54 protein-coding genes and 1 pseudogene are annotated in these 57,087 nt (G+C 74.4%); 25 read left to right on the top strand and 30 right to left on the bottom strand.

Going from position 1 to position 57,087, the window contains the following annotated elements:
- The first annotated feature begins 38 nt into the window (after positions 1–38).
- Positions 39–512: an Lrp/AsnC family transcriptional regulator gene (locus PGN05_RS04370; RefSeq protein ID WP_419751445.1), complete on the top strand. Its 474-nt coding sequence runs from the start codon at positions 39–41 to the stop codon at positions 510–512.
- Between the two features lie 34 nt (positions 513–546).
- Here the strand turns inward: PGN05_RS04370 and PGN05_RS04365 are convergent, their stop codons facing one another.
- The 3 genes from PGN05_RS04365 to PGN05_RS04355 form a co-directional block, all read right to left on the bottom strand.
- A complete protein-coding gene (locus tag PGN05_RS04365) occupies positions 547–2,427 on the bottom strand; it encodes a primary-amine oxidase (RefSeq protein WP_419751300.1) in 1,881 nt (626 codons plus the stop codon).
- A 302-nt stretch (positions 2,428–2,729) separates the two neighbouring features.
- Complete coding sequence (locus PGN05_RS04360; protein ID WP_419751299.1) at positions 2,730–3,059, bottom strand: YbjQ family protein; 330 nt, start codon at positions 3,057–3,059, stop codon at positions 2,730–2,732.
- A 46-nt stretch (positions 3,060–3,105) separates the two neighbouring features.
- Positions 3,106–3,930: a CPBP family intramembrane glutamic endopeptidase gene (locus tag PGN05_RS04355; protein ID WP_419751298.1), complete on the bottom strand. Its 825-nt coding sequence runs from the start codon at positions 3,928–3,930 to the stop codon at positions 3,106–3,108.
- Between the two features lie 132 nt (positions 3,931–4,062).
- Here PGN05_RS04355 and PGN05_RS04350 point away from each other — a divergent pair, with 132 nt between their 5' ends.
- From PGN05_RS04350 to PGN05_RS04340, 3 genes are read left to right on the top strand one after another with little or no spacing between them, the layout of a single operon-like run.
- Positions 4,063–4,446, top strand: a complete 384-nt coding sequence (locus PGN05_RS04350; protein ID WP_419751297.1) for a LytR/AlgR family response regulator transcription factor — start codon at positions 4,063–4,065, stop codon at positions 4,444–4,446.
- Positions 4,434–6,197: a sensor histidine kinase gene (locus PGN05_RS04345; protein ID WP_419751296.1), complete on the top strand. Its 1,764-nt coding sequence runs from the start codon at positions 4,434–4,436 to the stop codon at positions 6,195–6,197. The genes PGN05_RS04350 and PGN05_RS04345 overlap by 13 nt, the downstream gene beginning before the upstream one ends.
- A complete protein-coding gene (locus PGN05_RS04340) occupies positions 6,194–6,832 on the top strand; it encodes a LuxR C-terminal-related transcriptional regulator (RefSeq protein ID WP_419751295.1) in 639 nt (212 codons plus the stop codon). The genes PGN05_RS04345 and PGN05_RS04340 overlap by 4 nt, the downstream gene beginning before the upstream one ends.
- 138 nt (positions 6,833–6,970) lie before the next feature.
- On the opposite strand, the gene PGN05_RS04335 is transcribed toward PGN05_RS04340, so the two are convergent.
- Positions 6,971–7,954: an ABC transporter substrate-binding protein gene (locus tag PGN05_RS04335; RefSeq protein ID WP_419751294.1), complete on the bottom strand. Its 984-nt coding sequence runs from the start codon at positions 7,952–7,954 to the stop codon at positions 6,971–6,973.
- A 171-nt stretch (positions 7,955–8,125) separates the two neighbouring features.
- Here PGN05_RS04335 and PGN05_RS04330 point away from each other — a divergent pair, with 171 nt between their 5' ends.
- Entirely contained in the window at positions 8,126–9,337 is a 1,212-nt protein-coding gene (locus PGN05_RS04330) for a cytochrome P450 (RefSeq protein ID WP_419751293.1), read from the top strand.
- Positions 9,338–9,348: 11 nt separating this feature from the next.
- Here PGN05_RS04330 and PGN05_RS04325 read toward each other — a convergent pair whose 3' ends face one another.
- Complete coding sequence (locus tag PGN05_RS04325) at positions 9,349–9,960, bottom strand: hypothetical protein (protein WP_419751292.1); 612 nt, start codon at positions 9,958–9,960, stop codon at positions 9,349–9,351.
- A 166-nt stretch (positions 9,961–10,126) separates the two neighbouring features.
- On the opposite strand from PGN05_RS04325, the gene PGN05_RS04320 reads away from it, so the two are divergent.
- From PGN05_RS04320 to PGN05_RS04310, 3 genes are all read left to right on the top strand, one after another.
- Positions 10,127–10,351 carry a hypothetical protein gene (locus PGN05_RS04320; RefSeq protein ID WP_419751291.1) on the top strand — a complete coding sequence of 75 codons (225 nt, stop codon included), beginning with the start codon at positions 10,127–10,129 and terminating at the stop codon, positions 10,349–10,351.
- A 115-nt stretch (positions 10,352–10,466) separates the two neighbouring features.
- A complete protein-coding gene (locus PGN05_RS04315) occupies positions 10,467–11,201 on the top strand; it encodes a class II aldolase/adducin family protein (protein ID WP_419751290.1) in 735 nt (244 codons plus the stop codon).
- 62 nt (positions 11,202–11,263) lie between these two features.
- A complete protein-coding gene (locus tag PGN05_RS04310) occupies positions 11,264–12,232 on the top strand; it encodes an ABC transporter substrate-binding protein (protein WP_419751289.1) in 969 nt (322 codons plus the stop codon).
- Here PGN05_RS04310 and PGN05_RS04305 read toward each other — a convergent pair whose 3' ends face one another.
- The 5 genes from PGN05_RS04305 to PGN05_RS04285 form a co-directional block, all read right to left on the bottom strand.
- A complete protein-coding gene (locus tag PGN05_RS04305; protein WP_419751288.1) occupies positions 12,233–12,988 on the bottom strand; it encodes a succinate dehydrogenase/fumarate reductase iron-sulfur subunit in 756 nt (251 codons plus the stop codon).
- A gap of 40 nt (positions 12,989–13,028) precedes the next feature.
- Entirely contained in the window at positions 13,029–14,819 is a 1,791-nt protein-coding gene (locus PGN05_RS04300; protein ID WP_419751287.1) for a fumarate reductase/succinate dehydrogenase flavoprotein subunit, read from the bottom strand.
- A complete protein-coding gene (locus PGN05_RS04295; RefSeq protein ID WP_419751286.1) occupies positions 14,819–15,649 on the bottom strand; it encodes a hypothetical protein in 831 nt (276 codons plus the stop codon). Before PGN05_RS04295 ends, PGN05_RS04300 begins: the two co-directional genes overlap by 1 nt.
- A complete protein-coding gene (locus PGN05_RS04290; protein WP_419751285.1) occupies positions 15,646–15,891 on the bottom strand; it encodes a hypothetical protein in 246 nt (81 codons plus the stop codon). The genes PGN05_RS04295 and PGN05_RS04290 overlap by 4 nt, the downstream gene beginning before the upstream one ends.
- A 175-nt stretch (positions 15,892–16,066) precedes the next feature.
- Entirely contained in the window at positions 16,067–17,698 is a 1,632-nt protein-coding gene (locus tag PGN05_RS04285; protein WP_419751284.1) for a glycoside hydrolase family 13 protein, read from the bottom strand.
- A gap of 100 nt (positions 17,699–17,798) precedes the next feature.
- Here PGN05_RS04285 and PGN05_RS04280 point away from each other — a divergent pair, with 100 nt between their 5' ends.
- From PGN05_RS04280 to PGN05_RS04265, 4 genes are all read left to right on the top strand, one after another.
- Positions 17,799–18,953, top strand: a complete 1,155-nt coding sequence (locus PGN05_RS04280) for an acyl-CoA dehydrogenase family protein (RefSeq protein ID WP_419751283.1) — start codon at positions 17,799–17,801, stop codon at positions 18,951–18,953.
- A 179-nt stretch (positions 18,954–19,132) separates the two neighbouring features.
- A complete protein-coding gene (locus PGN05_RS04275; RefSeq protein WP_419751282.1) occupies positions 19,133–19,678 on the top strand; it encodes a hypothetical protein in 546 nt (181 codons plus the stop codon).
- 77 nt (positions 19,679–19,755) lie between these two features.
- Entirely contained in the window at positions 19,756–21,360 is a 1,605-nt protein-coding gene (locus PGN05_RS04270) for a PIN domain-containing protein (RefSeq protein WP_419751281.1), read from the top strand.
- 1,006 nt (positions 21,361–22,366) lie between these two features.
- On the top strand, positions 22,367–22,954 hold the full coding sequence (locus PGN05_RS04265; protein ID WP_419751280.1) for a rolling circle replication-associated protein: 588 nt from the start codon (positions 22,367–22,369) through the stop codon (positions 22,952–22,954).
- Positions 22,955–23,120: 166 nt separating this feature from the next.
- Here PGN05_RS04265 and PGN05_RS04260 read toward each other — a convergent pair whose 3' ends face one another.
- Positions 23,121–24,518 (bottom strand): recombinase family protein, encoded by a 1,398-nt coding sequence (locus tag PGN05_RS04260; protein ID WP_419751279.1) that lies wholly within the window; start codon positions 24,516–24,518, stop codon positions 23,121–23,123.
- Positions 24,519–24,537: 19 nt separating this feature from the next.
- Here PGN05_RS04260 and PGN05_RS04255 point away from each other — a divergent pair.
- A pseudogene (locus PGN05_RS04255) lies at positions 24,538–24,687 on the top strand (endonuclease); the annotation flags it as partial.
- A 53-nt stretch (positions 24,688–24,740) separates the two neighbouring features.
- On the opposite strand, the gene PGN05_RS04250 reads toward PGN05_RS04255, so the two are convergent.
- The gene (locus PGN05_RS04250) at positions 24,741–25,154 is read right to left on the bottom strand and encodes a GlcG/HbpS family heme-binding protein (RefSeq protein ID WP_419751278.1); all 414 of its coding nucleotides are present in this window, start codon (positions 25,152–25,154) and stop codon (positions 24,741–24,743) included.
- A gap of 151 nt (positions 25,155–25,305) precedes the next feature.
- Here PGN05_RS04250 and PGN05_RS04245 point away from each other — a divergent pair, with 151 nt between their 5' ends.
- The 8 genes from PGN05_RS04245 to PGN05_RS04210 all read left to right on the top strand — a co-directional run bounded on the left by PGN05_RS04245 (position 25,306) and on the right by PGN05_RS04210 (position 36,048).
- Positions 25,306–25,962: a GntR family transcriptional regulator gene (locus PGN05_RS04245; protein ID WP_419751277.1), complete on the top strand. Its 657-nt coding sequence runs from the start codon at positions 25,306–25,308 to the stop codon at positions 25,960–25,962.
- A 235-nt stretch (positions 25,963–26,197) separates the two neighbouring features.
- Positions 26,198–27,628, top strand: a complete 1,431-nt coding sequence (locus PGN05_RS04240) for an MFS transporter (protein WP_419751276.1) — start codon at positions 26,198–26,200, stop codon at positions 27,626–27,628.
- Between the two features lie 24 nt (positions 27,629–27,652).
- Positions 27,653–28,528, top strand: a complete 876-nt coding sequence (locus tag PGN05_RS04235; RefSeq protein ID WP_419751275.1) for a transketolase — start codon at positions 27,653–27,655, stop codon at positions 28,526–28,528.
- Positions 28,525–29,571 (top strand): transketolase family protein, encoded by a 1,047-nt coding sequence (locus PGN05_RS04230; protein WP_419751274.1) that lies wholly within the window; start codon positions 28,525–28,527, stop codon positions 29,569–29,571. The genes PGN05_RS04235 and PGN05_RS04230 overlap by 4 nt, the downstream gene beginning before the upstream one ends.
- 34 nt (positions 29,572–29,605) lie before the next feature.
- A complete protein-coding gene (locus PGN05_RS04225) occupies positions 29,606–30,367 on the top strand; it encodes an SDR family NAD(P)-dependent oxidoreductase (protein ID WP_419751273.1) in 762 nt (253 codons plus the stop codon).
- A gap of 206 nt (positions 30,368–30,573) precedes the next feature.
- Positions 30,574–33,948 (top strand): pyruvate carboxylase, encoded by a 3,375-nt coding sequence (locus PGN05_RS04220; RefSeq protein WP_419751272.1) that lies wholly within the window; start codon positions 30,574–30,576, stop codon positions 33,946–33,948.
- Between the two features lie 85 nt (positions 33,949–34,033).
- On the top strand, positions 34,034–35,266 hold the full coding sequence (locus PGN05_RS04215) for an MFS transporter (RefSeq protein WP_419751271.1): 1,233 nt from the start codon (positions 34,034–34,036) through the stop codon (positions 35,264–35,266).
- A gap of 53 nt (positions 35,267–35,319) precedes the next feature.
- Complete coding sequence (locus PGN05_RS04210) at positions 35,320–36,048, top strand: glutamine amidotransferase (protein WP_419751270.1); 729 nt, start codon at positions 35,320–35,322, stop codon at positions 36,046–36,048.
- An 82-nt stretch (positions 36,049–36,130) separates the two neighbouring features.
- Here PGN05_RS04210 and PGN05_RS04205 read toward each other — a convergent pair whose 3' ends face one another.
- Positions 36,131–36,811, bottom strand: coding sequence for a response regulator (locus tag PGN05_RS04205; protein ID WP_419751269.1), 681 nt, complete (start codon positions 36,809–36,811; stop codon positions 36,131–36,133).
- A gap of 290 nt (positions 36,812–37,101) precedes the next feature.
- On the opposite strand from PGN05_RS04205, the gene nhaA reads away from it, so the two are divergent.
- Entirely contained in the window at positions 37,102–39,738 is a 2,637-nt protein-coding gene (gene nhaA, locus PGN05_RS04200; RefSeq protein ID WP_419751268.1) for a Na+/H+ antiporter NhaA, read from the top strand.
- A gap of 6 nt (positions 39,739–39,744) precedes the next feature.
- Here the strand turns inward: nhaA and PGN05_RS04195 are convergent, their stop codons facing one another.
- From PGN05_RS04195 to PGN05_RS04175, 5 genes are all read right to left on the bottom strand, one after another.
- Positions 39,745–40,614 (bottom strand): nucleotidyltransferase domain-containing protein, encoded by an 870-nt coding sequence (locus PGN05_RS04195; RefSeq protein WP_419751267.1) that lies wholly within the window; start codon positions 40,612–40,614, stop codon positions 39,745–39,747.
- A gap of 3 nt (positions 40,615–40,617) precedes the next feature.
- Complete coding sequence (locus PGN05_RS04190; RefSeq protein WP_419751266.1) at positions 40,618–41,142, bottom strand: hypothetical protein; 525 nt, start codon at positions 41,140–41,142, stop codon at positions 40,618–40,620.
- Between the two features lie 90 nt (positions 41,143–41,232).
- Positions 41,233–42,255, bottom strand: a complete 1,023-nt coding sequence (locus tag PGN05_RS04185) for an acetamidase/formamidase family protein (protein WP_419751265.1) — start codon at positions 42,253–42,255, stop codon at positions 41,233–41,235.
- Positions 42,252–43,712, bottom strand: a complete 1,461-nt coding sequence (locus PGN05_RS04180; protein ID WP_419751264.1) for an APC family permease — start codon at positions 43,710–43,712, stop codon at positions 42,252–42,254. Before PGN05_RS04180 ends, PGN05_RS04185 begins: the two co-directional genes overlap by 4 nt.
- Before the next feature lie 79 nt (positions 43,713–43,791).
- On the bottom strand, positions 43,792–44,829 hold the full coding sequence (locus tag PGN05_RS04175; protein ID WP_419751263.1) for an ABC transporter substrate-binding protein: 1,038 nt from the start codon (positions 44,827–44,829) through the stop codon (positions 43,792–43,794).
- A gap of 20 nt (positions 44,830–44,849) precedes the next feature.
- Between PGN05_RS04175 and PGN05_RS04170 the strand changes: the two genes are divergently transcribed.
- A complete protein-coding gene (locus tag PGN05_RS04170; protein ID WP_419751262.1) occupies positions 44,850–45,296 on the top strand; it encodes a MarR family winged helix-turn-helix transcriptional regulator in 447 nt (148 codons plus the stop codon).
- Between the two features lie 3 nt (positions 45,297–45,299).
- On the opposite strand, the gene PGN05_RS04165 is transcribed toward PGN05_RS04170, so the two are convergent.
- Positions 45,300–45,611 (bottom strand): hypothetical protein, encoded by a 312-nt coding sequence (locus PGN05_RS04165; RefSeq protein ID WP_419751261.1) that lies wholly within the window; start codon positions 45,609–45,611, stop codon positions 45,300–45,302.
- A gap of 58 nt (positions 45,612–45,669) precedes the next feature.
- Entirely contained in the window at positions 45,670–46,254 is a 585-nt protein-coding gene (locus tag PGN05_RS04160) for a hemerythrin domain-containing protein (protein WP_419751260.1), read from the bottom strand.
- 119 nt (positions 46,255–46,373) lie between these two features.
- On the opposite strand from PGN05_RS04160, the gene PGN05_RS04155 reads away from it, so the two are divergent.
- Positions 46,374–46,634: a hypothetical protein gene (locus tag PGN05_RS04155; RefSeq protein WP_419751259.1), complete on the top strand. Its 261-nt coding sequence runs from the start codon at positions 46,374–46,376 to the stop codon at positions 46,632–46,634.
- A 24-nt stretch (positions 46,635–46,658) separates the two neighbouring features.
- On the opposite strand, the gene PGN05_RS04150 is transcribed toward PGN05_RS04155, so the two are convergent.
- A complete protein-coding gene (locus tag PGN05_RS04150) occupies positions 46,659–47,846 on the bottom strand; it encodes an acyl-CoA dehydrogenase family protein (RefSeq protein ID WP_419751258.1) in 1,188 nt (395 codons plus the stop codon).
- A gap of 102 nt (positions 47,847–47,948) precedes the next feature.
- Between PGN05_RS04150 and PGN05_RS04145 the strand changes: the two genes are divergently transcribed.
- Positions 47,949–48,980: an ion channel gene (locus PGN05_RS04145; protein WP_419751257.1), complete on the top strand. Its 1,032-nt coding sequence runs from the start codon at positions 47,949–47,951 to the stop codon at positions 48,978–48,980.
- A gap of 4 nt (positions 48,981–48,984) precedes the next feature.
- On the opposite strand, the gene PGN05_RS04140 is transcribed toward PGN05_RS04145, so the two are convergent.
- The 9 genes from PGN05_RS04140 to PGN05_RS04100 form a co-directional block, all read right to left on the bottom strand.
- A complete protein-coding gene (locus PGN05_RS04140) occupies positions 48,985–49,491 on the bottom strand; it encodes a mycothiol transferase (protein WP_419751256.1) in 507 nt (168 codons plus the stop codon).
- 11 nt (positions 49,492–49,502) lie between these two features.
- Entirely contained in the window at positions 49,503–49,631 is a 129-nt protein-coding gene (locus PGN05_RS04135; RefSeq protein WP_419751255.1) for a hypothetical protein, read from the bottom strand.
- 43 nt (positions 49,632–49,674) lie between these two features.
- A complete protein-coding gene (locus PGN05_RS04130) occupies positions 49,675–50,961 on the bottom strand; it encodes a serine/threonine-protein kinase (RefSeq protein ID WP_419751254.1) in 1,287 nt (428 codons plus the stop codon).
- Positions 50,962–51,043: 82 nt separating this feature from the next.
- Positions 51,044–51,544, bottom strand: a complete 501-nt coding sequence (locus PGN05_RS04125; protein ID WP_419751253.1) for a DUF2505 domain-containing protein — start codon at positions 51,542–51,544, stop codon at positions 51,044–51,046.
- 85 nt (positions 51,545–51,629) lie between these two features.
- The gene (locus PGN05_RS04120; RefSeq protein ID WP_419751252.1) at positions 51,630–52,058 is read right to left on the bottom strand and encodes a hypothetical protein; all 429 of its coding nucleotides are present in this window, start codon (positions 52,056–52,058) and stop codon (positions 51,630–51,632) included.
- A gap of 127 nt (positions 52,059–52,185) precedes the next feature.
- Positions 52,186–53,142 carry an NAD-dependent epimerase/dehydratase family protein gene (locus PGN05_RS04115; RefSeq protein WP_419751251.1) on the bottom strand — a complete coding sequence of 319 codons (957 nt, stop codon included), beginning with the start codon at positions 53,140–53,142 and terminating at the stop codon, positions 52,186–52,188.
- A gap of 8 nt (positions 53,143–53,150) precedes the next feature.
- Entirely contained in the window at positions 53,151–55,736 is a 2,586-nt protein-coding gene (locus PGN05_RS04110) for an alpha/beta fold hydrolase (protein ID WP_419751250.1), read from the bottom strand.
- On the bottom strand, positions 55,733–56,758 hold the full coding sequence (locus PGN05_RS04105; RefSeq protein ID WP_419751249.1) for a 3-oxoacyl-ACP synthase III: 1,026 nt from the start codon (positions 56,756–56,758) through the stop codon (positions 55,733–55,735). Before PGN05_RS04105 ends, PGN05_RS04110 begins: the two co-directional genes overlap by 4 nt.
- Positions 56,759–56,947: 189 nt before the next feature.
- The gene (locus PGN05_RS04100; RefSeq protein ID WP_419751444.1) at positions 56,948–57,082 is read right to left on the bottom strand and encodes a DUF2382 domain-containing protein; all 135 of its coding nucleotides are present in this window, start codon (positions 57,080–57,082) and stop codon (positions 56,948–56,950) included.
- Between the last annotated feature and the right edge of the window lie 5 nt (positions 57,083–57,087).

Raw genomic sequence — 57,087 nt, 5'->3', positions numbered from 1 at the left:
GATACGATCCGGGGGTGACCACCCGGGGGCAGTTCGTGCTGGACGACGTCTCGAGAGCCATCATCGAGCAGCTCCAAGAGGACGGCCGCCGGCCCTACGCCCGCATCGCCGCCGCGGTGGGCCTCTCGGAGGCCGCCGTCCGCCAGCGGGTGCAACGGCTGCTCGACGCCGGGGTCATGCAGATCGTCGCGGTCACCGATCCGCTGCAGGTCGGCTTCTCCCGCCAGGCGATGGTCGGCGTGCGCAGCAGCGGGGACCCGCGGTCCGTCGCCGACCGGCTCGCCGAGTTCGCCGAGGTCGACTACGTGGTCATCGTCGCGGGCTCGGTCGACCTGCTGGTCGAGGTGGTCTGCGAGGACGACGACCAGCTGCTGGAGACCGTCGCCCGCATCCGCGGGGTGGACGGCGTCGAGTCGACCGAGACCCACCTCTACCTCGGCCTGCGCAAGCAGACCTACGCGTGGGGCACCCGCCGCCACCCACTGCTGACCGCCGAGCCCGACGCCGACTGACGGCTCGTGCCCGGGGTCACCCCTCGGCCCTCCCTCAGGAGCAGTGCCGGGCGCTCGGCGGGAGGCCGAGGGCCGGGTTGCGGTCGAAGAAGCCGGCCGGCCGCAGCTGGAAGGACACCACGTCGACCGGCATGACCGGCCAGTCCTCGGGCCGGGTCACGTGGTGGATGCCGAAGACGTGCCAGAGCACGATGTCGGCGTCGGCGATGGGCCGGTCGGCCTGCATCCAGCGGGGGAGGCCCTCGTCGGCGCGGCTCTGGTTGCAGAACTCGCCGGCCGGCCAGCGCTCCTCCTCGTCGAACGCGGTCACCCACAGGGTGTGCCCGACGACCTCGGCCCGCTGGAGGAACGGCGTGCCCGGGCCGGCCAGCGCCGGCAGCGGCGAGGAGGTCACGAGCTTGTAGCCGGTCGGCGTCCCCAGCCCGTTGAGCCGCTGCCGGTTGACCACCGTCCAGCTGCGCTGGGAGGCGAAGTCGACGTCCTGGCGGCCCTCGGCCTCGGTCTCCAGCGCCCGCTCGTGCTGCACGACGGCCAGCCCGTGCGGGTTGTCCGCCGAGACGGGCAGCGCCGCGCTCTCGGAGACGACGACGGTGTTCTCCGGGCCGTCGACCTCCATGTCGAGGCGGGCGACGATGAAGTGCTGGTGGAGCGGGGCGTAGGTGCGGTCGTCGACGACGGTCCCGTACGGCGGCGGGGCGCCGTCGAACGTGCTGGTGACCATGATCCCGGTGGCGCGGACCTCGCACTGGATGGTGCCGTCGGAGGTGAAGCGCCAGTAGACGAGGTACTCGTAGTTGGCCACGGTGGCGTGGAAGGAGACCACCATCCGCCGCGAGCGGCGCACCTGGGCGCCGGCCCGCTCGTCGACGTGCTTCCACAGCACGCCGTCGTCCTCCTCGTGCAGGCAGATGGCGTGCTCGATCGTGTACGGCTCCCCGCGGCTGTCGTGCAGGACGGCGTCGACGTAGGTGATCTCGCCGAGGCAGTCGCAGCCGAGCTCCAGCGAGGTGGTCATCGAGCCCAGGCCCCACTCGCCGATGTCGAAGGCGGTGCGGCGGTGGTGGTCGGGACTCGGGTCCCGGTAGGGGACGACCATCTCGGCGAAGGACAGCCGGTGGGCGACCGACCGCCCGCCGAAGGCGACCCGGTGCAGCACCAGGCCCTCGCGGTGGTTGAAGCCCAGCCGCAGCGTCCAGTCCTGCCAGCGCAGCTCGTGGCCGTCCAGCGTGAAGGAGGGGCCCTCGGGCTGGGTGATCTCCAGCGGCCGGACGTCGGTGCGCTGGACCAGCCCGGGCACCAGCGCGGGGACGTACTCGCCCATGACCGCCGGCGGCTCCGGCGGCGGGGTGTCCTCGACGTCCAGCAGCTCCATGGTGTTGAGGTCCACGACGAAGTGCAGCCCGCTGACCGGGTTCGCGTAGGGGTTGCCGGTCGGCGTCGAGCGGCGCCACACGTCGGTCCAGCCGACCCGGCGGTGCTGCAGGCCCTCGGGGATCAGCGAGTGCCCGTAGGCCCAGGTGTCGATGAGCACCAGGTCCAGATCGGTGATGCCGCGCTTGGTCAGCGCCTCGACGACGGCCGGGTGCTCGATGAGCACCTCGTGCGCCTCGTGCCACTCGTCGAGGGTCATGTTGGCCTGCCGGCCCGGCACCGCCTCCCACCAGAGGACGGCGTCGTCGGTGAGCGACACGGTCGCCCGGTAAGGCGTCCCCTCGTCGCGGCTCCAGCAGGTGACCCGGGCCTCGCGGCGGATCGGGTCGCCGGGGCGGAACGCGCGGACGACGTCCTTGGCCGGCTCGCGCAGCTCCATGGCGGCGAACCGCCAGCGCTCGTCGACGCCCCGGTCGCGGCGCAGGATGCCGGCCGCGGCACGGAACTCGTCGGCGGTCAGCGGGTCCAGGGGGTGCGCCGTCACGGGGTCTCCTCGGGGGTGGGGCGGTCGGCGAGCAGGGAGTCGACGCCGAGCAAGGAGACGTCGGGGCCGTACTGGGCGCCGTAGCGGGGCATGGTCGTCGTCCAGGAGCGAGGAGGAGCCGACCCGGGGTGCCGGACCTCCCGGGCAGCTCACCATCCGCCGCCACCGCGGTCAACGGATACCGCAGCCGGTGCGACCGTCCCGTGCGGGATCGTGCCCGGCGTCCTGGTCGGGGTGCGGTATCCGCTGCCGACAGGGAGAGGCCGGGGCGGCTGTTCCACCCCGGCCCCGGTCCTCCTCGGTCAGACCCGGGTCAGCCGGCACGCCGTCCCGTACGCGCAGACCTCGGTCCAGGTGCTGCCCATCTCCGTGGTGTCGAAGCGCATCGCCACGACGGCGTCCGCGCCCTTGGCCTCGGCGGCGGAGACGAGCCGCTCGATGGCCTCCTGGCGGCTCTCCTCCAGGTTCTTGGTGAGCCCCTTGAGCTCGCCGCCGGCCAGCGACTTCATCGCCGCGCCGAGCTGGGACCCGGCGTGCCGGGACCGGACGGTGAGGCCGAAGACCTCGCCGAACACGGCCTCCACCCGGTAGCCGGGCACCTCGTTCGTCGTCGTGATCAACACGGGGACCACCTCTTCTCTCCTCGGAGTTGCCGGATCGACGTGCGGGAGGTCGGGGTCAGCGCCGGGCGAGGGCGGCCGGTCCGGGGACGGCGGGCACCGCGGACGGGGGCGCGGTCCGCCACGTCGCCCGGTCGAACGCGACCGTGGCGGCGACGGCGACGGCCACGAACCCGAGGTAGACGAGGGCGGCGCGGCGCAGGTCGGCGTCGTCGAAACCGAGCATCCCGTAGGTGAAGGCGCCCTGGCTGGCGTGGAAGAGCAGGGGCATGAGCAGGCTGCCGCCGGTGCGGTTGAACAGCCAGACGTAGAGGAACGTGATCAGCACCGTCGTGGGCAGCCCGACTGCCGACAGGTTGCCGGTGACCACGAGCGGCAGGTGCCAGCCCGCCGCCAGCACGCCGAGCACGGTGGCCGCGCCGAGGGGGGACGTGCCGAGCTGCAGGTGGGGCAGGGCGTAGCCGCGCCACCCCGGCTCCTCGCCCATGGCGCCGTCGGTGGGGTCGACCAGCCGCACGGCCAGCACGATCGCCACGTCGGCCCAGACCACGCCGGACAGGTCGGGCGCGGCGCCGCCCAGCCAGGAGACCGCCCAGCCGGTCGCCAGCACCAGCAGGGCGGGCAGGGCGATCGCCACGACGTACCACTGCCAGCCGACCCGCCACCGCAGCAGCCGGGCGAGCAGCTCGCGGTACCCGGCGGCGCCGTCCGCGAGCGCGATGACCACGACGGCCGCGACCAGCGGGCCGCCGGGGAAGAAGAAGTAGGCCTCCGGGACCAGCCCGGCCTCGGCGAGCGGCCAGGGCGCCCACGACACCAGGTAGGTCAGCAGGAAGAACGTGGTCAGGCGGTGCTGCCGGACCCAGGCCCTGGTGCTCGACATGACGACCTCCGGAGCGGATGAGGAGGGACCCGAGCCTCCGCCCGGCCGGGCAGCTCGACCACGGGGCCAACCCGGTGCCGGACGAGGGTCAACCCGGTGCCCGGAGGGCGACGGCGGTGCCAGCATCGACGGATGACCGCGCGGGTCCTGATCGTCGACGATCACGCCGCCTTCCGATCACTCGCGCGCCGGCTGCTGACCGCCGCCGGCTTCCAGGTCGTGGGCGAGGCCGGCGACGCCGCCGACGCGCTGGTCGCCGTCCACGCGCTGGACCCCGACGTGGTGCTGCTCGACGTCCAGCTGCCCGACCTCGACGGCTTCGCCGTCGCCGAGCAGCTGGCCGGCCGGCCCGGGGCGCCCCTGGTCGTGCTGGTCTCCAGCCGGGAGCGGCTGGACTACGGCTCCCGGGTCGACCACTGCCGGGCGCGCGGGTTCATCCCCAAGGCCGACCTGAGCGGCGAGAGCCTGTGGCGGGTGATCGACGGCCCCCAGGAGGTGGCCCCGTGCCCCGTCTGAGCAGCCGGGGGCGCTGGGCAGCGGTGGCGGCCGGGCTCGCGGCCGGCGCGGGCGCGGCCGCGGCGCTGGTCCGGGGCGGCTACGACGTCCCGCCCGACCTGCTGCCGCCGACCGTGGTGCTCGGCCTGGCGGTCGGCTGGTCGTTCATCGGGGTGGGGCTGGCCGCCTGGAGCCACCGCCCGGCCAGCCGGACCGGAGCGCTCATGGTGGCGCTGGGCTTCGCGTGGCTGGCCCGGTACGTGGTCGCCGTCGCCGCCCGCCCGGCGTTCGTCGTCGGCGTGCTGCTCGGCTCGGTCTACCTGAGCGTCTTGGTGCACCTGCTCGCGACGTTCCCCGACGGGCGGGTGCACACCCGGGTGGAGCGGGCGGTGGTGGCGCTCGGCTACCTGCTGTCCGCGCCGCTCGACGCGTTCTTCCTCGTCGTCTTCCAGGCCGACCGGGGGCTGGGGGAGGGGCCGCCGCCCAACGGCCTGGTGATCGCGCCGACCAACGGCGAGTTCGACCCGTCCGGCATCGACCTGGTCGTCCAGGCCGTGGTGGTCGCCCTGTTCGGGACCCTGCTGGCCGTGGTCTTCGCCCGCTGGCGCGCCGGTGGGCCCGCGCGGCGGCGCAGCCTCGGACCGGGCGTGGCCGGCGGGGCGGTCGTCGTCGTCACGATCCTGGTCGAGCGGACCGCGATCCTGCTGCTCATCCCGCCGGCGGCCGGGGTCGTCCTGGCCTGGGCGGCCCAGGTGGTCCTCGTCGTCTGGCCGCTGGCGCTGCTGCTCGGCCTCCTGCGCAGCCACCTCGACCGCTCGGCGGTGAGCCGGCTGGTCGTCGAGCTGGGCGAGGGGCTGCCGGATCCCGCGCGGCTGCGCGGCGCCCTGGCCCGCACGCTGCACGACCCCTCGCTGGAACTGGCCTACTGGCTGCCGGAGGGGGAGTCGTTCGTCGATCCCGACGGCGCCCCCGTGCACGTCGACCCCCGGGCCGGCCGGGCGCTGACCTACCTGGACCGGGACGGCGAGCGGATCGCGGTGCTGGTGCACGACCCGGCGCTCGCCGCCGAGCCCGAGTTGGTGGCCGCGGTCGCGGCGAGCGCCGGGCTGGCGGTGCAGAACCAGCGGCTGCACGCCGAGGTGCGCAGCCAGCTCCGGGAGGTCAACGCCTCGCGGGCGCGGATCGTGGAGGCCGCCGACGCCGCCCGCCGCCGGGTCGAGCGGGACCTGCACGACGGTGCCCAGCAGCGGCTGGTCGCCGTGGCGCTGGCCCTGCGGCTGGCCCGGACCCAGCTGGGCCCCTCGGACGGCGACGTGGCCGGCCTGCTCGACGAGGCCCGCGACGAGCTGTCCGGGGCGCTCGACGAGCTGCGCGAACTGGCCCGGGGGATCTACCCGGTGCTGCTCACCGACGCCGGTCTCGGCCCGGCGCTGACCGCGCTCGCGGAGCGGTCCGCGGTGCCCGCCGTCGTCGGCGCCGTGCCGGACCGGCGCTGGCCGGGGGCGCTCGAGCAGGCCTGCTACTTCGTGACGTCGGAGGCCCTGGCCAACGCGGCGAAGCACGCGGACGCTTCCACCGTGACCGTCGAGGTGCGGCCCGAGGGCCCGGTCCTGCGGGTCGAGGTGTGTGACGACGGCGTCGGCGGGGCCGATCCGTCCGGCTCCGGCCTGCGTGGCCTGGCCGACCGGGTGGCCGCGCTCGGCGGGCGCCTGGTGGTGCAGAGCCCGCCCGGCCAGGGCACGCGGGTGATCGCGACGCTGCCGTGCGAGTGATCGTCGCCGACGACGCCGCGCTGTTCCGGGCGGGCATCTGCCGGCTGCTCGACGACGCCGGGTTCCAGGTCACGGCCGCGGTGGGCGATGCCGGGGAGCTGCTGGACGCGGTGGACCGGGAGCCCCCGGACGTGGCGGTCGTGGACATCCGGATGCCCCCCACCCACACCACGGAGGGACTGGACGCCGCCCGAGCGCTGGCCGCCCGCCACCCGCAGGTCGGCGTCCTCGTGCTGTCGGCGCACGTCGAGCCGCACTACGCGATCCAGCTCGTCGAGTCCGGCTCCCCGGGGACCGGCTACCTGCTCAAGGAGCGGGTGACCGACCCGGCGGAGCTGACCGACGCGGTGCGCCGGGTGGGCGCCGGCGGGGTGGTCATCGACCCGGGCGTGGTCGCCCATCTCGTCCGCCGGCGCCGCGCCCCCAACCCGCTCGACGCGCTGTCCGACCGGGAACGCGAGGTGCTCGCCGTCATGGCCGAGGGCCGGTCCAACCAGGCGATCGGCGAGCGGCTCTTCCTCGCGCCGAAGACGGTGGAGGCCTACGTCCGCAACGTCTTCACCAAGCTCGACCTGCACGAGGCGGCCGACGCCAACCGCCGCGTGCTGGCCGTGCTCGCCTACCTGCGCGCCTGACGGCGGCGGTTCCGCGGCAGTCAGCCGCGGAACCGCCGGTCAGCCGGTCAGCCGGTCAGCCGACGATCACACGGGTCGGCTTCCGCGCCCCGGTCCGCTCCTCGCTCGCTGGCGCTCGCTGCGATGCTCCCGGGGCTGTCAGCCGACGACGATCGACTCGACGTCGAACTCCTCACTGATGATCCCGTACTCCAGCATCAGGTCGCTCATCTCCTGCAGCTGCTCGACGTCGACCTCGGCGTCCCACGCGGGCAGGGCGACCTGCTCGACGGTCTCGGCCGGCACCTGGGTGTAGGTGGGCACGAGCTCCACCAGCCGCTCCCGGTTGTCGGTGAGCTCCTCCATCGACGCCGCCATCGCCGCGCGGAAGGCCTCGATCACCTCGGGGTTCTCCTGCGCGTACTGCTCGGTCGTCAGCCACCCGGCGACCGGCATGTCCTCGACCGGCCCCCGGAACAGCGGGAACAGCACCCGGGCGCCATCGGCGACGGCGGCGGCCTGGAACGGCTCCACCAGCCAGATGGCGTCCACGTCCCCCGCGTCGAGGGCCGGGGCCATGTCCGGCAGCGGCAGCTCCACGAACTGGATCGTCGAGATGTCGACCCCGGCGTCCTCCAGCACCGCGTTGATCGCCACCGTGCCGATGTTCTGCAGGTTGTTCACCGCGATCCGGGCCCCGGCCAGGTCGGCCGCCGACTGGTACGGCGAGTCGGGGGTCACCAGGACCGAGTGGTCGTCGGCGCCCACGTCGTTGCCCGCGACGATCCGCACCGGGAGGCCCTGCTGCGCCGCCAGGAGCGCGGAGGTGTAGTTGCCGTAGGTGATGTCGTACTCGCCGGCGATCAGCGACGGGATGGCCTGGGCGCCACCGGAGGTCTGCTCGAGGGTGACGTCGAGGCCCTCGTCCTCGAACAGGCCGGTCTCGTCGGCGTTCACGGCGCTCGCGGTGTGCACCAGCGGGAAGTAGCCGAGGGTCAGCGCGGCCGGGCCTCCCTCGCTCCCGCCGCCGTCCCCACCCCCGCCGCTGTCGTCGGAGCCGCACGCGGCCAGCACGAGCGCCGCCGCGCAGCCGAGCGCGAGCCCGGCGAGTCGGCGACGGGGTTGGGCCTGGGGGGCAGACATCGGGCGGTTCTCCCTCTCGGTGAGCGGCGGGCGCCGCGGGCACGGACGGCCATGGTGCGACGTGGGTCACGCGCCGTCCGACTTGTGTCTCATCCATCGAGAGAGTTGGTCCGGGCGGAGGTGGCGGGCGTCACGCTGGACCCGTCCCGCCCCGCGACCAGGGAGAGCCCCGTGACCGTCGACAGCCCGCCCGTGACCGACGTCCCCGTGCTGGACGACGACCCGTTCGGGGAGGAGGTGCTGACCGACCCCTACGACTTCCACCGCCGGATGCGCGACGCCGGACCGGTGGTCTTCCTGGCGCGGTACGGCATCTACGCCATGGGCCGCTTCGCCGAGGTCTCGGCGTCACTGAAGGACTGGGAGACGTTCGTCTCCAGCCGTGGCGCGGGCCTCGCGGACTTCGCCAAGGAGGAGCCGTGGCGGCCGCCGAGCCTGCTGCTGGAGGCCGACCCGCCCGACCACACCGTCGTCCGGACGGCGATGAACGGCGTGCTCTCCCCGCGCAGCGTGCGGGCGCTGCGCGAGCGGTTCGCCGCCCCGGCCGCCGACATCGCCGACCGGCTGGTCGCGATGGGCACCTTCGACGCGGTGACCGACCTGGCCGAGGTCTATCCGCTGCGGGTGTTCCCCGACGCCGTCGGACTGGGCGAGGAGGGCCGGGAGAACCTGCTGCCCTACGGCGGGCTGGCGTTCAACGCCTTCGGCCCGGACAACGAGCTGCGCCGGGCCGCGCTGGCCACCGCGGCGCCGGTGCAGGCCTGGATCTGGGAGCAGTGCCAGCGGGAGAACCTGGCCCCGGGCGGGTTCGGCGCGGAGATCTGGGCGGCCGCCGACCGCGGCGACGTCACCGCCGAGCAGGCACCGATGCTGGTGCGTTCCCTGCTGACCGCCGGGATGGACACCACCGTCTACGGCATCGCCAACACCGTCTACGGGCTCACCCGCCACCCCGACCAGTGGGCGCTGCTGCACGCGCAGCCGGCCAAGGCCAAGTTCGCCTTCGACGAGGCGCTGCGCTGGGAGTCACCGGTGCAGACGTTCTTCCGCACCACCTCCCGCGACGTCGAGGTCGCCGGCACGCACATCCCCGAGGGCACCAAGGTGCTGCTGTTCCTCGGCTCGGCCAACCGCGACCCGCGGCAGTGGGGCGAGGACGCCGACGTCCTGGACGTCAACCGCCGCGCCGCCGGCCACGTCGCCTTCGGCATGGGCATCCACCAGTGCGTCGGCCAGCCGGTCGCCCGCCTGGAGACCGAGCTGGTGCTCGCGGCGCTGGCCGAGCGGGCCCGCCTCCTCGAGCCGGCCGGCGACCCCGTGCCGAAGCTCAACAACACCCTCAAGGGCTGGGCCAGCGTCCCGGTGCGGGTCACGCCCGCCTGAGCCGGGCCGGCTCACCGGCCGAGGGAGGTGTCCCCGCCGAGGTAGCGGTCCGGCGGGTCGCCCGGGGCCTCGGCCAGCCACCGGGCGGTCCCGGCCGCCTCGCGGGCCTGGAACTCGTCGAGCAGCAGGTCCCGCAGCCGGACCCGGCGCAGCTCCTCGGCCGGGTCCCCGCGGCCGGGCCGGGCGGAGCTGCGCCACTCGTCGAGGAGCAGGTCGGTCGGCAGGTCGCGCAGCGTCCGCCGCACCGCGGCCTCGTCCCAGCGGGACGAGTCCTGCTCGGGCAGGTCCGACGTCAGCCACCGGGCGGCACGGCAGGCGCCGATGGTCAGCAGCAGTCCGACCGCCGGCACGGCCGCGGAACCCAGGGACGCCGTCCCGGCGACGACCGCCGGGAGGCAGCCGGCCCCCGTCGCGGCGACGGCCGGGTGCGGCAGCGGGGGGAGGTCCACCGGGTAGCGCGCGAGCACCGCGACCGCGACCCCCACCACGCCCGCCAGGGCGGCACCCGCCAGCAGGGACGGGCCGGGGGCGGTCAGCGACCCGGCCACGGCGAGCAGTCCGCAGCAGATCCGGAGCGCCGCCCGCGCGCCCCGGGTCACGAGGGTCCTGATGGTCTCGGGCACCCCGACCTCCCTCCCCGGTCGTCCTCCCAGGGTGTCCTCGCCCGGCCGCCTGCGGCACGTCCCGCGGCACTCGTCACGAACTCTCCATGTACGGCGGTGCGGACCGGGGCGACGGGCGTCGGGCGCCCGGTCGTGGGTACCGGGCGTCCGACCGGAGGAGGACGGCATGGCACACGATCCACGGCCCGGTGAGGACGACGTCGACCGCGACGACGCGCAGGCGCTGAGCCGGGCGACCGGGGGCGGCGACAGCGGGGACCCCGATGCGGGGACCACGACGGGGACCGGCGGGTCCGGCGAGTTCGTCGGCCGCGTCGCCGGCGGGGACGACGTCGGCTACGCGGAGGAGACGGGCGCCGAGCGGCGGGCCGCCCTCGCCCGGGACGACTGACCGCCCGCGCAGGGCCGCCGGTTCTGCGCAGCAGAATGACCTCCGTCGGCACTCGTCGCCTGGGTCACGATCCCCTGCGGGGTGACCGTCACCCCGACGAGTCGGGAGGGCCGCCGTGGACCAGTCCGCACCGGGACCCGCCGCGTCGCGGGAGCTCCGCGCGCAGCGCAGCGCGCTCGCGGAGGCCAACCACATCCTGGTCACCCAGGGCATCCTCGACGCGTTCGGCCACGTGAGCGTCCGGTCCGCCGAGGACCCGGGCACGTTCCTGCTCGCGCGCAACCTCGCGCCGGGCCTGGTCCAGGAGGACGACGTCCAGCTCCTCACGCTGGACGGGAGCACCGACGATCCGCGCCCTCCCTACCTGGAGCGGCACATCCACGGCGAGGTCTACCGCGCCCGCCCGGACGTGCAGGCCGTCGTGCACAGCCACTCCCCGGCGGTCATCCCGTTCGGGATCTCCGGCACCGCGTTGCGTCCGGTCCTGCACATGGCCGGGTTCCTGGCGCCCGAGGTCCCGGTGTTCGAGGTCCGGGACACCCTCGGAACGGCGTCCGACCTCCTGGTGCGGACGCCCGAGTCCGGAGCCGCGCTGGCCCGGGCCCTGGGTGCCGCGTCGGTCGTCCTCATGCGCGGCCACGGCGCGACCGCCGTGGGCGCGTCCCTCGAGGAGGCCGTGTACCGGGCGGTCTACACCGAGGTCAACGCCCGCGCCCAGACCGAGGCCCTGCGGCTGGGCGGCTGCACCTTCCTGACCGACGAGGAGGCCGCTGCCACGGTGGCCTCCATCAGCCCGCAGATCCCCCGGGCGTGGGGCTTCTGGCGCGACCGCGTCCGTCCGCCGGCCTGAGCGCCGCCGAGCGTCCGCGCCTCTCCCGCACCCGCCCCGCCGTTCCCCGAAGGAGTGGATCCGTGACCGGACCCAGGTCCCGCGCCGCCGCAGCCGGTGTCGCCGCACTGCTCGCCCTCGCCGCCTGTGGCGGGTCGGACGACGCCGGGAGCGGGGGTGGCGCCGAGGAGGGCGGGCTGACCCCCGTCACGATCGGCACCCAGCCGATCGTCGACTCCGCACCCCTCTACCTCGGTGTCGACCAGGGGTTCTTCGAGGAGGAGGGCATCGAGCTCACCATCGAGAGCGCGGCCGGTGGCGCGGTCGTCGTGCCGAGCGTCGTCTCCGGCGAGTACCAGTTCGGCCGCGGCAACGTCCTGTCCACGATGATCGCCGTGGACGAGGGACTGCCCCTGCGCTGCATCACCAACGCCAACTCCACCGCCGGCGACCCCGACTTCGGCGCCGTGGTGGTGCGCGGCGACTCGCCGATCCAGTCGATGGCCGACCTGGCGGGCGCCACCGTCTCGGTGAACACGCTCAACAACATCGGGGACACCACGATCCGGTCGGTCGTCGAGGAGGCCGGCGGGGACCCCGACGCGGTCGAGTTCGTCGAGATCCCCTTCCCGGACGCGCCCAGCGCGCTGGACACCGGGCAGGTGGACGCCGCCTGGATCCTCGACCCGTTCCTGACCGAGGCCGTGGACGCCGGCGCGCGGGTCCTGTCGTACAACTTCTCGGACTTCCACCCCGAGCTCGACATCTCCTGCGTCTTCACGTCCGACCAGCTGCTGCAGGAGGACCCGGAGCTGGTCGAGGCGTTCCAGCGGGCCATGAACCGGTCGTTGGAGTTCTCCCAGGAGAACCCGGAGGAGGTCCGGCGCATCACCGGCACCTACACCGAGATCGAGCCGGCGGTGCTCGAGCGCATCGTCATCCCGACCTTCCGCACCGAGTTCAGCCGCGAGGCCCTCGAGCTGCTCGGGGCCAAGGCCGCCGAGTACGGCACCCTCTCGGAGGAGCCCGACCTGGACCAGCTCCTGCCCTGATCACTCGCGGGGGCGGCGCCGGATCCGTGAGCCCAGCCAGGTGACCGGGTCGAAGCGCCGGTCGGCCACCCGCTCCTTGAGCGGGATGATGCCGTTGTCGGTGAGGTGGATGCCCTCCGGGCACACCTCCGAGCAGCACTTGGTGATGTTGCAGTAGCCGAGGCCGAACTCGTCCTGCGCGGCGTCCCGGCGGTCGACGACGTCCAGCGGGTGCATGTCCAGCTCGGCCAGCCGGATGAGGAACCGGGGCCCGGCGAAGGCGGCCTTGTTGCTCTCGTGGTCGCGGATGACGTGGCAGGTGTCCTGGCATAGCCAGCACTCGATGCACTTGCGGAACTCCTGCGGCCGCTCGACGTCGACCTGCTGCATCCGGTGGTTGCCGTCGGGGTCGCGCGGCCGCGGGGTGAACGCCGGGATCTGCGCGGCCTTCTCGTAGTTGAACGACACGTCGGTGACCAGGTCGCGGATCACCGGGAAGGTCCGCAGCGGGGTGACGGTGACGGTCTCGTCCTCGGCGAAGGTGCTCATCCGGGTCAGGCACATCAGCCGCGGGCGGCCGTTGATCTCCGCGCTGCAGGACCCGCACTTGCCCGCCTTGCAGTTCCACCGGACGGCGAGGTCGCCGGCCTGGGTCGCCTGCAGCCGGTGGATGATGTCGAGGACGACCTCGCCCTCGTTGACCTGCACCGTGAAGTCCTGCAGGTCGCCGCCGGAGGCATCCCCGCGCCACACCCGGAACGTCGCGTCGTAGCTCATCCCCGCTCCCTGCTCCCGGCTCGGCTTCCGACCCCGCGGCTCACGACTCGAAGACCTCGGCGAGCTCGGGCGGCATCTGCGGCAGCGGCTGCCGCGCCACCGCGATCCCGCCGTCCGCCGTCCGGGTGCAGACCAGGTTGGTGCGCGCCCACTCGTCGTCGGCCGCGGGGAAGTCGTCGCGGGTGTGCCCGCCCCGGCTCTCCTCCCGCTCGAGGGCGGCCCGGGCGATGCACTCGCTCACCAGCAGCATGTGCGGCAGGTCCAGCGCCAGGTGCCAGCCGGGGTTGTACTGCCGGTGGCCCTCCACCGACAGCGCGGCCACCCGTTCCTTGAGCGCGGCGATCCGCTCCAGCGCCCGCTCCATCTCCGGCGCCGTCCGGATGATGCCGACCAGGTCGTGCATCGTCTGCTGCAGCTCCTGCTGCACGGTGTAGGGGTTCTCGCCGCCCTCGCGCTCGAACGGTGCCAGCGCGGCCTGCCCGGCGTCGGCCAGCGCCTCGTCGGTGAGGACGGCGAGGCCCACCCGCTTGCGCGCGTGCTCGCTGGCGGCCACGCCGGCGCGCCGGCCGAACACCAGCAGGTCCGACAGCGAGTTGCCGCCCAGCCGGTTGGACCCGTGCATGCCGCCCGCGACCTCGCCGGCGGCGAACAGGCCCGGGACGCGGGCGGCCTCGGTGTCGGGGTCCACCTCGACCCCGCCCATCACGTAGTGGCAGGTCGGCCCGACCTCCATCGGCTCGGCGGTGATGTCGACGTCGGCCAGCTCCTTGAACTGGTGGTACATCGAGGGCAGCCGCTTGCGGATGTACTCGGCGTCCCGCCGCGTGGCGATGTCGAGGAAGACGCCGCCGTGCGGGGAGCCGCGGCCGGCCTTGACCTCGCTGTTGATGGCCCGGGCGACCTCGTCGCGGGGGAGCAGCTCCGGTGGCCGCCGGTTGTTCTTCTTGTCGGTGTACCAGCGGTCGGCCTCGTCCTCGGTCTCCGCCGTCTCCTTGCGGAAGAAGTCGGGGATGTAGTCGAACATGAACCGGTTGCCGGCCGAGTTGCGCAGGATGCCGCCGTCGCCGCGGACGCTCTCGGTGACCAGGATCCCGCGCACCGACGGCGGCCACACCATGCCGGTCGGGTGGAACTGGACGAACTCCATGTTCACCAGCGCCGCCCCGGCCTGGAGCGCCAGCGAGTGCCCGTCCCCGGTGTACTCCCAGGAGTTCGAGGTGACCTTGTAGGCCTTGCCGATGCCGCCGGTGGCCAGCACCACCGACGGTGCCTGCCAGGCGACGAACCGCCCCGACTCCCGCCAGTAGCCGAACGCCCCGGTGATCCCCTCGGCGTCGGTGAGCAGCCGGGTGACGGTGCACTCCATGAAGACGTCGATGCCGAGGGCGACGGTCCGCTGCTGCAGGGTGCGGATGAGCTCCAGCCCGGTCCGGTCGCCGACGTGCGCCAGCCGGGCGAACCGGTGGCCGCCGAAGTCGCGCTGGCTGATCAGGCCGTCGGGGGTGCGGTCGAACAGCGCGCCCCAGTCCTCGAGCTCGCGGACCCGGTCGGGCGCCTCCTGCGCGTGCAGCTGGGCCATGCGCCAGTGGTTGAGCATCTTCCCGCCGCGCATGGTGTCCCGGAAGTGCACCCGCCAGTTGTCCTCCGGGTAGGCGTTGCCCATGGCCGCGGCGATGCCGCCCTCGGCCATGACCGTGTGCGCCTTGCCGAGCAGGGACTTGCACACCACCGCGGTGCGCGCGCCCTGCTCGGAGGCGGCGATCGCGGCCCGCAGGCCCGCGCCGCCGGCGCCCACGACGACGACGTCGTAGTCGTGCCGCTCCAGCTGCATCAGAAGAACCTCAGGTCGGAGATCGTGCCGGTGGCCAGGAGGAAGACGTAGAGGTCGGCGAGCGCCACGCTGACCAGCGAGGCCCACGCGAACTGCATGTGCCGGCCGTTCAGCCGCGAGACGACCGTCCAGAACCGGTAGCGCAGCGGGTGCTTCGAGAAGGAGTTCAGCCGCCCGCCGACGATGTGCCGGCAGGAGTGGCAGGACAGCGAGTAGAGGGCCAGCAGCGTCGCGTTGGCCAGCAGGATCAGCGTCCCGAGACCCATGTGGCCCCACGCCCCGGTCTCGTCGCGGAAGGCCAGGACGGCGTCGTAGAACAGGATGACGTTGATGACCAGGGCCGCGTAGAGGAAGTAGCGGTGCACGTTCTGGCCCAGCAGCGGCAGCCGGGACTCCCCGGTGTAGCGCCGGTGCGGCTCGGCGACCGCGCAGGCCGGCGGGGAGAGCCAGAACGACCGGTAGTACGCCTTGCGGTAGTAGTAGCAGGTCATCCGGATGCCCAGCGGGAAGACGAGGATGTAGATCGCCGGGGAGATCCAGGCGGGCCCGGTGAACAGCTCCGGGAAGGTGTCGCCCTCGCAGGCCGTGGTGAGGCAGGGCGAGTAGAACGGCGAGATGTAGGGCTCGGAGAAGTAGTACGCGTTCTGGAACGCCCGGAACGACGAGTAGGCGATGAACGCGAGCAGCGCGAGGACGGTCAGCAGCGGCTGGACCCACCAGCGGTCGGTGCGCAGGGTGCGGGCCGCGATCGCCGCGCGGCGCGGGGGGTGAGCCCCGTTCCCTCCACCCGGGGTGACCGCTCCGGTCCCGCGGGGCGCGGTGGCCGTCACCGGAGCGTGCGGCCCGGTGCGCTCACTTCACCGTCGTAGCCGTCGTCCCACGTGACCGGGGCGTACGTCCGGTCCCCGAACACCTCGACCCCGCGGGCGCTGCCGCACAGCAGGTTGAGGTCGTCCCGCAGCCGGGCGACGTCGACCTTGAGCCGGCGCGAGTCCACGGTGTCCCCGAAGTGTCGGGCGAGCGGGCCGCAGGCCTGCTCGAGTGCGTCGACGGCCCGGCGAGCCGCCGCCACGTCCTGCTCCAAAGACATTCCTGCCCCCAGATGCTGGTCCTCCGCCGTCGGCACGGCGAGGGGCGCAGTCGACCACGGACGGTGGCCCCAGGGGAAGGGGTCCCGACCGGCGCCGTCCCGGGGCGGCGCCGGTCGGGGACGAGCCCGCCGTCGCCGGCGGAGTACGTGCCGCCGATCAGTGCTCGACGAGCCAGACGGCGGTGTTCGGGGGCAGCGCGACGCTGCGGGCCGAGTGGCGGACGTGCGCGGTGGAGGCCAGCAGGACCGTGCCGCGGCAGCGGACCAGCACGGTCTCGGCGCCCATGTTGACCACGCAGCGCACGGTCTCCTCCGTCCCGACGGAGCGCACGGTCAGGACGTCGCCCTGCGTGCTGACCGTCGCCTCGCCGGTGCTGAACGCCGGGTGCGCCTTGCGCAGGGCCAGCGCGCGCCGGTGCAGGTTCAGCATCGAGCCGTCGTGCTCGGCCTGGTGGGCGACCGCGTAGGACCGCCACTCCGCGGGGACGGGCAGCCACGGCTCGGCCGCGCCGTCCGGGGAGAAGCCGACGCCGGGGGAGGAGTTCCAGGGCATCGGGATCCGGCAGCCGTCGCGGCCGGTCCGGGCGCCGCCGCTGCGGAGGAAGATCGGGTCCTTCTTCGCCTCGTCGGGCACGGTGGCCTGCGGCAGGCCCAGCTCGTCGCCGGCGTAGAGGTAGGCCGAGCCCGGCAGGGCCAGCATGAGCAGCGCGGCGGCCCGGGCGCGGGCGGCGCCCAGCGGCCCGCCGCCGAAGCGGCTGACCTGGCGCTCCTTGTCGTGGTTGCCGAGCACCCAGGACACCGGGGCGCCGACCCGCCCGTAGGCGTCGAGCGCGCTGGAGATCGCCTCGGCGAACGAGCCGGTGTCCCAGGCCGACTTGAGCAGCCGGAACGACAGCGCCTGGTGCATCTCGTCGGGCCGCGAGTACAGCGCCACCTCGTCCAGGTCGGCCAGGCAGACCTCGCCGACGAGCATGGTGTCGGGGTACTCGTCGCAGATCTCGCGCCAGCGCCGCCAGACGTCGTGCACCTCGGGCTGGTTCCACGTCATGGCCTGCTCGGGGCCGTGCCCGAACAGGGTGGGGGCGTAGAAGCCGGGGTTGTCGCGCAGGGCGGCGTCCTTGTACAGGCCGTAGGCCACGTCGACGCGGAAGCCGGCGACGCCGCGGTCCAGCCAGAACCGCAGGGTGCGCTCGAAGTCGGCGGCGACGGCCGGGTCACGCCAGTTGAGGTCGGGCTGCTCGGGGGCGAACAGGTGCAGGAACCAGCGGCCGTCCGGCGTCCGCGACCAGGCCGGCCCGCCGAACAGCGACTGCCAGTTGTTCGGCGGCTCCTCCGACGGCGGCGCGAAGTGGTACCGGGCGGCCTCGGGGGAGTCGGGGTCGGCCAGCGCCGTCCGGAACCACGGGTGCTGGTCGGAGGTGTGGTTGGGGACGACGTCCAGCAGCACCCGCAGGCCCACCTGGCGGGCGTCCTCCACCAGCGCCTCGAGGTCGCTGACGTCGCCGTACTCCGGGTCGACCGCGCGGTAGTCGACGACGTCGTAGCCGCCGTCGGCACCCCCGGAGGGGTAGTGCGGGTTGATCCAGATCGCGTCCACCCCCAGCCAGGCCAGGTAGGGCAGCTTGCTGCGCAGCCCGGCGAGGTCGCCGATGCCGTCGCCGTCGCTGTCGGCGAACGAGCGGAGGTACACCTGGTACACCACGGCGTTCCGCCACCACGGTGACGGGGTGGGGGCGAGGGCGAACCGGCGCTGGGTCGAGGTCCTCGCGGTGGAGAGGCGACGTGCCATGTGGGCACTATCGGCAGTCCGTCGGCACGTCGCGTGTGTCATGGATCACGAAAGTCGCCGGTTCTGATGGCGAACATCGACAACCCGGGGAGTGGACCTCATGGCAGTCGCGCCCGACCAGGACCTCGTCGACGCCGTCGGTGCGTTCGTCGACGAGCAGGTCCGACCCCGCGTCCGGGAGTTCGAGCGGGACGACGTCTACCCCGGACCGCTCATCGACGCGATGAAGGAGCTGGGCTGCTTCGGGATGCTCGTCCCCGAGGAGCACGGCGGTACCGCGGTGAGCACCCCGACGTTCGCGGCGGTCAGTGCCGAGCTCGCCCGCGGCTGGATGAGCCTGGCCGGCGCGATCGGCGGCCACTCGGTCGTCGCGTACCTCCTGACCCGCTTCGGCACCGACGAGCAGCGGGCCCGCCACCTGCCCGGCATGGCCGACGGCTCGCTGCGCGCGACGATGGCGCTCACCGAGCCCGGCGGCGGCAGCGACCTGCAGGCCATGCGGACCGTGGCCCGCCGCGACGGCGACGACCTGGTGGTCACCGGCGCCAAGACCTGGATCTCCAACGCCCAGCACGCCGGCCTCTTCGCGCTGCTGTGCAAGACCGACCCCGAGGCGCAGCCCCGCCACGCCGGGATGAGCGTGCTGCTCGTCGAGCCGGGCCCGGGGCTGACCGTCTCGGCGAAGCTGCCCAAGCTCGGCTACCGCGGGGTGGAGGCCTGCGAGGTGGCGTTCGACGGGCTGCGCGTGCCGGCCTCCGCCGTCCTCGGTGGCGAGCCCGGGCGGGGCTGGGCGCAGATGATGTCGGGCCTGGAGGTCGGCCGGGTCCAGGTCGCGGCCCGCGCCGTGGGGGTGGCCCAGGCAGCCCTGGACGACGCCGTCCGCTACAGCCAGGAGCGGGAGTCGTTCGGCCGGCCGATCTGGCAGCACCAGGCGGTCGGCCACCTCATCGCCGACATGGCCACCAAGGTGCACGCGGCCCGGCTGGTGCTCCTGGACGCGGCGGAGCGGTTCGACTCCGGCGAGCGCAGCGACCTCGAAGCCGGCATGGCGAAGCTGTTCGCCTCCGAGGTCGCCGCGCAGGTCACCCTCGACGCGCTGCGGGTGCACGGCGGCTACGGCTACTCCACCGAGTACGACGTGGAGCGCTACTACCGGGACGCGCCGCTGATGATCGTCGGGGAGGGCACCAACGAGATCCAGCGGAACGTCATCGCCGCCCAGGTCATCGCCCGCTCCGGTCCCGGCCGCCGCTGAGCTCCGAGGGGAGCTCGTCGTGCGGTGTCAAAGGGTTGTCGTGAACTGGGGACAGCTCTCTGAGCTGCGGACTAGGGGGGTGGGTGGCCGGGCTTCGCGGTGGACTTCGAACACGTGATCGAAGCTGCTGGGAGGTGTCGTGGACGGGTTGTCGTCGGTGCTGGATGCCCTCGCGGGCGGTGACCTGGCCGGGTTGGGGGACGGGGAGCTGCTGGACCGGACTGCGGGCGCTGGTGGCCGCGCGGAACCGGATCGAGGCGGAGCTGGCCCGCACGGTGCGGGCCGCGGACGTCCGGCGGGCCGCGGACGTCCGGCGGGCCGCGGAGCGCGACGGGCTGACGACGATGCGGTCCTGGCTGCGCGGGCACGCCCGGTTGTCCGCGGCCGAGGCCGGCCGGGTGGTGCGGGCCGGGCGGGTGCTGGAGCAGCTGCCGGCGGTGGCTCGGGCGTTCGCCGCCGGGCAGGTCACTGCCGAGCAGGTGGCCGCGGTGGTGCCGGTGGTGACCCTGGAGCGGCGGGCGGCCGCGGCGGAGCAGGGCGTCGACCTCGGAGAGGTGGACGCGGTGCTGGCCGAGGTGGCCGCCACCCGGCCCCACCGGGCACTGCGCCAGGTGGTCGGGACCGCGGCTGTGTCTTCGCCGGCTGCACGGCGCCCACGCACTTCTGCGACGTCCACCACCTGCTGGAGTGGATCAACGGCGGCGAGACGAACCTGGGGAACCTGACCAATCGCTAGGACCACCCCTCAGCAGCGCAGCAACCTGCTGGGCGCACACCGCCGACGTACAGGAGACTGACCAGTGTGATCGTGTTTCTCGACGCCAACATCTTGATGCAAGACCCGATGTGCACCGGCGTTGTATGGCAAGTCCTAGCCCACGCCCCGGAGTCTTGGTCTCTCAAGCTTGTGACCAGCGAGATAGCCGTTGCCGAGGCCGTGGCCGGGTATGAACGGAGTGTCGTCGGAATACTGGATGGCCTTGAGAAAATGACCAGGTCTTGGGGCAGGATTGGGGCGCAGTCCGAGGCCGACGTTCTACGCGAATCGATGCAACGCAGAATTGATGACTATCGAACGCACTTGACCGACTCGTTGACGGCGGCTGGCGTTAAGGTGCTCGGGGCGCCTTCTGTACCACATATGGACGTCGTCGCTCGATCGGTCACCCGAAGGCGTCCTTGCGATGACAAGGGTGATGGTTACCGGGATACGCTTGTGTGGCTTACTGCTCTTGCTCTTGCTGTGGACAATCCCGACGAAAAACTGATTCTCGTCACCAGTGATTCAGACTTTATGGACGACGAGAAAATGGGGTTTCATGCTCATCTCCTTGAGGACCTCAGCGGCATCTCGGCAGAAGAGCGCGTCAGTTTGACCAGCGTCCTCGGCGATGTAGTTCTGGAATTGGCGGAGCGTTCGGCCGACGATGCGGATCTGCGTGATCTTCGCGGAGAATTGAAAGATGAGACGGTCCGGCTTTACATGGCGTCGCTGCTGGACGGGGTACTACATGCGCCGCTCGACGCGGACGCATGCGCGCTTCCACACGGCGCCGCATCGAACTTCTTGCGGTCGGTGGGTCCTATCCGTTCGATCGAGTACACCATCAGAGGGGGTGTCGGTCAGGACGAAGCGGTTGCGGAATTCTCGTTTGTCGCGGACGGGGAGATTGTTCTCTCGACTCCTGAGGGCGTGGACCTCGCGGAGGACGCCCATATGAGGCGCGTGCTGGGTTCCTCCGGAGGGGTCTATCTGCTGACCAAGCCCCTTATCTTCGTAGGTATCATGCAGCTGGAGCGGTACGATCGGCCAATAGGCGGCGAGATTAGTCGCATTTCCGCTGCGCCGGATGAGCCCGTAGAAACGACCGAAGAGCCGGATCGACCTGTGAACCGTCCCGAGGCTCAGAGCCTAGGCGGCGGCGTGGTTCGGGGCGTCAATGTCACGCCGTCGACCGATTACCTTGCGAACCTCAGCTTCGCGCCACCGACGGACTACTTGAAGAACATCAGGTTCACGCCGGCGACGGACTACCTGAACGTCAACGTCACGCCCTCGACGGACTACCTGAAGAACATCAGATTCACGCCGACGACGGACTACCTGAAGAACATCAGATTCACGCCGACGACGGACTACCTGAAGAACATCAGGTTCACGCCGACGGACTACCTTAACATCAACGTCACGCCCTCGACGGACTACCTGAAGAACATCAGATTCACGCCCTCGACGGACTACCTGAAGAACATCAGGTTCACGCCGACGACGGACTACCTGAACATCAACGTCGGACCGTCGACCGACTCTGGGGCCGACCTGGACCCCCAGGGCGACGAGAACCTGACGCCAGACCAGGACCCGGAGTTGGACTCGGGCCCGCAGGACGAGCCAAGAGACGACTGAGAGCGCGCCGCAGGCGCGCTATGGACCTGAAAATGGGCGCGTAAGTTTGGGCCGTCCTTGGGCTCCGTTCCTCCACGGCCCCGCGGTAGTGAGTGCATTTGCCGCGGGGGTCGTCGTGGTGCACGGGTCTGCCCGAAGGGACGCCCGGAGGGCGCCCGTGCGCCGCGTCGGCACCTGTGGCGCCCTCGACGGACGGGGGGTCGACCGCAGGGCGCGGCTGGAGGGTGCGGAGCGCCCGGGTCGAGGCCTGTGGCCGACCCCGTGCCTGCCGGGCGTCGTGGGCGACCCCGGAGGGGTCGCCTCTTGACACTTCTCCTGCACTAACTCAACACGGGGTCTGGCCTGCGGCTCTTCCGCTTTCACCGGGGCTCATGCCAGGATGTCCACTGCACCTGGGGCCCATCGAGGCATCCCCGCCCGGGATAACGCCTTCAATACGGGGATCGGCCACGAGACGACTTCACAGAGCGTCCCGACCGGCGGCCGACCGGCGGCGACTACGCGCATCTGTTGCCACGTCGTCTCCCTGGAAGCCTCATGTCCTCTCGCTTATCGCGAGCCTCTGGCGTATGCCTTGGCCGCTTCATCTCGCTGACCGACGTCCCAGGGCGCAGTCGTGCCCGGGCCCGCTGAACCGGCGCGCAGTCATGTCCAACCATCCGAGGCGCCGTCGACCTGCGACTGCCCGGCGGCGGTCCGCGGACTGCGCGTCGTGGGCTACCTGCCTGGAGGCGGCGTCGCTGGGCTGGACTGCACTGCGCCCCTGCTCGTCGTGTGTCGCGTCTGTGACAGTCGACTTGTCTGGCCTTGCCGGGCTCACCGGGCTTCCCGATGCGTGCCCTGCTCCGAGCGATACCGACGGCTGCTCGTCCGGATAGCAGAGTCCCGTTCGGCGTCGGCGCACCGGGGGCATGGGTCCTTCCTGACGTTGACCGCGCCAGGCGAGCGCGAGCACGCCCGGTGGATACCGGGGCGACCCGGCGGCGGTGGTCCCTGCGGTTGCCGGGTGGGTGACCTGGCGGAGTGGAACGCGGCCGCCGGTCACGCGTGGAACCGGCTGCGGCTCGGGCTCTCGCGGCTGTGCCCGTTCGAGTACTTCCGGGTGGTCGAGGTACAGAAGCGCGGCGCGCTGCACCTGCACATCCTGGTGTGGTCCGCCGAACCGCTGCCGCGCGGCCAGGTTCAGGAGTTGGCGTTAGCTGCTGGCTTCGGCTGTCAGGTGGACCTGAGCCCACTGTCGCCGCAGCGGCACGCGCACTACGCGGCGAAGTACGCCACGAAGGCCACCGACCAGCGCGGGGCGGCGCCCTGGGCGGTCGACGTCGTGAATACCCGAACCGGGGAGGTCACCCGGGGCAGGGCACCGGCTCGGTATCGCACCTGGTCGTCCTCGCGCCAATGGGGGCTCACCGTGAGAGAAGTGCGAGCGGCCAACCGCGCCGCGATGGAGGCCGCGCGGCTTGCGCGAGCCGGTGACGCTGCCATGGCTGGCGAACCGACCTTGTTGTCGGTCGCTAAGGCTGCGACGCCGGGGGTCGGCGAGCCTCGCCGCGCTGGGCCGTCTGCGGCGGCGGCGAAGTTGGTGTGGTCATGAGCCCGGAGGTCGTCGCGGCGTGGCTGCGCGCGTCCTGCGCCGCACAGGGCCTCCCTGTCCACGTGCGCGACCCGCACGTGCTTGCTCAGGTGGCCGCGCTGCTGCCACCGGTGGCCGGAACCCGTACCGCCCGAAATATGCGACGGGACGGCCCCGCCGATCGGAGTCACAGCCGCCAGACCGCCCTCACTCGCGATGGGTCCAGCGATCGGGCGCCGGACTGACCGGCTTCGATCACCGCGTGGTCGAGGACGGCGGCCACGATTGCCGCCTGCCGCGACAGGCTCAGTGACTCCCACTGGTCGCGCAGGGGGCCGCCGTTGCCGGGTAGGCCGGTGAGGGCGTCGGTTCGGGTGACGGCGGCGAGCTTGCGTTGCCGGTCGGCCATGCGGCGCTCGACGGGCTCGCGGGCTGCCCGCCACTCGCGGGCGCTGATCTCCTGCTTGCCGAACATCACCGCGAGCTCGTCGAGCTGCTCCTGGTCGCCAGCCAGCCCATCGGACAGGTCAGCGGCCGCGGCGTCGGTGTGCCGGCCGGCCAGTACGCCGGCCAACTCGGGGCCGTCGAGCCGCTGCAGCACGGCTTCGACCAGGAACGCCTCGAGGGGCTCGGCGACGACGGTGAGGCGTCCGCAGCCGCCGTGGTCGGGGCCGCGCAGGCAGACGTAGCGGCGGGAGTTCTCGCGCGGGGAGGCGTAGAGCTTGCCGCCGCACTTGCCGCAGCGCAGCAGTCCGGACAGGACGTAGCGGCGTGGGGTGCGCCGTCCGCTGGCCACGCGCTCGGCCATGCGGGCCAGCACCCGGTCCCGGTCGGCCGGATCGATGATCGCGGGCCACTGCGCGGGGCCGACGACTTCGCCCAGGTGCTCGCGCAGCCCGGCGATGCGGCCGGAGCGCAGGAGCCCGCGCAGCGTCGGTGATCGCCACTCCCGGCCGGTCACCGTGGACACGCCGGAGTCGGTGAGCCAGGTGCACAGCGACCGCAGGCTCTCCCCGGCCAGATAGCGGGCCACCAGCTGCCGGATCACCTCGGCCTCGTCCGGTCGGATGGTCACCCGGTCGGCCTCGTAGCCGAACGGGCGGACGCTGCCACCGTGGGGTACGCCTTGAGCGGCGTTCTGCTCCCACTTGCGGCGCATGCGGCGGCTCTTGGCCGCCGACTCGTTCGCTGCCACCGCCGCCATGATCCTTCCGATCAGCAGTCCGTCCCCGGTGCCCAGGTCCATGTCGGCGGACACGAAGCGGACCTTGCGGACCCCGGCGGCGTCCACCGTGGCGACGAACTGCTCCAACTCCACCGGACGGCGGGTGAGGCGGTCAACGTGGTAGCAGATCACCGCGTCCCGCAGGCCGTCCGCGAGGTCGGTGAGCATCTGCTGATAGGCCGGGCGGCGCTTGCCGGAGTAGGCCGACAGGTCGTTGTCGACGTACTCCTGCGCGATCGGCCAGCCCACCTGCGCGGCCAGACGTCGGCAGTCCTCCAACTGACGCGTGACACCGAGGGCCTTGCCCTCGGTGTCGCTACTGATACGCGCGTAAACCGCCGCTGCTCTAACCCCTGCCATGGGGGCAGATTAGTGAAGGGTCAGCAACTCCGCGCTGCTGTGCGAGCGGCACCACACCGAGGTCCACTCCAGGTTCCGGGTCGACCGAGCACCCGACGGGCGATGGCGCACCTGGCGACCCGACGGCACCGAGATCCACCTCGGCCCCCGCCTGCTCGCCGCCGCCTGACGACCGCCGCCTGACGCTCCGCTCCGCGCCTCCCGCCGGGCCGCTGCCCGGGGTCAGGTGCCGGCGAGGAGGGCGATCGCCGCCTCGGCGCAGGCGGTGTCCTCCTCCGGGGTGGCGCCGCTGACGCCCACGCCGGCGACGACCTCGCCGTCCCGCCACACCGGGAGGCCGCCGCCCAGGTCGGTCGGGCGGAAGCGCAGCTGCTGGCCGGCGACCTCGAGGACCTCGGGGCGCGTCTCCCGCATCTGCCGGAGCTCCGCCGAGGGACGGCGGAACGCCACCGCCGTCGCCGCCTTGACCCGGGCGATGCCGGGGGTGAACACCGGGGTGCCGTCGCCGCGGGCGACCAGGACCTCCCAGCCGCCGGCGTCGACGACCGCGACGCTGACCCGCAGCCCGAGCTGCTGCGCGTGCCGGAGCGCGGCGTCCACCGCTGCGCTCGCCTCCCCGTACCCGATGCCGGTCATGCCTGCTCCTCGCTCCCGTGGGCCGTTCTCGGCCGCTGTCGCGCCCACCGTCCCAGTGGGGAGCCGAGCTCACTCCACCGGGCTCCGTTGTCGACTGTCGTCACGTACCTGTCGACACCTCTCGGTAGGATCCCGGCGAGGGGGTGGGGACGTGGAGCCGCTGGTCAACCTGGACCGCAGCACCCTGCGCGAGCGTGCCCTCGAGGCGGTCCGGTCGGCCATCCTCTCCGGCCGGTACCGGCCGGGGGACCACCTCGGCGAGGTGGAGCTGGCGACGTCCCTCGGGGTCAGCCGCGGCACGGTGCGTGAGGCGCTCCGCCACCTCCAGCAAGAGGGGCTGGTCACCGCCGGCGCGCGGGGCATGCTGCGGGTCAGCACGCTGACGCCCGCCGAGGTCCGCGAGCTGTTCCAGGTCCGTGCCGCGCTGGAGGCCCTGGCGGTCCGGCAGGTCATCGCCTCGCCGCGCCGGCGTGCGGCCGTCGACGCGCTGCGGGCGGCGCTGGAACGGCTCGGCGCCCCGGGGGCCGACGCGACCGCCCGCATCGAGGCCGACCTCGACTTCCACCTGCTGCTCTGCCGGTTGTCGGGCAACTCCATGCTGGTCGAGGCGTGGCAGCGGCTGGAGGGTCGGATGCGCGTGGCGATCCTCAACGGCTCGGCGTGGCAGGCGCCCATGATGTCCCACGACCGGCACGCCCCCATCGTCGACGCCGTCGAACGGGGGGACGCCGCCGCGGCGGTCGAGGTGGTCGAGGACCACATGTCGGATGCCGCCGAGCACTTCGCCCAGGGGTCCGCGACGGACTGAGGGCCCCGCCCTCCACTGCCCGCCGGCCCGAGCGCGCCGGCGTCCGTCCCCGCTTCGCCACCCCGCCGTCCGCCTGAGCAGGCCGTTCCCCGTGGCCTCGACCGCGGGCTCCGGACGACCTCGGGGTGACCCTTGACACTGTGACGCGGACGACCCCACACTCGTTAGCAGTTGACTGTTAACAGTCAACGCCAGCGGCCACTGGATCCCCCGTCCACTGCCCCCGGAGGTCACCATGACCGATCGGCAACCCCCCGTCCGGAACACCCACCTCGTCGAGGTCGCCCAGTGGCACCCGATCGACGGCACCCCGACGAAGAAGAAGGTCGCGATCGGGTGCTCCGTCGGGGCGACCATCGAGACCTACGACTTCATCGGCTTCGGCATCGCGGCCGCGCTGTACTTCAACACCGCCTTCTTCCCGGCCGACGACCCGCTGTCGGGCACGCTGCTGTCCTTCGCCACGCTCGGCATCGGGTTCGCGGTGCGCCCGCTCGGCGGGATCATCGGCGGTTACCTCGGCGACCGGATCGGTCGCAAGCCCGTCCTCGTCGGGTCCCTGCTGCTCATGGGCATCGCGACGGTGCTCATCGGCGTCCTCCCCACCTACGAGCAGGTCGGCATCTGGGCCGGGATCCTTCTCGTGGTCGTCCGCGTCGTGCAGGGCCTGGCCTTCGGCGCCGAGTGGGGCGGCGCCATCCTCATGTGCTTCGAACACGCGCCATGGCGGAAGAAGGGCCTGTACACCGGCATCACCCAGGCCGGCTTCCCGGTCGGGCTGCTCCTGGCCAACCTCGCCTTCCTCGCCAGCGTCCCGCTGGGCGGCTCGTGGGCGTGGCGGGTGCCGTTCCTGCTCAGCGCGGTCCTGATCGTCGTGGGCATCGTGATCCGGCTCAAGGTCGAGGAGTCGCCGGAGTTCGAGGAGCTCAAGGAGGAGGGTGAGCTCTCCGAGAACCCGCTGCTCGAGGTGCTGCGCGACGACTGGCGCAACATCCTGCGCGCCTTCTGCCTGCGGATCACCGAGACCGCCGGCTACGCGGTGTCGGTCACGTTCATGCTGTCCTACATCGCCGCCGAGGAGCTGGCCGACCGGTCGGTGACCCTCACCGCGACGATGATCGCGGCCGGGATCGGCATCGTCGCGACCACGTTCTGGGGCTCGCTCACCGACCGTGTCGGACGGCGACCGGTGTACCTGCTGGGCACCGCGCTGCACCTGCTGTGGGGGATCCCGCTGTTCCTCGTGGTCAACACCGGGGCCGCGGTGGCGATCGTCATCGCGTTCGTCATCAGCTACGCCGTCCTGCAGAACTCGCTGGCGGGGGTGCAGGGCGCCTGGTTCTCGGAGCTGTTCGCCGCCAAGACCCGGACCACCGGCGCGTCGCTGGCCTACCAGATGTCGGCCGTCGTCTCCGGCTTCACCCCGCTCATCACCACCGCCCTCTACGCCGGCTACGGCTGGATCGGTCCGGCCCTGCTCTTCAGCGCCTACGGGCTGCTGGGCCTGGTCGCCGCACTGGTGACCCGGGAGACCTGGGGCCCGGCCGAGCGCGAGGACGTGGCCGCCCTGGAGCGCTCGATCCGGGCGCAGGCGCCGGGCGACGTGCCCGCGCCCCGCAGCGCGGCGGACACCCGCCGGCCGACGGCCGACTCGACCAGCGACTGACCCGACGACCGAGGAGACCACGTCATGACCGCACTGACATCGGCACCGCCGACCGGCACCACGGCCGACCGGACGGAGCGGATCGAGCGCATCCGCCAGGCTGCCTACCGCATCCGCCGCAACGCCCTCGACATGGGCGAGGTGCAGGGGCAGGGCTACATCGGGCAGGCGCTCGGCGTCGCCGACGTCCTCGCCGCCGTCTACACCGACCAGCTCCGGTACCGGCCCGAGGACCCGCACTGGCCCGACCGGGACCGGTTCCTGCTCTCCATCGGCCACTACGCGATCGCGCTCTACGCGGCGCTCGCCGAGGCCGGGACCATCCCGCTCGAGGAGCTGGAGACCTACGGCTCCGACGACTCCCGGCTGCCGATGTCGGCGATGGCCTCCTACACCCCCGGTGTGGAGATCTCCGGCGGGTCGCTCGGCCACGGGCTGCCGGTGGCCACCGGGATGGCGCTGGGCCTGCGGCACCTCGGCAACGGGGCCCGGGTGTTCAACCTGCTCTCCGACGGCGAGCTCGACGAGGGCTCGACCTGGGAGGCGGCGCTGGCCTGCGCCCACCACGGCCTGGACGCCGTCACCGCGATCGTCGACGTCAACGCGCTGCAGGCCGACGGCCCCACCGCCGGCGTGCTGCGCACCGAGCCGGTCACCGACAAGTGGCGGGCCTTCGGCTGGCACGCCGTGCGCGTGGACGGCAACGACGTCGGCGAGCTCGTCGACGCCTTCGACGAGATCCGGGAGCACCGCGGCTCACCCTCGGTGCTCGTCTGCGACACCCGCATCGGCTCCGGGGTGCCCCTGCTCGAGAGCCGGGAGAAGGCCCACTTCATGCGGGTCGAGGAGCACGAGTGGCAGATCGCCCGCGACCAGCTGCAGGAAGGACCGGCCCGATGACCAGCACCGCCCCCCGGGAGAAGAAGCTCACCACCTCGGCGATGATCGCGTCGTTCGCCGACCCCGGGCAGCGCACCACCAGCGCTCCCTTCGGCCACGCGCTCAACCGGCTGGCCGAGGAGCGGCCCGAGATCGTCGGGCTGTCGGCCGACCTGGCCAAGTACACCGACATGCACGTGTTCCGCGACGCCCACCCCGACCGATTCTTCCAGATGGGCATGGCCGAGCAGTCACTGCTCGGGGCGGCGGCCGGGATGGCGGAGGTCGGGCTGGTGCCGTTCGCGTCCACCTACTCGGTGTTCGCCACCCGGCGGGCCTACGACTTCCTCTGCCTCGACATCGCCGAGCCCGGTCTCAACGTCAACGTCGTCGGGGCCCTGCCCGGCCTCACGACCGGGTACGGCCCCAGTCACCAGGCCACCGAGGACCTCGCGATCCTCCGCGGCTGCCCGGGCCTGACGATCGTCGACCCCTGCGACTCGGTGGACATCGAGCAGGCCGTGCCGGCGCTGGCGGCCGCCCCGGGCCCCACCTACCTGCGGCTGCTCCGCGGCGCGGTGCCGACGGTGCTCGACGAGTACGACTACCGCTTCGAGCTCGGCAAGGCCGCCGAGCTGCGCACCGGGCGGGACGTCGTCCTCATCTCCACCGGCCTGATGACGATGCGGGCGCTGCAGGCGGCGGCGCGGCTCGAGGCCGACCACGTGGACGTCGCCGTCCTCCACGTGCCGACCATCAAGCCGCTGGACACGGAGGCGATCCTGCGGGCGGCCCGCACCGACCGGCTCGTGGTCACCCTGGAGAACCACACCGTCGTCGGCGGGCTCGCCGAGGCGGTGGCCTCGACGCTGGCCTTCGCCGGGGCCGGCACCCGCCTGGTGCCCATCGCCCTGCCCGACGAGTTCCTGGCCGCCGGGGCCCTGCCCACCCTGCACGACCGCTACGGCCTGTCCACCGACGCCGTCGTCGGCCGGGTGCGGGCCGAGCTGGGCGGCGACACCCGCGCCGCCTGGGCCGCCGAGCCCGCCCCGGCCACCGCCTGACCCCTCACCCACCCGCACACCCCTGGAGGACCCCATGACCGTCTCCGACAAGACCGCCGTCGTCACCGGCGCCGGCTCCAGGCGCGGCATCGGCCGCGCCACCGCCCACGCCCTCGCCGCCGCCGGCTGGCACACCGCCGTCCTCGACCTGGACGAGGCCAGCGCCAAGGACGCCGCCTCCGAGGTGGAGGAGCGCTCCGGCGTCCGGGCCCTGGGCATCGGCTGCGACATCACCGACGAGACGTCGGTCGAGAACGCGCTCACCGTCCTCGACGGCGCGCTGCCCCCGGTCGGCGCCCTGGTGAACAACGCCGGGATCACCTCGCCGGTCCCGTTCCTCGAGGTCACCGGCGAGGAGTGGGACCGCGTCTTCGCCGTCAACGTGCGCGGCGCCTTCAACGTCACGCGGCGCCTGGCGCCCGGGATGGCCGAGCGCGGCTTCGGCCGCATCGTGTTCCTGTCGTCGGTGTCGGCCCTGCGCGGCGGGGGCGTCTTCGGCGGTGTCGCCTACTCCGCGGCCAAGGCCGCGGAGCTCGGTTTCACCCGCGCGCTGGCCCGCGAGCTCGGCCCCCGCGGCGTGACGGTCAACGCGGTGGCCCCGGGGCTCATCGACACCGACATCACCGGGGGTGCGCTGGAGGGGGAGCGCAAGGAGCAGCTGATCGCCGGCATCCCGGTGGGGCGCAACGGGCGGGTCGCCGACGTCGCCGACCTCATCACCTACCTGTGCCGCGAGGAGACCGGCTACGTCACCGGGGCGACCTACGACGTCAACGGCGGCTCGCACATCCACTGAGAAGACACCCCCTGCCCCCCACCATGGAAGGACCCCGTCCTCCCCACCCTTCGCACGCTCAGGGCGGGACCCGGGACGGGGCCACGGCGGGACCCTGCAGGGGGCCGGCCGGCGGGTGACACCGTCGGCCGGCCGTGGTCCAGTACCCCGGTGTCACCCGCGGACCGCCGCGGGAAACCGGGTCCGAACAGCTGATGAGGAGACCGATGTTCTCGAAGGTGCTGGTGGCCAACCGCGGGGAGATCGCGGTCCGGGCGTTCCGCGCCGCCTACGAGCTCGGCGCGGGGACGGTGGCGGTGTTCCCCTGGGAGGACCGCAACTCGGTGCACCGGCTCAAGGCCGACGAGAGCCACCAGATCGGCGACATCGGGCACCCGGTGCGCGCCTACCTGTCGGTGGACGAGGTCGTGGGCGCCGCCCAGCGGGCCGGGGCGGACGCCGTCTACCCCGGCTACGGGTTCCTGTCGGAGAACCCCGACCTGGCCGAGGCGTGCGCCCGGGCGGGGATCACCTTCGTCGGCCCACCGGCGGACGTGCTGGAGCTGACCGGCAACAAGGCCCGCGCCATCGCCGCCGCGCGGGAGGCGGGGCTGCCGGTGCTGGCCTCCACCGAGCCCACCGACGACCTGGACACCCTGCTGGCCGCGGCGCAGGCGCTGCCGTTCCCGGTGTTCGTCAAGGCCGTGGCCGGGGGCGGCGGGCGCGGGATGCGCCGGGTCGAGGAACCGGACGACCTGGCGGCGGCGGTGCAGGCGGCGATGCGGGAGGCGGAGTCGGCGTTCGGCGACGCGACGGTGTTCTGCGAGCAGGCGGTGGTCGAGCCGCGGCACATCGAGGTGCAGGTGCTGGCCGACGGCGCCGGGAACGTGGTGCACCTGTTCGAGCGGGACTGCTCGGTGCAGCGCCGGCACCAGAAGGTGGTCGAGCTGGCGCCGGCGCCCAACCTGGACCCGGAGCTGCGGGAGCGGATCTGCGCCGACGCGGTCGCCTTCGCCCGCGCCATCGGGTACGTCAACGCCGGCACGGTGGAGTTCCTGCTCGACCGCGAGGGCCGGCACGTGTTCATCGAGATGAACCCGCGCATCCAGGTGGAGCACACGGTCACCGAGGAGGTGACCGACGTCGACCTGGTGCAGTCCCAGCTCCGCATCGCGGCGGGGGAGACCCTGGCCGACCTGGGCCTGGCCCAGGACACCATCCGGCTGCGCGGCGCGGCCCTGCAGTGCCGGATCACCACCGAGGACCCGGCCAACGGCTTCCGCCCCGACACCGGCCGGATCACCGCCTACCGCTCGCCCGGCGGCGCCGGGATCCGGCTGGACGGCGGGGCGTCGCTGGGCGCGGAGGTCCAGGCGCACTTCGACTCGCTGCTGGTGAAGCTCACCTGCCGCGGCCGGGACTTCGCCACCGCGGTGGCCCGGGCCCGCCGGGCGGTGGCGGAGTTCCGGATCCGCGGGGTGGCCACCAACATCCCGTTCCTGGCCGCGGTGCTCGACGACCCGGACTTCGCCGCCGGGCGGGTCACCACGTCGTTCATCGAGCAGCGGCCCGGGCTGCTCACCGCGCGGAGCTCCGCCGACCGGGGCACCAAGCTGCTCACCTACCTGGCCGACGTGACGGTCAACCGGCCGCACGGCGAGCGCCCGCACCTCGTGGACCCGGTCGAGAAGCTGCCGCGGGTGGACCTGCGCACCCCGCCGCCGGACGGCTCCCGCCAGCGGCTGGCCCGGCTCGGGCCCGAGCGGTTCGCCGCCGAGCTGCGCGCCCAGACGGCGCTCGCGGTCACCGACACCACCTTCCGCGACGCGCACCAGTCGCTGCTGGCCACCCGCGTGCGCACCCGGGACCTGCTCGCCGTCGCCCCCGCCCTGGCGCGGACCGTGCCGCAGCTGTTCTCGCTGGAGTGCTGGGGTGGCGCCACCTATGACGTCGCGCTGCGCTTCCTGCACGAGGACCCGTGGGACCGGCTGGCCGCGCTGCGGGAGGCCGTGCCCAACGTCTGCCTGCAGATGCTGCTGCGGGGCCGCAACACCGTCGGCTACACGCCCTACCCGGAGGCGGTGACCGACGCGTTCGTCGCCGAGGCCGCGCGCACCGGCATCGACGTGTTCCGCGTGTTCGACGCGCTCAACGACGTCTCGCAGATGCGCCCGGCCATCGACGCCGTCCGCGCCACCGGGACGGCGGTCGCCGAGGTGGCCCTGTGCTACACCGGCGACCTCTGCGACCCGGCCGAGGACCTGTACACGCTGGACTACCACCTGCGGCTGGCCGAGCAGATCGTCGACGCCGGTGCGCACGTGCTGGCGATCAAGGACATGGCCGGCCTGCTCCGCCCGCCGGCCGCCGCCCGGCTCGTGACGGCGCTGCGCGAGCGCTTCGACCTGCCGGTGCACCTGCACACCCACGACACCGCCGGCGGGCAGACCGCCACCCTGCTGGCCGCCTGGACCGCAGGCGTGGACGCCGTCGACGGCGCGGTCGCGTCGATGGCCGGCACCACGTCCCAACCGCCGCTGTCGGCGATCGTCGCGGCCACCGACACCACCGAGCGGGCCACCGGCCTGGACCTGGCCGCGGTCAACGACCTGGAGCCCTACTGGGAGGCCGTCCGCCGGGTCTACGCGCCGTTCGAGTCTGGTCTGCCCTCACCGACCGGGCGGGTCTACACCCACGAGATCCCCGGCGGGCAGCTGTCCAACCTGCGCCAGCAGGCCATCGCCCTCGGTCTCGGCCAGCGGTTCGAGGAGGTCGAGGACGCCTACGCCGCCGCGGACCGGCTGCTCGGCCGGCTGGTCAAGGTCACCCCGTCGTCCAAGGTGGTCGGTGACCTCGCGCTGCAACTGGTGGGGTCCGGCGTCTCCGTGGAGGACTTCGCCGCCGACCCGGGCACGTACGACCTGCCCGACTCGGTCATCGGCTTCCTCCGCGGCGAGCTGGGCGACCCGCCCGGCGGCTGGCCCGAGCCGTTCCGCACCCGGGCCCTGGAGGGCCGCCGTCCGGCCGAGCCACCCGCCGACCTGGGCCCCGCGGACCGCGCCGGCCTGGCCGACGAGCCCCGCGCCACGCTGAACCGGCTGCTGTTCCCCGGCCCGACCCGGGAGTACGAGGCCCACGTCGAGGCCTACGGCGACGTCTCGGTGCTGCCGACCAAGGAGTTCCTGTACGGGCTGCGCCCCGGCGACGAGCACGCCGTCGACCTCGAACCCGGGGTCACCCTGCTCATGGGCGTCGAGGCGGTCTCCGATCCCGACGAGCGCGGCATGCGCACCGTCATGTGCACCATCAACGGCCAGCTGCGGCCGGTCGCGGTCCGGGACCGGGGCGTCGAGGCGGCGGTCAAGGCCGCCGAGAAGGCCGACCGCGGCCAGCCCGGCCAGGTCGCCGCCCCGTTCGCCGGGGTGGTCACCCTCTCCGTCGGCGAGGGCGAGACGGTGGACGCCGGGCAGGCCATCGCCACCATCGAGGCGATGAAGATGGAGGCGGCCATCACCGCGCCCGTCGCCGGCACCGTGCGGCGGGTCGCCATCGGTCCGGTCCAGCAGGTGGAGGGCGGTGACCTGCTCGTCGTCCTCGGCTGACGCGGGTCGGGAGTGGACGACGCCGCGAGGCCCGGCCGTGCCACCGGGCGGGCGGTGCGGCCGGTTCCAGGCGCAGAGTCGTGCCATGGACGCGCCACCGGCCGACGAGGGGCACCGCGCCGGCGAGGCGGCGTTCCGCCGGGCCACACTGGCGATCTTCCTGGCCGGGGTGGCGGTGTTCGCGATGCTCTACCTGCCCCAGGTCCTGCTGCCCGAGCTCACCCGCGTCTTCGCCGTCTCCCCGGCCGCCTCGACGCTCGCGGTCTCGGTGGCCACCGCGGGCCTCGCCGCGGGGCTGCTCGTCCTCGGCCCGGTGTCCGACCGGCGCGGGCGGACGGCGATCCTGCACGGCAGTCTGGCCGCGGCGGCGCTCCTGGCGGTCCTGGTCGCCGCGGCCCCGTCGTGGCCGGTGCTCCTGGTCCTGCGGGGCCTGCAGGGGTTCGCGCTCGCGGGTCTGCCGGCCGTGGCCACGGCCTACCTGCGCGAGGAGCTGCACGCGTCGGTCGGTGCCCGGGCGATCGGCCTGTTCGTCAGCGGCAACGCGATCGGTGGGCTGACCGGCCGGCTGCTCGGCGGCGTGCTCGTCGATCTGGGCGGCTGGCGGGCGGCGGCCGGCGGGATCGCGCTACTGGGCGTGGGGTGCGCGGTGGCGGTGTGGGTGCTGCTGCCGCCGTCCCGCCGGTTCGTGCGGGTGCCGCCCGAGGTGCCGGTGGCGCGGCAGCTCCTCGCCGGCGTCACCGACCCCGTGCTGCTCGGGCTGTACGGCTGCGCGGCGCTGCTGATGGGGGCCTTCGTCGCGGTCTACAACGCCGCCACGTTCCGGCTGGAGTCCGCGCCCTACGGACTGGCGCCGGCGGTGGCGGGGCTGGTGTTCCTGGCCTACCTGCTCGGCTCGGTCAGCTCGGCGGTCGGCGGGGAACTGGCCGGGCGGTTCGGCCGGCGGCCCGTCGTGCCGGTGGCGGTGGCGGTGATGGCCGGCGGGGTCGCGCTGACCCTCGCCGCGCCGCTGGGCCTGTTCGTCACCGGGCTGTGCGTACTCACCGTCGGCTTCTTCGCCGCCCACGGCGTCGCCAGCGGGTGGGTGGCCCTGCGGGCGGCCTCGGGCGGGCGCGCCGTCGGGCAAGCCGCGTCGCTGTACTCGTTCTGGTACTACGTCGGCTCCTCCGTCGGCGGCACCCTCGCCGGGCTGGCCTGGGGCGGCGGTGGCTGGCCGGCCGTGGTGCTGCTCACCGGGGGCCTCACGCTGGCCGCGCTCGTCCTGTCCCTGGTGCTCGGGCGCAGCACCGCTCTGCAACCCGACGGGAGCCGGACCGGCTGAGCGCCGGGCCGCCTCCCGTCGCCACCCCGCCCGGCGGCCTAGCATCGGCGGCCGTGCGCCCGTTCCTGCTCCTGGCCTCTCGCGCCGAGGACGAGGCCGCGGACGACGAGTACGCGGCGTTCCTGCGGCTGACCGGCCTGGCCGAGTCCGAGCTGCGGCGGGTCCGGATGGAGTCCGGGCCGCTGCCGGAGCTCGACCTCGACGACTACGCGGGGGTCTTCCTCGGGGGCGGGCCGTACAACTCCAGCGACCCGCCGGAGGAGAAGTCGGCCGACCAGCGCCGCGTCGAGGCGGAGCTGCGGCCGCTGCTGGACGAGGTGGTCGCCCGCGACCTGCCGTTCTTCGGGGCCTGCTACGGCATCGGGACCCTCGGGGTGCACCAGGGCGGGGTGGTCGACCGCACCCACGGCGAGCCGGTCTCCTGCGTCCCGATCGTGCTGACCCCGGCCGGCCGAGAGGACCCGGTGCTCGCCGGGGTGCCGGAGGTCTTCGACGCCCTGGTCGGGCACAAGGAGGCCTGCCGGGTGCTGCCGCCGTCCGCGGTGCTGCTGGCCACCTCGGCGGCGTGCCCCGTGCAGATGTTCCGGATCGGGCGCAACGTCTACGCGACCCAGTTCCACCCCGAGCTGGACGTCGCCGGCGTGGTCACCCGCGCGCGGGTCTACCAGCACGCCGGGTACTTCCCGCCGGCCGAGCTCGAGGAGCTGATCGCCCGCCTCAGCACCGCGGTGGTCTCCGAGCCGGGGCGGACGCTGGCGAACTTCGTCGCCCGCTACGCCTGAGGCACCGGTCCCGCCTCCGCTTCTGGCCCCCTGCAGGGGCCCGCCGCGAGCTCGCGAGCGGTGGGGGGCAGGGGGTCCTTCGTCAGGCGTCGGCGAGCGCGGTGAGCAGACCGAGCTGCTGCGCCTTGACCACGGCCTCCAGCTGCGAGCGGACGCCGAGCTTGGTGTGCAGCGACTTGACGTAGCCCCGGCAGGTCTCCGGCGTGATGCCGAGGACCCGCGCGATCGTCTTCACCTGCATCCCCTGGCCCAGGCAGTCGAGCACCTCCTGCTCGCGGCGGGTGAGCTGGGGGAGGGGCGCGCTGCTCGGGCGCGGGGCGACCGACGGCGTCGCGGCGAAGGTGGACGGCGCCACCAGCATCTGGCCTGGCTGCACCCGCGACAGCACGTCGATCATCTCGGCCAGCGAGCCGTCCTTGGGGATGAACGCCGAGGCGCCGGCCTGGGTGGCCCGCACGACCCAGTCGGGGTCGCGGTGCGCGGTGACGACGGCGACGACGGCGTCCGGAGCGACCTCGCGCAGCCGGCGGGTGGCGGTGAGTCCGTCCTGTCGCGGCATCTCGATGTCCATGACGACGATGTCGGGCTGCAGGTCTTGCGCCATGGCGACCGCCTGGGCCGCGGAGTGCGCCGTCCCCAGCACCTCCATCCCGGCGGCGGACAGCGCACCGGACAGCAGCTCGGCGAAGGTGCGGTGGTCGTCGACGACCAGGACGCGGGGCGGGTCGACGTCCGGCAATCGGCCGAACTGCGCGAGTGACAACGGGTCTCCCCCGGGTCAGGGCCCCCCGCTGTTGGAGAGCGCGACCATGGGACCCGGGCGGACGGCCCGGCCGCCAGGGGGCCTGGCGAAGTCCTGACGAAGGTCCCTGCCCTGCATGACGTGGCCCCGGGAGTGTCGCGACAGAACGTGACGAGACCGTGCCGTTCCGCCTGAGGGCGCGTCGGTGGCCGGACCTTCTGTCGAGCACGGGCGACCCGGCAGACTGCGTGCACCGGCCGCGCGGCCGGGTGGCGGCAGGAGGCTCGGATGACCCCAGCGGGAGCGCCGCGGTGACCGCCGGCGCAGCCACCCGCCAGTCCACGCCGGGCGGGTGGCGGCTGTTCGCCCGCGTGGCGCCGCTGCGCAGCCGGCTGCGTTCCGAGGCCGGCAGCGCGGGCCTGCTGCTGGTGGCCACGGTGGTCGCGCTCGCCTGGGCGAACTCGCCGCTGGGGGACACCTACGAGGCGTTCTGGCACACCGAGTTCGCCGTCCGCATCGGGTCGACCGAGCTCGCCCTGGACCTGCAGCACTGGGTCAACGACGGCCTGATGGTGTTCTTCTTCTTCGTCGTCGGCCTGGAGATCAAGCGCGAGCTGGTCATGGGCGAGCTCACCGACCGCCGGCGGGCCGCGGTCCCCGCGCTGGCCGCGGTCACCGGGCTGGCGGTGCCCGCGCTGGTCTTCCTGCTGTTCAACCTCGGCGACGAGGCCGTCTCGGCGTGGGGCGTGGTGATCTCCACCGACACCGCGTTCCTGCTCGGGGTCCTGGCCCTGGTCGGGCCGGCCTGTCCGGCTCCGCTGCGGCTGTTCCTGCTCACCCTGGCCATCGCCGACGACGTCGGCGCGCTCACCGTGATCGCGCTCTTCTACACCGAGGACCTCGCGCTGGGCCCGCTGGTCGTGGCCCTGGTCGGGCTGGCGCTCATGGTCGGGCTCCGCTTCCTCCGGGTCTGGCGCGGCCCGGCCTACCTCGTCCTCGCCCTCGCGGTGTGGGTGGCGATGTACGAGTCCGGCGTCCACCCCACGCTGGCCGGGGTGGTCATCGCGCTGTTCACCCCCGCCTACCCCGCGCGCCGGGAGGAGGTGGCCGACGCCGCCCGCCGCACCCGGGCCTACCAGCAGTCGCCGAACGCCCAGTTCGCCCGCGCTGCCCGGCTCAGCATCGACCGGTCGGTGTCGGCCAGCGAGCGGCTGCAGCAGCTGTGGCAGCCGTGGACCAGCTTCGTCATCGTCCCGGTGTTCGCGCTGGCCAACGCCGGGGTCGCGCTGACCACGGAGACGCTGCGGGCCGCGGTGTCCTCCCCGGTGACGATCGGCGTCGTCGCCGGCCTGGTCCTGGGCAAGCTGGCCGGCATCCTGCTGGGCACCGGGCTGGCCGTGCGCTTCCGCCTCGGCGAGCTGGCGCCGGGCCTGACCGGCTGGCAGCTGGCCGGCGGCGCGGCGCTGTCAGGCATCGGCTTCACCATCTCCCTGTTCATCGTCGACCTCGCGCTCGACGACGAACGGCTGGCCGACCAGGCCCGCGTCGGCGTGCTGGCCGCGTCGGTGCTCGCCGCCCTGCTCGGCTGGGGGCTGTTCCGGCTGGCCGACCGGCTGCGCCCGCCCGGGACCGGCGGCCGTCCGGCGCGACTGGACCCGCCGGTGGACCCGGCCCGCGACCACGTGCGGGGGCCGGTCGACGCGCCGCTCACCCTCGTGGAGTACGGCGACTTCGAGTGCCCGTTCTGCGGGCGGGCCACCGGCGCGGTCGAGGAGCTGCGGGAGCTGCTCGGCGACCGGCTGCGCTACGTCTTCCGGCACGTCCCGCTGGTGGACCTGCACCCGCACGCCCGGCTCGCCGCCGAGGCCGCGGAGGGCGCCGCCGCCCAGGGCCGGTTCTGGGAGATGCACGACCGGATGTTCGCCGCCCAGGACCGGCTCACCGCCACCGACCTGCTCGACCACGCCGAGGCGATCGGTCTGGACGTGCAGCGCTTCGCCCGCGACCTCGGGTCCGCCCGCAACGCCCGCCGGGTCGAGGAGGACGTCGAGTCGGCGGAGGCCAGCGGGGTGGAGGGCACGCCGACCTTCTTCGTCAACGGCCTCCGGCACACCGGGCCCTACGACGCCGACACCCTCGCCGCCGCGCTGCTCGCCACCGCCGACGGGGCGGCGCCGCCGCCGGGCGCCGGGAACGGCCCACCGTCCGCCGCGGTGCTCCCCGCGCTGGGCCCGCGCCGTCCCGAGCCGCGCCCCGTGGTCGCCGGGGCGCCCCAGCCGCTGCCGCCCGACCTCCCCGAGACCCCCGACCGGGACGGCGCCTATCCGCGGCTGTCCGACGAGCAGCTGGCCCTCCTGGAGCGGTCGGGCACCCGGCGCCGGTACGCGGCCGGCGAGACCGTCTTCCGGGAGGGCGATCCCGGGTACGACTTCGCCGTCGTCCTCTCCGGCGCGGTGGCGATGGTGGAGGACGCCGGCCGCGAGGGGCAGCGGGTGATCGCCGTCCACGGCCCGCGGCGCTTCCTCGGCGAGCTCGACCTGTTCAGCGACCACCCGGTCTCGCTGACGGCGGTCGTCCTGCGCCCCGGCGAGGTGCTGTCGGTGCCCGACGACCGGATGCGGCAGGTCTTCGGCGCCGACCACCCGTTCAAGGAGACGGTGCTCCGGGCGTTCCTGCTGCGCCGGTCCATGCTGCTGGAGCTGGCCGCCGACCTGCGCATCGTCGGGCGCTCGGGCTCCGCGGACAGCCGCCGGCTGCAGGAGTTCGCCCGCAGCAACCGGTTGGCCGCCGTCTTCGTCGACCTCGACGGCAGCGAGGACGGTGCGGCGATGCTCGGCGAGCTCGGCGTGTCCGAGGCCGACCTGCCCGTCGTCGTCTGGCGGCAGGGGCAGGTGCTGCGCAACCCGACCGACGCCGAGGTCGCCGCGGCCGTCGACGCCCGGGACTGACGCCGGTCAGCCGCAGGCGGTGGCGACATCGTCGACCAGCTCGGCGGTCGCTGCCACGGCGGCGGTGAGCTGGTCCGCGCCGGTGCCGAGCGCGGCTAGGACCCCCGCGGCCCGGACGGCGAACCCCGCGGGCGCGCCGGGCAGCGCCCCGGCCGCGGCGACCGCCCCCTTCTCGTTGACCAGCCAGCGGCCGGCCGCGCCGTGCAGGGCGTGGGCGCACAGCCCGACGGCGCGGAACAGGCAGCCGGCCACGTAGGCGGTGTCGCCCCGCGGCGCGGCCTTGCCGGCGATCTGCACGGTGAACCGCGCCTCGGCCAGCCGGGCGACCAGCGCCCGCCCCAGTGCCGGCGGGTACGCCGCGGTCTCCCGCTGCAGCGCGGCGGCCTCGCCGGACGGGTCGGCCAGCAGCACGCCCAGCGCCAGCTCGCCCGCGTAGGCGGCGTCCAGGAAGCCGAGCGGGTGGCCGACCTGGGCGGCGAAGGCGAACCGGCCCGCCCGGGCGTTCCGCCAGGCGGCCGCCACCCGGTCCAGGTCGCGGTAGATCCAGTCCAGGGGCAGGCCGCCCAACTGCAGCCACGCGCCGCCGTCCACCCACGGGCCCCACGCGCCGGGCGCGGTCACCTGCGCGTCCGGGCCGCAGACGTCGCGGGCCAGCGCTTCGAGCGCGGGCACGTCCAGCGGAGGGCGGTAGTACAGGCCGAGGTCGACGTCGGAGTCGGGCGCGGCCGCACCGCGGGCCCGGCTGCCGCCCAGCGTGACCGCCACGACGCCGGGCACCTCCACCAACCGCCCCGCCAGCGCGCGGACCCGCGTCGGGAGGTCGCCGGGCAGGGCGGCGACGGGGTCGGGCGCCGGAGAGGAGGCGCGCGGCGCCACCGGTCAGCCGCTCCGGCCGGGCCGCCCACCGCGGGCGGGCCGGCGTTCCGGCGGTGCCGGCCACTGGACCACCCAGGTCCCGCCCACCGGGAGCCCGGCCCAGTCGGCCGCCGCCGCGCGCAGCGCCTCGACCGCCGCCGAGAGCCTCGCCTCCGGGACGCCGGCCGCGGCGCGCTGGGACGGGAGGACCTCCGCGCCCCGCGCCAGGCGCGCCACCAGGTCGGCCAGGGCCTCGGCGTGCTGCACCGCCGACGCGCGCTCCCGCTTGAGCCGCGCCGAGCGGTCGGCGGCGTGCGGAGGCCGCCGGCCGGACACGTGCCGCATGCTGCCCCACACGACGCCGTCGGCCACGCAGCCCCAGACCCCGTCCGGGACGCGCAGCTCGGCCTCGACGAGCGCGTGCACCAGGTCGTGCGGCAGGTCGGCGCCGCCGCCGGCACCGCGCATGGCGAACACGACGCCGTCGTCGCGCTCGACCAGCGTCTCCACCGGCCGGCGGTCGGCGATCCGGGTGAAGGTCATGCGCACGGGTGCATCGTCGGCCGCCGGTCAACCGCTTTCCGCGGCCGGGCGCGGGGTCGCGGCGGGGAGCCCCGGCCGAGGCTCCCCGCCGGGCGCTCAGCGCTGGGCGAGGTAGGCCGCCGCGGTCTCCCGCAGCCGGTCGTGCACGCCGTCGGCGGCGACGGCCCCGCCCAGGTACCGCTTGGCCAGCTTGGCGAGCATCGTGTAGTTGGTGTCGACGACGTTGCCCGCGGGCGCCAGGCCGGCCTGGCTGACCAGCTGGTAGGCGTCCATCGGGTCCCAGCCGGCCAGCCCGCCCGCCCAGCTCACGAGGTCGTGCTGGCTGATGCGGAAGGCGTCCTCCAGCGGCCGCACCGAGCCGGTCGACATGAGGAACTCGTCGCTCTCCAGCCGCGGCCAGGCCGGGGCGCCGCCCTTGACCAGGTCGACGACGACGACCGTGCGCATCGCGGCCTCGACCGCGGTGCCGCAGACCTCGCCCTCGCCCTGGCGGCAGTGCCCGTCACCGAGGGACAGCAGCCCGCCGCGGACGTTGACGCCGAAGTAGAGCGTCGTCCCGGCCCGGGCCTCGGGGGTGTCCATGTTCCCGCCGTGCGCGCCGGGCGTGATGCTGGCGAAGACCTCCCCGCCGGCCGGCGCGACGCCGATGGTGCCGTGCATCGGGTCCAGCGGGAGCTCGACCTCCGGGCCGCCGCGGCGCGGGCGGAACAGGCAGGTGCCCCGCTCGCGGTCGACCTCGTAGACCCAGACCAGCTCCTCGAGGGCCTCGTGCAGCATCGCCGTCGAGTGGGTGGTGGTGAGCGCTCCGAAGTGCGGGAACGTCGTCGACACCGCCCAGTCGCGCACCGGCGCGATCTCCACGAGGTGCACCGCCAGGGTGTCGCCGGGCTCGGCGCCCTCGACGGCGATCGGCCCGGTGACCGGGTTGAGGTACGGGAACTCGCACACCCGGCTGGGCAGGTCGTCGATCCCGCGCACCCGGCCGCCGAAGCAGTCCTCGGTGGTCAGCTCGACGACCGTGCCCGGCGCGACGGTCACCAGCGGCTCGGCGCCGCCGAAGGTGTAGCGCAGCTGGTCGGCGCGCGGCTCTACGGTCACGACCTCCAGGGCCGCGGTCACCGGCCCTCCTCCGCGCGCAGCACCGGCTTGCGCCCGGTGGCCAGCAGGAAGACCAGCAGGGCGGCGCCGATGGCGAGCCACCAGAAGCCGAGCGTCTGTGCGGCGACCTGGGCGTTGTAGATGACGTAGGCCAGGATCGCGAAGCCGAGGACCGGCACGGCCAGGTGCAGCCACCAGTTGCAGCTCTTCTGCCGGACCACGTAGTGGACGACGACCGACACGTGCAGCAGCAGGAACGCCGACAGCGCGCCGAAGTTGACCAGCGTCGACAGCAGCGTGATGCCGTCCTCGCGCGTCGTCATGTACCAGCCGAGGGCCAGCGAGATGACCGCCACCAGGAGGGTGGCGTTGACCGGGACCCGTCGGGTCGGGTGCACCTTGGCGAGGAAACCCGGCAGCTGCCGGTCCCGGGCCATGGCGAACAGCAGCCGCGAGGTGGCCGCCTGAGCGACCAGCGAGTTGGCGAAGCCCCACGCGATCGCGGTCGCGATCGCGGTCAGCGTGCCCAGCCAGGCCCCGCCGGCGACCTCGGCGGCGTCGTAGAACGCCGTCCCCGCGGCGTCGCCCTCGGCGATGAGGGTGTCCGGGTCGGGCACCAGCAGCGCCGCGACCCAGGTCTGGACGATGAACAGCGTCCCGGCCAGGGCCAGCGCGGCGATCATCGCCTTGCCGATCGAGCGGGCCGACTCGCGGTTCTCCTCGGCCAGGGTGGAGATGCCGTCGAAGCCGAGGAAGCTCAGCACCGCGATCGACACGGCGCCGAAGACCAGTTCCAGCGAGAACGTGTCGCTGTTGTAGATCGGGGTGAAGTCGAAGCCGCGGCCCTCACCGGAGGCCAGCGCGACGACGCCGATGACGAGGAAGATCGCCAGGACGATGAGCTCGGCGACCAGCATGATCTTGTTCACCCGCGCGGTGAACTCGATGCCGAACCAGTTGACGACGGTGTTGAGGACGACGAAGCCGATGAGCCAGACCAGGACCGGCACCGACGACCAGATGGAGTTCATGGCGATCGCGGCGATGAGGTACAGCAGCGCCGGGACCAGCACGTAGTCGAGCAGGATCATCCAGCCGGCGAGGAAGCCGACCGGCTGGGCGATGCCGCGCCCGGCGTAGGTGTAGACCGAGCCGGCCATCGGGAAGGCCCGCGACATCTGCGAGTACGAGGCCGCGGTGAAGGCCATGGCCAGGCCGCCGACGGCGTAGGCGAGCGCGACCATGCCGCCGGAGGCCTGGAAGACGCCGCCGAAGATGCCGAACGGCGCGATGGGCACCATGAAGATCAGGCCGTAGACCAGCAGGTCGGTGAAGCTCAGCGAGCGCTTGAGCTCCTGCTGGTAGCCGAACGCCTCGACGCCCGGCTCGCCGGTCGCGGGGATGGGTCCCCGCGCGGCGCCGGGGACCGGGCCGCCCGGGTCGCCGGCGGTGTTCCTGGTGGTGCGGGGCTCGCTCACGGCCACTCCTCTCCCTCCGGCGCGGGGCCGGGCGGGGAGAGAGTAGGCCGCAGTTGTTTCCAGATGGAAGCAACCCCGTTCAGCCGGTGCGCACCTCGCGGAAGGTGAGCCCGTCGGCACGGGCCAGCCGCGGGGCGGCGGGGGGCGGGGGAGGCCCCGCCGGGGCGACCGGCAGCCGGACGGCCAGCCGGACGCCGTCGTAGAGGCCACGGGCGTAGGCGCAGACGACCGGCGCGCTCGGACCGGCCCGCCGGGCGTGCCGCTCCTGCAGGTCCAGCTGACCCTCGTCCGCCGTTCCGTCGACGGCGGCGAAGGAGGGCATGCAGGCGAACAGCTCGCCGGTGCGGTCGCCGCCGACGGCGTAGAGCCCGTTCTCCTCCAGCGCCCCCGACAGCCGCACCACCCGGCGGTCGAGCCCGGCCCGGGTGAACTCCCGGTTGAACGCCACCAGGTCCCGGCCGACGAGGCTGAGCAGGACGGCGTCGGCCCGGGTGCGCCGGAGCAGGTCGACCATCGCCCCGGGGTCGGTCGGACCGAAGGGCACCAGCAGCTCGCCGACGACGTCGGCCCCCAGCCCGCGCAGCACCGACGCCGCCGCCCGGTGCACCGCCTGCGGCCAGACGTAGTCGTTGCCGACCAGCGCCCAGCGGCGGGCGCGGCGGTGGCGCACCAGCCAGGCCAGCGCGGCGGCGTGCTGCCGGCGCGGGGAGCAGCCGATCCGCAGCACCCCCCGGCGCTGGCGACCGCCCTCGTGCGGCGGGGTGAAGACGTAGGGCACCAGGCCACCGAGGGCGGCCTCCAGTGCGCGGTGCACGTCGCTGGTGTGGAACCCGACCAGGACGTCGATCGCCCCGGCCTCGTGCAGCGCCGCGGCCTCCGCCGCGACGACCTCCGGAGCCCGTCCGGAGTCGACGGTGACCAGCTCGACCGCCCGGCCGCGGACGCCGCCGCCGGCGTTGGTCTCGTCCACCGCGAGCCCGGCGAGGTCCAGTGCGGAGGGGCCGGTCATCGCCAGGGGCCCCGACAGCGGCACGGCCAGGCCGACGCGGACGACGTCCGGCGGGCGCGGACCGACCAGCGCCGCCCAGGCGTCTCGCGGTCCGGTCGGCTCGTGCACCCGCTGAGTATGGTGCGGCCATGGTCGTCGAGCAGCAGGCGAGCCGCGCGGGCACCGATCGCGCCGCCTCGCTGGTGGAGCTGCTGACCGTGGCCCAGCGCCGCGTGGCCCGCGGCGTGGCGGGGGCGCTGGCCGAGGACGGCGCGACCCTCGACGTCTTCCGGCTGATGCGCTGCCTGGCCGCCGGGCCGGGGCGGTCGATGGGGGAGCTGGGCGTCGCGCTGTCGCTGCCGGCCCCCACCCTGACCCGGCTCGTCGACGGGCTGGTCGACGGCGCGGAGGCCTACCGGCTGCCCGACCCCGACGACGGCCGCCGGGTCCGGGTGCACCTCTCGGCCCGCGGGCGCACCCGGCTGGCCCGGCTGGAGGCGCTGGTGCGGGCGCACGAGGACGGCCTGGCGGCCGTGCTGGGCGCCGACCGCGTCGCCGCCCTCGCCCGCGCGCTGACCGGCTTCGAGCCGGCCTGACCCTCAGTCGGTGCTGGGCGGCAGCAGCCGCGGCATGAACACCTCGTCGATCGGGCGCGGCCCGACGTACTGCCGGCAGGTGCACGGCACCCACTGGTGACCCGACCAGCGGCCCCGCTTGTCGAAGGTGTCCCGGCGCAGCTCGGCGTAGCAGGTGTTGGTCTCGGTGTCGTGCTGGCTGAGCGTGTGGCCGCAGCCGCACAGCGGGGCGGGCAGCGCCGGAGCGGCGGCCGCCCGGGTCCGCCGGCTCAGCCGGCCGCTCAGGAAGCCGACGCCGAGCAGCACCGCACCGACGATCAGGCTGACAGGTTCCACCGGTGCGCTCCTCCCGCGTCGTGCCCTCCCGACGGTAACGCGGGAGGCGGCGCTCCGGTCACCCGCCGTCGGACTTCTTCCCCCGGCCGCTGACGGCGTCGCGCAGGTGGTCCAGGAGGCTGGCGACCGGGCCGGCCACCGCCCGCACCGCGCCCTCGTTGGGCGTCAGGGGGTGTGCCCGCGTCGGCGCGATGGCCTTCACCCGCTCGACGTCCGCCGCCATCTGCACCAGCTCGTCGCGGCCGAACGTCGCGCGGAGCTCGGTGAACATCCGGGACTCCTCGTGCTCGACGTGGGAGCGGATCTCGCGGATCAGCGTCTGCACCTCGGTGTCGAACTGCGGATCGTCGGGGTCCATCCGCTCGAGCCGCTTCATGGTCTCCTCGGCCTCGGCGTGCTCGTGCTTGGCGTGCTCGGCCTCCTCCCGGTCCACCTGCTCGAGCACCCGGGGGTAGACCCGGGTCTCCTCGGCCACCGAGTGCTTGACCAGGCCGATCGTCACCTCGTCGACCAGTTCCCGCTTGCGCTGCAGGTCCTCCGGTCCGGTGCGCCCCAGCAGGCCCTCCAGCTGGGTGAAGATGCGGTCGAACTCGCGGTGGTCGGCGGTGAGCAGCTCCACCACGTCGCGCTGGGTCTGGGTCACGGCTGTCCTCCTCGGTCCGGCGTCCTCCCGGCTTTCCCCGGCGCGCCAGGCGGCACACCCCCGTTCCGCTTTCCCCGGCCGGGTTGTTTCGAGCGTGTGATCACGGGCACAGGGAGACCGTGGAGTCCTACGCCGTGGGTTTCGCCCGCCCCGACCGCTGGTCGCCGGGCCGGCCGACCGAGCAGCGGCACCCGTGGCACGCCGTCGAGGCGCACCGCCCGCCGGCCGAGCTGGACGGCGAGGTCGAGCTGGCCGCCTGCGGCGCGATCGTGCAGGTGTGGGGGTCGCAGGACTGGGGGCGCGTGGGCGCCGGCCGCACCGCCTGCCCCGAGTGCCGCCGGCTGACCGGCGTCGGCCAGGCGCTCAGCGCCGTCGGCTGACCGCCGCGACCCTCCCGCCGCCGGTCAGCCGCGCTCGGGACGGCGGCCGCTGATCGCCGAGAGGCCGGTGATCTCACGGCCGACGATGAGCGACTGCACCGAGTCGGTGCCCTCGAACGTGAAGACCGCCTCCATGTCCGCGTGGTGGCGGGCCACGTGGTGCTCGAGGAGGATCCCGTCGCCGCCCAGGATGTCGCGGGCGTCGGCGACGATGGCCCGGGCCTTGGCGGCGTGGTTCATCTTCGCCAGGGACGCCATGGCCGCGGTCATGCGACCGGCGTCGGCGAGCGTGGACAGCCGCCAGCACATGAGCTGCATGGCGGTGATCTCGGCCAGCATCCGCGCGAGCTTGTCCTGCACCAGCTGGTACCCGGCGATGGGGGAGCCGAACTGCTCCCGGCGCAGCGCGTGGGCCAGCGCCAGCTCGTAGGACGCCGTCGCCAGCCCGAGCGCGCGCCAGGCGACGGTGTACCGGGTCCGGTCGAGGACGGCGGAGACGTCCCGGAACGAGGCGCAGTGGGCCAGCCGGTTCTCCGCCGGCACCCGGACGCCGGTCAGGGTGATCTCGGCCTGCCAGACCGCCCGCAGCGCCGTCTTGCCGGTCATGATGGTGGCCTGGAAGCCCGGCGTCCCCTGGTCGACGACGTATCCGCCCACGGCGCCGTCCTCGCCTCGGGCCCAGACCAGCACGTGGTCGGCGATCGTCCCGTTGCCGATCCACTTCTTCTGGCCGTCGAGCACGTAGCAGTCGCCGTCGCGGCGGGCGGAGGTCTCCAGGGCGACCGCGTCGGAGCCGTGCCGCGGCTCGGTGAGGGCGAAGGCGCCGATGCGCTCCATCCGCGCCATGGCCGGCAACCAGCGCTGCCGCTGCTCCTCCGAGCCCAGCAGCGCGATCGACTGCATCGCCAGGAAGCTGTGCACGCCGTAGAAGGTGCCGATGCTGCCGTCGGCCCGCGCCCACTCCGCGGCCACCAGCCCGGCCGCGACGGCGCTCATCCCGGGGGAGCCGTAGCCCTGCACGGTGCCGCCGGCGATGCCGAGCTCGGCGATCCGCGGCACCAGCTCGAACGGGAACTCGGCGCGCTCCCAGTACTCGTTGATCCGCGGGGTCACCTCGCGCGCGCAGAACGCGCGCACCCGGTCGCGCAGCTCGATCTCCTCGGGCCGGAGGAGCTCGTCCAGGGCGTAGAAGTCGGGGCTGGTCCCACTCACCGGGCGGACGCTACGGCGGGGGCGACCGGGCCGCGCGGCGGGGCGGCGCCGCGGCCGCGCGGGGTCGGCTAGGTTGCCCCGGGTCGCCGTCGGGGAGGTCGGGTGCCGTTCTTCATCGCGCGGGTCGCGCGGCTGCTGCGCCTGCGGCTGCGCGGCTGGCGGCTGCCGCTCGCCGTCGCCGTCGTCGTGTTCCTCAGCAGCTGGCTGGCGATGGCGCTGGTGGAGCCGGCCGGCAGCGACATCGCCGACCCCGGCACGTACTGGTGGTACTTCGCCGTCACCTCGGCGACGGTCGGCTACGGCGACGTCTTCCCGGAGACGCTGGGCGGCCGGCTGGTCGGCGCGTACGTCATCGTCGGCGGCATCGTCACGCTCACCCTGCTCTTCACCTCGCTGGCCGCCGCGCTGCAGTCGGTGAAGGGCAAGAGAATGAGGGGGCTGGTCACCCTGGACCTCGCCGGACACGTCGTCCTGCTCGGGTACGCGCCCGGCCGCTCCGCGCGGATCATCGGCGAGCTCGCCGACGAGCGCGGCGTGCAGGTGGTGCTGTGCGCCTGGGACGAGGTCACCGAGGACCCGCTGCCCGAGCTGCCGGACGTCGGGTTCGTGCGCGGGGACCTGACGTCGGAGGACGTCATGCGGCGGGCGGCGGTCGACCGTGCCCGGACGGCGGTGGTCGACGTCCGCGACGACAACGAGGCGCTGGCCGTCGCGCTGGCCGTGGCCCACGCCAACCCCGGCATCCACCTGGTCGTGGCGCTGCGCGACCTGGGCCGGCTCGGGACGCTGCGCTACGTCCACCCCGAGGTGCAGGCGGTGCAGTGGCACATGCCGTTCCTGCTCACCGAGGAGGCCAACGACCCGGGCATCGCGCAGGTCTACAACGACCTGATGACCAGCGGCGGGCACGGCAACACCTACTCCACGCGGGTGCCGGCCGGCTTCCCGCACGCCACGTTCGGCGAGTGCCAGACGTGGTTCGGCCGCACGTTCGGGGCCACCGTGCTCGCCCTGCGCGGCGAGGGCGGGCTGGTGGTGAGCCCGGGCTGGGACACGCCTGTGCCGGAGGGCTCGACGCTGTACTACGTCGCCGGACGCCGCATCGAGCCCGGCCGGTTGCGGCCGGCCCGCTGAGCGGTCAGGCTCCGAGCAGTCCCCGCAGGTACGCCGCCTGCCCGAGGTGCTGCAGGTCGTCGGAGAGCACGCTGACCAGCCGGACGCCGAGGGTCACCGGCGGGTCCCACCGGGTGTCGACGACGCGGTCGAGGTCGTCGTCGGAGAGCCCGCTCAGGAACTCCGCCGTCCGGGCGGAGACCGCCTCGGCGTAGCCGAGCAGCAGGTCGGCGGAGGGCACGCGGACGGCGGCGACCTCCGCGCTGCTCATCCCGTAGCCGGTGGCGGCGTCGTCGACCGGGAGTCCGAACCGGCCGGCCCAGCCGTCGGCGGTCCACACCTGCTCGGTGCCGGCGACGTCGGCCACGTGGTCGTCCTGCACGCGCAGCAGGTGCCAGGCCAGCCAGCCGATGGGGTTGGCGTCCGGCGCCACCTGGCGGGCCAGGTCGTCGGCGCCGAGCCCCTCGACGGTGCCGCGGAAGGTCTCGGCGATCTGGTCGTAGGCGTAGCGGAGGAGGTCCCGGCTCTGCACGGGGGCCTCCGCTACGAGGGCGAGCCGGGGCGGTCGGCCGCCGGCTCGCTCTGGGCCTCGAGGTCGGCGGCCTGCTCGGGGGTCGCCTGCTCGAGCGCGATGTCCCGCGGCTGCGGCCGCTCCTCGTCCGGGGTGGTCATGCCGCGAGCGTGCCGCAGTTCGGCCGGCGGCGCCGCTCCTGGCTCAGAACCAGCCGAGGGCGTACCCGGCGAGGGCGACCAGGCCGCCGATCGCCGCGAGCACGAGCAGCAGCGTCACGAGGACCGGGACGACCACCCAGCGGCGCTTGAACCGCCGGCGCCGCGGCGTCGACCCGGCGACCGGCGCCGGCTGCCGGGGAGCCGGTCGCGGGGCCGGCTCCCGGCCGGCGCCGGCGGCCACCACGGACGGCTCCGGCGGGTGGGCGGCGCTGCCGCGCCGTTCCCGTCGCCGCTCGCGCAGGTAGCGTGCCTGGTCGCGGGCGTCCCGGGCCACCGTGCCCAGGGCGGTGGCCGACGCCGCGGCCAGGGCCTTGAGGTCGTCGGCGTCGAACCGCGCCACCCGGCTGCCGTCGGCGGCGGCGGAGGGCGGCGAGGCGGGGGCCGGGGTGCGGGCCGGCGGCGTCCAGGGCTGGTCGACACCGGCACCGGCCAGCGCCTCCTCCAGCATCCGGCGGGCCTGCTCGGCCGTGGCGCGGTGGGCGGGGTCCTTGGTCAGCAGCCCGCGCAGCACCGGTTCGAGCGGACCGGCGTGGGTCGGCGGCGCCGGCTCCTCGGTGACCACGGCCATCAGGGTGGCCATCGGCTCGCCGCGGGAGAACGCCAGCCGGCCCTCGACGGCCGTGTAGAGCGTCGCGCCCAGCGACCACAGGTCCACCGGCGGCTGCGGCTGCTCGCCGTTGGCCCGCTCGGGGGCCATGTAGGACGGCGAGCCGATGATGGCGCCGGTCGTGGTGATCGTGGGGTCGCCCGTGGCGGTGGCGATCCCGAAGTCGGTGAGGCAGGCCCGCCCGTCGGGGGCGACCAGGACGTTGGCCGGCTTGACGTCGCGGTGCACGATCCCGGCGCGGTGGGCGGCCTCCAGGCCCGCGAGCACGTCGAGCGCGATCCGGGCCACCGCCGCCCAGGGCAGCGGCCCCTGCTTGTCGACGATCTGCTGCAGGCTGCACGACTCCACGTGCTCCATGACCAGCCAGGGCCGGTCGTCCTCCTCGACGACGTCGTAGACGGCGGTCACGCACGGGTGGTCGAGGCGGGCGGCGGTGCGGGCCTCGCGCAGCGTGCGCTCCCGCAGCACCCGGCGCTCCTCCTCCGACAGGTGCAGCGCGAAGGTGACCTCCTTGACGGCGACCGGCCGCTGCAGCTTCTCGTCGGTGGCCAGCCACACGACGCCCATGCCGCCGCGGCCCAGCACCTCGCGCAGGGTGTAGCGGCCGCCGACCCGGCGGTCGGGCGGCGCGGGCTGCGCGGGCTGCGCCGGCTGCGCGGTCATGGGCGGACGGTACGCCGCGGGAGGCGGCTGCGCGGCCCCGAGCGGGCTCCCGTGCGGCCCGGCCGGCTCTGCGTGGGGGCGCCTACGAGGGGTCGCCCAGCCACCGCCGCAGCACCTCGTCCTCGCGGCGCAGCACGACCAGCGCCAGCTGGCGGACGGCGGCCTCGACCTGCCGGCCGACCAGCGGCGCGTCGACCTCCGCCTCGCCGGTGACCGTCGACCGGGTGCCGTCGGCGGTCGCGGCCAGCCGCCGCTCGCCGCGGACCACCGCCGTCCGCCCGAACACCTGGGCGCCGACGTGCACGACGCCGGAGTGCCCGCCGTCGGAGCCGGCGGTCCAGGTGCGCCGGTCCACGACGGCCACCTCGCGGCCGACGAAGCGGCTGAACACCGGGGGGATGCCGGTGGTGGGCGCCAGCAGCCGGACGGTCGTCTCGGGTCCGTCGTCCTGCTCGGTGCTCTCGATGCTCTCCAGCCGGGCGCCCAGCGCGGTCACGCAGTCGCGCAGGAACCCCTCGTCGGTCAGGACGGCGAGGACGTCGTCGGGGCCGGCCGGGAACGTGGCGGTGTGGTCGATGGACACGCCGCATCCTGCGCCGCCGCGGCGCGGCCCGCCCGTCGGGGCGATCCGGGACCCCGTCGCCGGTGCGCGGAACGCTGCTCCGGGGTCACATCCGGCGGCTGAGGACCGCGAACGCGATCGCGCCGACCGCGACCTCGGCGAACAGCAGCAGGGCCAGCACCACCTCCACCGCGGCGCCGAACCCGATCGCCACCGCCGCGACCCCGGTCAGCGGCAGGGCGAGCAGGCCGAGGACGGCGAGGGCGCGGGTGAGGAGGGCGTCGTCCCGCTCGTCGCCGGCCTGGGTCCACGCCCGCTCGAACGTGGTCGCGCGGTCCGGACGCCGGCGCACCCGCCACCCCATGACGGCCGCGGCGACCAGCCCCACCGCGCCGCCCTGCAGCACACCGAGCCCCATGTCCCCGGGGCCGTGCTCGCGCAGCAGCAGCCCGGTGGCCAGGACGAGGGCCACCGCGGCGAGGACGGCGCCGACGGCCAGCGGCGTCCGCGTGCGGGTGCGTCCATCGGTCGGCATGGCGGATCTCCTCGGGGAGCGCGGGGTGGTCAAGCGACCTTGACACGACAAGGGTGCTTGACACCGGAGCGACGTGTCAAGGGTGCTTGTCCCCGCGGCGGGTCGAGGCGGGCACGGCCCGCACGGGTCACCGCGCGGCGTAGTCCTCCGCCAGGCGGGCGAAGCCCTCCGCCAGGCTCACCTGCGGCCGCCACCCGAGAGCGGCCCGCGTGCGGCGCTGGTCGAACCAGTGCGCGGTGCCGAGCTGGCCGGCGAGGAAGCGGGTCAGGGGCGGTGTCGTGCTCCGCCGGGTCACCGCCCACGCCGCCTCGCAGACCGCGCCCGCCAGCCAGGCCGCGGGGAGCGGCACGGAGCGGGTCGGCTCCGGGACCCCGGCCGCCCGGCACAGCCGGGCGATCACCTCGCCGACCGGTCGCGGCTCGCCGTTGCTGACCACCAGCGCCTCGCCGTGCACCGGTCCGCACGCGTGGACGGCGGCGACGAGCGCGGCCGCGGCGTTGTCGACGTAGGTCGTGTCGACGAGGGCCCCGCCGGTCCCGACCACCGGCAGCCGTCCGGCGCGGGCGCGCGCCACGATCCGTTCGACCAGCTGGGGATCGCCGGGGCCCCACACCAGGTGCGGGCGGACGGCGAGCACCGCCAGCGCCGCCGAGTCCGCGGCGAGCGCCTCCCGCTCGGCCACGGCCTTGGAGCGGGAGTAGTGCCCCCGCGCCCGCGCCGGGTCGGCCGGGTCGGCTCCGGCGCCGGTCAGCGCGGCTCCGGCGTGGGCGACCGACGGCGAGGAGACGTGCACGAGCCGGGCGACGCCGGCGGTCCGGCAGGCCGCGACCACGGTGCGGGTGCCCTCGATGTTGGCCCGTGCGTAGTCGGACCAGGGGCCGGTGACGTCGACCTTGGCGGCCAGGTGCAGCACGGCGTCCTGCCCGCGGACCGCGCGGGCCACCGCGGCCGGGTCGGCGACGTCGCCCAGCACCTCGCGGCAGGGGAGCCCGGCCGGCCGGCGCTGCAGCACCGTCACCTCGTCGCCGCCGGCGAGCAGCGCCTGGGCCGTGGCCCGCCCGAGCATCCCGCTGGCCCCGGTCACCAGGATCCTCACGGGGCCGGCGTCCGCCCTCGGCGCAGGGACGTGCGGGCGCCGGCGAGGAACCGGGCGGCGGTGCGGGCGACCTCGGCCCGGTCGACCTTCGACTGGTGCCGGACGTCGACCGGGAGCCGGCGGGCGACGAGGACCGCGGCCACGTCGATCCCGGCGGCGGCGCGGACGGCGTCGGCGAGGTCCGGCGGGGCCACCGCCATCCGGGCCCGGCGCTCGGTCCCGGACAGGACGACGACGACCGCCACGACCTGGGCGCCCGGCGGGCCGACCCCGACGGCGGCCGCCGCGGCGACCCCGTCCAGCGCCTCGACCCGCTGCTCGATCCCGACCGGCGTCACCGGGCCGGCGGCGGTGGTGACCACGTGCGGCAGCCGGCCCTCCACCCAGAGCCGGCCCTGCGCGTCGAGGTGGCCGACGTCGCCCGTGCGGTGCCAGCCCGGGTTCCTCGCGGCCGCCCGCTCGGTGGCCCAGAGGGCGTCGTAGCGGTCCTTCACGTGCGCGGCGCGCACGCAGACCTCACCGGGAACGTCGGGCTGTGCCGTCAGCGGGGCGTCCGCGCCGCCGCGCTCGTCCAGCGGGCTCACGCGGACCTCGACCCCGGGCAGGGGCCGGCCGACGCAGACCCCCTCGCCGGGGCCGGCGGCCGCGACCTCGGTCGCGGAGACGTCGGTGACCGGCAGGGCCTCGGTCATCCCGTACGGCGTGTGCGCCTCGGCCTCCGGCAGCACCGAGCGCAGCGCGTCGAGCAGGGCGGCCGGCACGGGCGCGCCGGCCGACATGACCAGCCGGACGCCGCGCAGGGCGGCCCGCTGGGCGTCGGTCAGGTCGGCGGCGGTGGCCACCACCCGGCGCAGCGCGGCGGGGGAGGCGAAGACGACGGTCCCGTCGACGGCGGCGACGGCGTCGGCCAGGGCGGGCGCGGTCAGGGAGCCCGGCGCGGTGACGTCCACGTCGGGCACCGCCGAGCCGATGCCCAGCCCGGGGCCGAGGATCGCGAACGGCGCGAAGGCGGCCACCAGCCGGTCCTCGGCCGCCAGGCGGTACGTCGACCGCACCAGCTCCAGCTGGGCGGCGGCCTGCCGCCGGGTGTAGACGACACCCTTGGCCGGGCCGGTGGCGCCGGAGGTGAACAGGACCGCGCAGTCGCCGTCGCCCGGCGGGGCGGCCGGAGGCCCGGCGGAGCGGCCGAGGCGCTCCAGCTCGTCGAGGGTGTGCGTCACGCCCAGGGCGCGGCGCGCGGCCGGGGCCGGCCGCCCCGTTCCCATCCGGGTGCCGGGCAGGCCCATGAGGCGGGCGGCGGCCAGCCCGCGGGGGCTGCCGATGACGGAGTCGACCGCCGCGCTGCGCAGGGCGCGGCGCATCCCGGCGAGGCCCAGCCCCTTGTCCGCCACCACGATCACCGCGCCGGCCCGCCACACGGCGTAGACGGCGGCGGTGAGGTCGGCCGAGGGCTCCACGAGGAGCGCGACCCGGGAGCCGGCGCGCACCCCCGCGGCGGTCAGCCCGGCGGCGAGGTCCTCGACGCGGCGGTGCAGGTCGGCCCAGCTCACCGTGCGCCCGCCGACCTCGACGATCGCGGGGGAGAGGTCCGCGGCGCGCTCGGCGAGCGCCGCCCAGAGCGGCCGGGGGCCGTCCGACTCCGTGCCGGGGCGGTTCCGCGGCGGCCGGCCGGCACCCAGGTCGGCCACCCAGCGGCCGACCACCTCGGCGTACTGCGGCGCGTCCTCGGGGAGCAGGTGGGAGGCGCCCTCGTAGCGGTGCAGGTCCGCGTGCGGCAGCCGGTCGCGCAGGTCGGCGAGGTAGCGCTCGCCGAAGACCGGGTCGCGCGGGCCCCACAGCAGCAGGGCGGGGACGTCCAGCGCCCGGATGCCCTCCGCGATCTCCGCCTGCGCGGGCCGGGACGGGTGCCCGGCGGCGAAGGGGATGTCGGCGACGAAGTCGCCCACCGAGCGCCGGCGGGACGCGGACCGGTACGGGGCGGCGAAGGCCCGGCGCACCTCGGCCGGCAGCGCCGGCCGGGACAGCGCCGTCGTCGCGCGGACGAAGACCGGCGTGCCGACCGTGACCGTGGCCCGGACGCCCGGAGCGTTCGCCAGGCGGATGAGGGCCGGCCCGCGGTCGCCGTCGGGCATGGCCACCGCGGTGTTGGCGAGGACGACGCCGCGCAGGTCCGCCCGGTGCTGCAGGGCCCAGCCCAGCGAGATGATGCCGCCCCAGTCGTGCCCGACGGTGACCACCGGACCGGTCAGGTCCAGCGCGGCCGTGAGGTCCCCGAGGTCGGCGACCCGCTGCCGCAGCGAGCGCGGCCCGGGCAGCCGCTCGGACCAGCCCATGCCGAGCTGGTCCGGCGCGATCACCCGCCAGCCGGCCGGCGGATCGGCCACGAGCCGGCGCCACAGGTAGGACCAGGTGGGGTTGCCGTGCACGCACAGCAGCGTCCCGACCGGGTTCTGCACCCCGTTGTCCAGGACGTGCCACGAGTGCTCGACGCCGGCCGCGTCGGCGACGGTCAGCCGGCGCGACCACGCCGGGTCCAGGCCGGGGAGCGCCGGCGGGGCGGACGTCGCCTCGTGCGCCGTCACCACTCGATCTCGAGGCAGGCCGCGTTGAGGCCCGAGCCGATCCCCATGAGCAGGACGCGGTCGCCGTCGGTCAGCGAGTCCTGCTCGCCGGCCAGCGTGAAGGGGACCGACGCCGGCCCGAGGTTGCCGCGGGTGGGGAAGGTCCTCGGAACGAGGTCGGGGTCGACCGAGAAGCGGTCGCACATCGCCTGGGTGTGCACCTTGGAGACCTGGTGCATGACGTAGCGGTCCATGCCCCGCGCCCAGTCGAAGGACTCCGCCGCCTCGTGCCACATGTCCATCGACAGTGCCAGCCCGGCGTCCAGGAGGCCCTTGAGGTCGGTGTGCATCTCGTCGTTGTCGCCGGTGCACAGCTCGTGGTGCTCGGTGCCCGCCCGGCTCACCGAGCCGACCATGCGGTGTCCCTCGGGGTGCCGGTCGGCCCGGCCGAGGACCATCGCCACCGCGCCGGACCCCAGCGTCAGGGTGGCGAACTGCGACAGCACGTCGCGCGCCACGGTCTCGGGGCGGTTCAGCCGCTCGATGGTCTTCTCCTGGACGACCTGGCAGTTCTCCCCGTTGACGATGAGGGCGTGGTCGATGCGGCCGGCGTCGATCATCGCCGCGGCCAGCTCCATCCCGTTCACGAAGCCGAGGCAGGCGTTGGTGACGTCGAAGTTCTGGCAGGACCGGGGCAGGCCCAGCGCGTGGTGCACCGCCACGGCGGTCGAGGGCTCCAGGTAGCGGCGGCTGACCGAGGTGTTGATCATCAGGCCGATGTCCCCGGGGTCGACGCCGCTCTCGCTGATGGCCTTGGCTCCGGCCGTGGCGGCGCCGTCGATGAAGGTGACCCCCTCGCTCCACCAGCGGCGCTCCCGGATGCCGGCGAGCCGCTCGAGCAGTCCGGGACGCAGCCCCACCCGCCGGTAGGTGTCGGCGAGCTGGTCGTCCAGCGCGTCCGAGGTCACCACCTGCGTGGCGTCCACCGTCTGGACGGCCAGGACGGCCGTGTTGGTGAAGTGGTGTGCTGCGTTTCCGCTCATGCCAGGGATCCAGTCTTCGGGAGGGCCCGCCGGGGACGAGCGTGCAAGCCTAAGGCGGCGGCACGTACCCGACCCACGCGGCGGTATTCCCGTGCCGCGGACGGGCCCGTCCGAGTGGTCGGCGTCCGCGTGCCCGACGCGCGGCGGGGGCCCGGGGCCGTGTCGGCCCCGGACCCCCGCCCGCGAGGATCAGCGGCGGTCGGTCCGGGTGGTGTCGTCGAACTCGACCTGCTCCTTGCGGACGTCGGCGGAGACGGTCTCGGTGTCGGTCACCGTCTCGGTGTCCAGGCGCACGCGCTCGACGGGCACGGCCTCCTTGGCCACGACGG

The sequence above is a fragment of the Geodermatophilus sp. CPCC 206100 genome (genome assembly GCF_048569675.1).
In the GTDB taxonomy this organism is placed as follows: domain Bacteria; phylum Actinomycetota; class Actinomycetes; order Mycobacteriales; family Geodermatophilaceae; genus Geodermatophilus.
The sequence above is the reverse complement of the archived record's forward strand: the minus strand, read 5'-3'. Positions and strand labels throughout refer to the sequence as shown.

Bases quoted from the DNA above. Each gene is read 5' to 3' on its own strand.
- PGN05_RS04320 (WP_419751291.1), top strand. From the start codon at position 10,127: ATGGCACACGATCCACGGCCCGGTGAGGACGACGTCGACCGCGACGAC.
- PGN05_RS04135 (WP_419751255.1), bottom strand. From the start codon at position 49,631: ATGACCACCCCGGACGAGGAGCGGCCGCAGCCGCGGGACATCGCGCTC.
- PGN05_RS04230 (WP_419751274.1), top strand. From the start codon at position 28,525: ATGACCAGCACCGCCCCCCGGGAGAAGAAGCTCACCACCTCGGCGATG.
- PGN05_RS04130 (WP_419751254.1), bottom strand. From the start codon at position 50,961: ATGACCGCGCAGCCGGCGCAGCCCGCGCAGCCCGCGCCGCCCGACCGC.
- PGN05_RS04250 (WP_419751278.1), bottom strand. From the start codon at position 25,154: ATGACCGGCATCGGGTACGGGGAGGCGAGCGCAGCGGTGGACGCCGCG.
- PGN05_RS04335 (WP_419751294.1), bottom strand. From the start codon at position 7,954: ATGTCTGCCCCCCAGGCCCAACCCCGTCGCCGACTCGCCGGGCTCGCG.
- PGN05_RS04285 (WP_419751284.1), bottom strand. From the start codon at position 17,698: ATGGCACGTCGCCTCTCCACCGCGAGGACCTCGACCCAGCGCCGGTTC.
- PGN05_RS04225 (WP_419751273.1), top strand. From the start codon at position 29,606: ATGACCGTCTCCGACAAGACCGCCGTCGTCACCGGCGCCGGCTCCAGG.
- PGN05_RS04300 (WP_419751287.1), bottom strand. From the start codon at position 14,819: ATGCAGCTGGAGCGGCACGACTACGACGTCGTCGTCGTGGGCGCCGGC.
- PGN05_RS04170 (WP_419751262.1), top strand. From the start codon at position 44,850: ATGGTCGTCGAGCAGCAGGCGAGCCGCGCGGGCACCGATCGCGCCGCC.
- PGN05_RS04220 (WP_419751272.1), top strand. From the start codon at position 30,574: ATGTTCTCGAAGGTGCTGGTGGCCAACCGCGGGGAGATCGCGGTCCGG.
- PGN05_RS04215 (WP_419751271.1), top strand. From the start codon at position 34,034: ATGGACGCGCCACCGGCCGACGAGGGGCACCGCGCCGGCGAGGCGGCG.
- PGN05_RS04105 (WP_419751249.1), bottom strand. From the start codon at position 56,758: ATGAGCGGAAACGCAGCACACCACTTCACCAACACGGCCGTCCTGGCC.
- PGN05_RS04305 (WP_419751288.1), bottom strand. From the start codon at position 12,988: ATGAGCTACGACGCGACGTTCCGGGTGTGGCGCGGGGATGCCTCCGGC.
- PGN05_RS04235 (WP_419751275.1), top strand. From the start codon at position 27,653: ATGACCGCACTGACATCGGCACCGCCGACCGGCACCACGGCCGACCGG.
- PGN05_RS04355 (WP_419751298.1), bottom strand. From the start codon at position 3,930: ATGTCGAGCACCAGGGCCTGGGTCCGGCAGCACCGCCTGACCACGTTC.
- PGN05_RS04280 (WP_419751283.1), top strand. From the start codon at position 17,799: ATGGCAGTCGCGCCCGACCAGGACCTCGTCGACGCCGTCGGTGCGTTC.
- PGN05_RS04260 (WP_419751279.1), bottom strand. From the start codon at position 24,518: ATGGCAGGGGTTAGAGCAGCGGCGGTTTACGCGCGTATCAGTAGCGAC.
- PGN05_RS04240 (WP_419751276.1), top strand. From the start codon at position 26,198: ATGACCGATCGGCAACCCCCCGTCCGGAACACCCACCTCGTCGAGGTC.
- PGN05_RS04120 (WP_419751252.1), bottom strand. From the start codon at position 52,058: ATGCCGACCGATGGACGCACCCGCACGCGGACGCCGCTGGCCGTCGGC.
- PGN05_RS04350 (WP_419751297.1), top strand. From the start codon at position 4,063: ATGACCGCGCGGGTCCTGATCGTCGACGATCACGCCGCCTTCCGATCA.